The organism is Candidatus Uhrbacteria bacterium (assembly GCA_016187485.1).
Taxonomy (GTDB): Bacteria; Patescibacteriota; Patescibacteriia; order UBA9934; family UBA10169; genus JACPJO01.
Window position 1 is genome coordinate 1 of the sequence record JACPJO010000004.1, and the last position, 57,671, is coordinate 57,671.

Sequence of the window (57,671 nt, forward strand, 5' to 3'; positions counted from 1 at the left end):
CCGCAATGATGAAGTTGGAGTCCGAGGTGTCGGTGGCCAGGGTGGCTCCACCGGCGTCACGGCCGACGATCTTCACACGGGCCTGAGAGGTTGCCGTGTTGGGCACGCTCCAGGTGTGGGAGCCGTCGTTGGCGGTGCCAGAGACAATCGTCGAATATGTTTTCCCTCCATCAGCCGAGTACGACAGGACAATATTGTTGATGTTGCCCGCAGAGGTCCACGTGATAGCCACAGAGGATCCGCCATTAACCGTATTCCCCCCGTTGGGAGCAGTAAGCGTCATGGAGTCAGAGATCACCGTCACCGTACTCGCTCCTCCGCCTCCGCCGCTCGAACCACCGGCAGCAAGCCGCAATCCGCTCGCAGCCGAGGACATTGCTGACTCTTGTCCGCCCGTATCAGCCGCCGTTACTTTATAGAAGTAGGTCGTCCCCACGGAAGCCGTGTCATCCGTGAAGCTTGTTCCTGTCACGTCCGATGTATTCACTTGTGTAGAGAAGCTCCCGCCCGAACTGGTGTCGCGGTACACCTCATACCCAACCAAATCCGTAATAGGTGAACTGTCTACGTTGGTCGTCACCGCGGTCCACGACACAACGATTGGGGCAGCATTCGTGGTCGCACTCACGCCCGTTGGAGCAGCCGGCGCAACACCATCGGCAGGCGCCGTGATGCTGAAGACGGTGGCGTGATCAACCGCAATCGTGAAGCGCACCGAAGTAACGTTACTCAAGTTCTCCGCAGGACTCGCTACCACATCACCCTCCGCGTCAAGGAACGTGATCGTCGTTGCTTCGCCGATCCACGCCCCCGTGCTGTCGCGGTACGACATACCGAGTTCGTTCACTTCCGTAAGCGTATCCACTCCTTCTGCCGATAATTCCGCCACCGTAAGCACAATCTCAATCGTAACCGGCAGAGCGAAATCCGTGACATTCGTCCCTCCACCATCGGTAAAGCTGATGTCGAATCCATTACCGATGACATCCGTGCTCCCCGTGTCCGTTACTGCGTTCGTTTCCTCGACCGCAAGAGATCCGGCACTGTCTGATGTGCTCAAGGCTCCCTCTCCTGCCGTCACAGACACGCCAAGCGTATCGTCATCGAAGACGCCGCCCGAGGAAGGTGTGATCGTTTGCGTGCGTGGATTGGCCAAAGAAACAGTCGAGACAAGGGCGATTGTGTTATTCGAAGACGTCGGTGAACCACTACTAACTGTGATGGATGAGAGTGTTACGGCCGCGTACCCCGGAGCAATACCTGTAAGCGTCCATGTGCCATCGGAAACGGAAAGCGCGTAGGTTCCATCCGGGTTGACAGGCACCCCCATCTCTCCGCCACCTGTACGCACGGCCGAGACGAATCCCGATGTGGCCGCCGAACCTCCCACCGTTACAGAGCCGCTGATGGAACGATTGGTAATGGAACCTGTGAGGTTTTGTGTGGCGCTTGCCGACACGATGAGCGTGATCGGCTCGACAAACATGCCATATTTATAAGCGGTCATCTGGTACGTTCCATCTGGTAACTGGATGCTGAACGCTCCCAACGAGTCCGTGCTGTCTCCCACATGGGTGCTCGCGTTCGACACTTCCACCCACGCATCCGCAACAGCGCCGCTCGTGGTCGAGAGAGTTCCCGTGATTGTTCGCAAGGTTGGCAGCACCAACTTGATCGTTTCACTTCCGTCCACCGTGAGGATGCTTGAAGCAATCGTCGTGCTTCCACTGTCGCTTTGGATACTGCTCGAACCGAAGCGGAACATCTGCGTCATGGCCTCAACACGATATGAACCGCTCGGCACCGAAAGGGTCGTCGAACTGCCGGACGCAAGATAGGTATTCGCTCGAGTTCCTGTCGTTGTGTTCACAAGCTCGATGAAGAGATCATTCACGGAAGTCAGCGTGCCTGCAGCATTTTTGACATTCACCGTAATGGTGTTTGGCGTATCCATGACAACGTCTATACCCGTCTGGTTTGCCGATGTGGTATTCACCCCAGTGACAAGAGGAAGGTTGCCGTAACTCGGCGAGCGAGCTTCCACGACATATCCCGACCCCGCGGGGACGTTGATCGTATAGACGCCGCTTGAGTTAACAGGCGTTTGGTTGAAGTTCGTCCCGTTTTGGACAGTAACAAACGCATTCGTGATCGGCGTGCCGCCACTGCAACTCGATCCACCTCCCGCTTTGATACAGACGGTGCCCGTAACCGTTCGGAACGTCACGGAGCCTGCAGAGAAGTTGATACCACTCTGATCGCTTCCACTTACGATAACCGTCTGGGCAGGAAGCTCACCGTATCCGGGGATAAACGCGCGCACGCTGTATGTGCCATTGCCGACATAGAGTGTGTAGTTTCCATTCGCGTCCGTCATGGAGCCGGCGTTCGTCGAACCACCGCAGTTCGCCGTGCAGAATGTATACACCGACGCTCCTTGTACCGCGTTCGTGCCATCCGTTACCTGTCCGGTAATGACCGTCGTTGGCAAGCTGATTTCAATCACGACCTGTAATGTCGCCACCGTTGAGCCGCCAACGTAGATATTGCCGGACGCATCAACCACAACCGAAGTTTCCGGCGGAGGCGGCGCGCCAAAGAGGAACGCTCCCACGCGGTAAGACCCCGGGGTAATGGCGAGCGTTGCTGTTCCGTTGATGCCTGCCGGTGCAAACGTGCTGAATCCACCCGTTACGGAGTTGGCATAGATCATCGCGTCTGCGACGGGAAGGTCGCTCGTGTTTTGAACCAAGACCGGAAGCGTGTTTGTGGCGGCCGTGAGCGTAAAGAGCACCGTGCCGTCATTTGCCGTCCCGCTTGTTTCCGTTACCGTCGCACCGGAGACTGTTACTTCTAGAGGCGACGAGACGACGTAATCCGGAGAAGTGGGTTGGACAAACGTCCCCGTCCCCATTTCCATATGCGGACCCACACCGATAAACCACGTTCCGTTTCCAAGACGCAACGTCACATCATCACTCCCATCCGTTGAAGCGATCTCCTGCACGGTGAATCCAGAAGAACCGCCCGCAAACACATCAACATTCTTTCCTGTAGCTCCAGAAACGTTCACCGTAACTGCTGTAAGACTCGCTGCAGAGGTGAGCGTGACGCTCGCCGTTTCCGCTCCATCTACCCAAATCGGCATCGGATTGGGTATACCGACAAATTGCGTACTATCAAGCGTCACAAACGCATCGGTAGATAGCATATAGTTGCCATCGTTGAGACCACTGAAGGTCGCTGTCGCTGTGCCGCCAGAGAACGTCGTGCTTGTTGCCGAAACCTGTCCCGACATCGGTGAACCGAGGTATGCCGTTAAGGTCCCTGCATTTGCCGATCCAGCAGTGAACGTGACAACAAGACTATTGTCTCCGGCCGCATTGATATAAAACGGCATGGATGTCAGTGATTCTTGCAGAGTCGAACCGGCCATTGTTGTGATCGCAACCGTGTACCCCGAAGTGTCCGGCCCGCGCGGCGAACTGGGATTCACAATTCCTGAAAGGTCGATGTGCAAGAAATCATTTTCTTCTCCAACCATGCACGGATCGGTGCTGCCGGCTGCGCAACGTGTAGCAATGGTGGGCTGGATGGTTACAGTACGAGCTGAAACGTTCGCCACAACGGAGCTGATACCGACCGTACCGGGGCCTGGGCCGTTGATATCGCTATTTGCCGGACTCCCTGTCATGGCGACAACGTTCGTCACATCAAACCCTTGCGGGAACGTGAGAATGAGTTTGCCGCTGTTTGCCGAGGAACGAATTTGTTGCGTAATCGGTACGTCTACACTGACATTCGAGGTCGCGCTCACCACGGGACTCCCGAGCATGATCGCCGGTTGCGGAACAAACGCGAATGAGGTGAACCCTGTCGGGTTATCCCATGTGTTGCCAGAGAATGTCGCGCCGGGACCCGATTGAACACCACTTGATTCATCCATCACCACGCCGGAACCGGAGTTGACGCTTGGATTGATCGTGTTGCCGGCCATGTCGGAGACGCCGCTCAAGGTAACGGTAAATGTATTGCCTTCCGTAAGCGAGACGCCATTCAACGTCGCCGTCATGTCGACCGAATCATAGGTAATGGTATTGCCTCCAAGAGACGAAAGCGGGACAGATGTTGAGATGGGGCTCTGGAGTGTCCAATTGGCGACGTTCGTTACTTGCGAAGAATTGACGGGTTCAGTGAATGTTACGTTGACGCTGCTCTCCGTGGCCGTAGCAAACGAAACTTGCGGCGCGGTCGAGTCAGCACCGCCGGTCGTAAACGACCACTCGTAGCGGTTGTTTGCCGTTCCATCGTTGTCCTGCAAAGAGACGCCAGAGACATTTTGAATCGGACTTGCGGAACCGGCCGCAAGAAGGCGAACGGTATACGTTGTGTTCGGCGAAAGAACGTTGTTTGCTGTCAACTGAATCTCACGGAAGTCGGAGTTGTAAATAACCGATGCGGGCACTTGATCGCTCCCGACGAGGAGAAGCGCGGAAGTCGTCGTAACTGTTGAAGCAAGTAGGGCATCGTCGGTTGTCGCAAGAATGACGACATTGCCGACCGGCACGCCCGTCGCCGATGTCGCCGGCTCACGACCGATCACAAGCGGACCCGTCGCATCCACCCCCGAGGCGATGGTGAAATTGATGATGAAGGGCGAGGCAAGCGCAACGGCGTCGGAAGATGTAACACCCGTTCCTACCGTCAAGCGATACGCGCTCCCGGGGGTGAAAACAACACCAGAGACGTCTATATCCACCGAATCGTTCGAGAGCATGATCGTGCGGGCGGAGAAGTTTCCATTGACGAGCGTCACCGCCGCATTTGCCGTAACGTTAAAGAGCGTGATATTTGCCGCTGTGAAACTCGCGGTGGCCATACTTCGCGAGAAGTTCACGCTGAACTGCGAGGCGTTTGATGGAACGGATGTTGAACCACCGTTCGGATATCCCCCAACAACCGTTGGCGGCGCCGCGGAAGCGGATGTCATGCTCGCGTTCGGCGTAAAAGAAAGCGTGAAGTTTGATGCAAGAGGATTGCCGGCGATGTCCGTCGCACCGGTCGTAACCGTAAGTGTGTGCGCAACAGCCAAGAGCGGCAAAGTTGTAATGGTACAGATCGTGTCCGCCCCTGTCGTCGCAGAAGGATTGTAAGTAACCGTCGCACAAAGATTGGTGCCCGGAGCGCTATCGCGCGTAACCCTCACCGTTGTCGTCGTGATCGTGGAAGCGCTCATGGCTTCGCTGAAATCAACACCAACCATCGCAAGATCCACCGGCACGGCGTTTGCTGCAACAGATGCAGCATTGGGGAAACTATCAATGACCGTCGCCGGTGTTGTGTCTCCGCTCTGCTGGTTATTGCCAAATGATCCGGCGAATTCCGGACTCGAGCTCGTATTCTGCGGGTTGGGCGAGCTCATGAGCACGAAGTCGCTTGCGTTGTTGTTCGTGTCGTAGGAGTTTCCCGACGAGACATGCTCGCCGGAAGTCGCCATCGAAGTAGGTGTGGCAAAAGCCGATGCTTTGCGCTCGAGACTTGAACCGAGGACGAGATCGGGCGTCACAGCAGCCGCCTCATTCACCGTCGAAGAACCCCAGCCAAGCTTGTCAACCACATCGGTATTCGCCTGCGCCGAAAGGCTGATATAAACGGCGCCGTTGGAGACAAGTTGCGCGAGAGAGCCGTTATACGTCGCGTTTGCCGCCACCGACCCGGAGTACATGGTAGAAGCGATCAAGAAATATCCATTCGGTTGAATGGAGCTCGTAAGAATCGTCAAGGCAACGTTCGTATCCGTCGTCGTCGCGCCATTCCAGAGGTGGAGCCGCAGAACCGGCGAAGATGTCGTACCGACGGAAAACGCCGTCATCGATGGGTTGTAGAGTTCAACGAATTCATCTTGCGCGTTCGTGGAGGAACCGAGTTTCACTTCACTAATCTTGATGCTCGGCATGAGCGTAACGGTGGTGGGTGTGGCAGCGTTTCCCACAACATCCATCACGCTCGAAGTTACAGCAACCGTGTTGCCGGAACCCGTAGCAATCGTAGCACCCGAGGCAACAAGTTCGACGCCATTTCCAAAGTAGTTCACGCTCGTGATCGTCGAGTTATCGGCGGGAGCAGATGTCGTGAGTGTGAAATTTCCCGCAATCGCCGTTGCTTGAGAAAGACGCTCATTAAAATCCACAATCACCTGCGTCGTACTATTCACGTTAACGCCAATAACTTGCGGTCCGACGGTATCTTCCGGTGTTCCATACACAGCAACAGGCGTTGTGCCGCATGCTTCTGCAGATGCCGGTGGAAACGGTTGGTTGAATACGGCGCCCGTCGCGCACGCGATGCTGAAATCCGCGTTCGTGCTATTCAGGTTTCCAACAAGCGTGAGAACAACATTGGGGGAGTTGAGTGTATGCGACACGCTCGCGATGGCAATCGAATTTGCTCCGGATACGTTAAAATCCGACGCTTCGAGAGCCCCATTCGAACCATTGTTCACCGGTTGGCTAAATTGAAGGCTCAACACCGCCTGCCCATTTTTCCAAGACTGGACCGAGAACGTAGGTGCAACAGCTCCTGCCGTTTCCGGCTGGCTTATGATGGCAAGAAACGCAAAACCAACCGCGGCAATGAGTATGAACACCCAACCGCGTTTGGCAGCTCCGACAAGCTGCTTGGACATAAGCAAAACGTAAAAAAGTAACTTTTTGTTAAAAGATGACTTCATTCTACCCTTTCGTGAACAATTTATCCCAAAGTTATCCACATCTTCCCATTGCGTTCGCTCTTTGTTCGGTACATACTGCGAATGCAGGGAGAACTATGGCGCTCACAAAAAAACAATTTGAAGTACAAAAGTTCGTGCACGAATTCGAGCGGGAACATGGGTACGCGCCGTCGTATCGAGAAATCGCTGCTGGCCTCGGCCTTTCCTCTCCTGCGACCGTGTTTCAGCATATGAAAGCTATTGCGGAAAAAGTACCAGTATCTGCTATCGCTCTATTGCCGCTTGCGGGAGTTATTACCGCCGGCGAACCCATCGAGGCACTAGAAGAACGCGAGACCATGGCTGTTCCCTCTTCATTCGTGCTCGACGAGGCTAATTCCTACATCCTGCGCGTGAAGGGGCGTTCCATGATTGAAGATGGGATCTTCGATGGCGATTATGTCGTCATTGAGAGAAACCCGTCACCAAAAAATGGCGAGGTAGTCGTGGCGCTTCTCGACAATGCTTACGCCACGCTCAAACGTTTCTATCGCGAACAAGACCGCATTCGCTTGCAACCGGCCAACTCCACCATGGACCCCATCATTATCCGCGGGGACATCAACATTCAGGGCGTCGTCCGCGCCGTCATCCGTAAATTCCAAACTGCCTAGAAATTTGGGCGTGTCGCAAGGCTGGGGCCCTCGTCACCCCACAGCGAGTCATCCCTCACACACTCATCTTCGACCTAGAGCTCGCTGATCCCCAGGGCTCTGGACCGAAGTAAGGGATCACTTTGGTTCAGATCCGGGGCAGGGTCCTCCTCCTTCCCTGCCCCGGAATGTTCTTTTCGTATGTATGTTCATCCTTCATATAGACATGAACAACTACTTCGCTAGCGTGGAGCAGCAACTCGATCCGACTTTGCGAGGAAAGGCCATTGGAATCACAGGCAAGCAGATCGAGCGCAGTGTCATCGCGACAGCTTCCCGCGAAGCAAAGGCACGTGGCGTGAAGACCGCCATGCCCGTATGGCAGGCTCGCCGCCTTTGTCCCGAGTTACTGTTGGTTCCTGGCAGACATCACATCTATGAAGCTATCTCTCGCAAGATTTTCTCTCTCCTTCGCCGTTACACCCACATGGTCGAGCCAGCAAGTATCGATGAAGCGTTCGTCGATCTTACCGCGGTGGCGGCGGACTCTTTGGATGCCGTGGCCATCGCCCAGCACATCAAGCAGGACATCGTGCAGAGTCTTGGGGAATATCTTACGTGCTCAATTGGTATTGCGCCGAACAAACTCGTGGCAAAAATGGCGTCAGACTGTCAAAAACCCGACGGGCTTACGCTCGTCCCACCCTCGCGAGTGGAGACATTCATGCTCGAGAGAAAACTTTCCGATGTTTGCGGTATCGGTCCTAAGACGGTACAAAAGTTGGCCGGGATGAACATCCACTCTATCGAGGCGCTTCAAGGTATGCCTCTACACATCCTCACGGCAGCATTTCACTCCTATGGCACGTGGCTCTATCACGCCGCGCGCGGGGAGGATGACAATCCGGTTGCCTATGAGTCAGAGGCGCCGAAATCTTTTGGTCACGCCCACACGCTTCCCCACAACACACGCGACCCCGACACCATGCGCTGCATTCTTTTTGGGTTGGCAGAGAAGGTCGCGCGGCGGATGCGCCGTGAAGGATTTAGTGCCGAGACGGTGAGTGTGACCATTCGCTATGGTGATTTTCAAACCGTATCGGTAGAAGAGCGATGTCGCACCCCTATGCACGACGGGCTTGTGCTTGGCAAAGTTGGGTGGAGACTTTGCAAACAGGCGCGCGATAAAACGAAGCCGGTGCGTTTGCTTGGCCTATCGGCCGGCGGCCTTGTCGCAGGAAGAATGATGCCCTTGTTTCTCAAAGACCAAAAAACCGAGCGCGTCGTGGATGCTCTGGATGCCCTTTCGCATAAACGCGGCCGATCTCTCTGGTCCCGCGCCGGGTTTATGAATAACTAGAAGCTCCCTTTCAGGACTTGATTCGCGCTGGGGTTTTCGTCGTAATCTTTTGGTTCCAATGTCACAAGCACCTGGAGAAAATCATCATATGTCTCGCCGGGCTCTCCGACCCACAGCATGCCCCAACTGCCGTCTGCATTATGGACAAGCGTGCCTGTCGAGATGAAATCGAACGGATAGGGTCGAATGAGCCACGCCTGGTATTGAAATCGCGTTGTATCCATGTCGGGAAGACCGCGCGCCAGCACCGTGTGCTTAAAGAAACCGTTTTCAAAGACGCGCTTTGCCGTTGCGCTTGCTCCTGTATCACCCACGGCGGTAAGTTCTGCCGTTTCCGGAATCCCACGCGGCGTTTCCCGGCGAGTCGCCGTGTCCTCCGGAGATGTTTCCGTAAGTTCGGAAACAATGTCATCTGCGCGGGGAATGCGTTCTTCCTCCTGTGGCGGCGCACGGCGGAAAATAGCTACACCAATCACAAAGACAAAAAGAATAGCCAGAAGTGTAAGTCCCGTGGTCACCCACACGGGTGTGCGCGCCGATGTGCCTCTATACTCCTGTCTCATACAGATTTCACGGCATCCGCTACCGTGCGCGCCAAATTCGGGTGGAAGACAGACGGGAGAATCTCCGCAGCCGTTGGATGCGCAATAAGGTCTGCTACCGCATGCGCTGCGGCTAATTTTGTTTCACTTGTGAAAGATTTTTTGCGCCCCTCAAGCGCTCCCAAAAATATTCCGGGGTACACAAGCGCATTGTTCACTTGATTGGGAAAATCCGATCGTCCGGTCGCCACTACAGCAGCTCCACCCGCCAGCGCTTCTACCGGCATAATCTCTGGCGTAGGATTTGCCATAGCAAACACGATCGCTTTCGGCGTCATCGTGGCGATGTCCTCCGCACGAAGAAGCCCTGGCTGGGAAACGCCCAAAAAGACATCGCTCCCGCGGAGGGCCTCGGCAAGCGTGCTCCCCCATGACGTTGCATCCCGATCAAAAGCGCGTGTTGCGAACGCTTCCTTATATGCGTTCATTCCTTCCATGCGTCCTGGCGTAATCACCCCTTTCGTATCAAGCACGCGCAGATGCAAAGCACCGGCATCCAACAGGAGGTGCGCACTCGCCAGCCCCGCTGCGCCGGCACCATTAATCACTATACGGACATCTTGGATCGCCTTCCCCACCACGTGGAGCGCATTTAAAAGCCCCGCCAGCACCACAACAGCGGTTGCGTGTTGGTCATCGTGAAGTACCGGAATATCAAGTTCGCGCGACAAACGCTCCTCTACTTCGAAACATCGCGGCGCCGCAATATCTTCCAAGTGGATAGCGCCGAATGTCGGCGCGATATGTTTTACCGTCTCCACAATGACGGACGCATCTTGACTGTCGATAAGAATCGGCCAGGCATCCACGTTGGCAAATTTTTTGTAAATCACCGCCTTCCCCTCCATAACCGGCAACCCCGCTTCAGCGCCAATATTCCCAAGTCCAAGCACGGCCGACCCATCTGTCACAATGGCCACGCTCCTGCCACGCATAGTGAGATCCCACACACGCGACGGATCCTTTGCGATGGTCAGGCATGCTTCTGCAACACCCGGTGTATAGGCGCGGGCCAAGTCCTCAACCGTCTCAAGCGGCACGCGCGAAGCAATTTCAAGCTTTCCGCGATAGAGCTCATGCATGGCAAGAGATTCTTCAGAGATAGACATAAAAATTATACATCACGTAAAAAAGAGACCGGGGCTTTTTTCATTGACGCACGCTCCCCCGCCGTATCGAGAACGATCGTTGGTTCTTCGTATCCATCTGCGTCCCTGCGTGGCAGAGAGGCCGCAGGGACAGATCGCAAGCGAACTTCCTCAAAAAGTGCGCGCGGTACTTCGGAAAGAAACATGGACGGCTGGTGGACAAAGTAAGATTCTGTTCCATCCGTCAGGGGATACGTGAGCGTAAGGCGGTGGCGCGCACGTGTGACCGCCACATAAAACAAACGGCGTTCTTCCTCGATGGCATCTCGATCTTCAAGCGCGCGACGATGCGGAAACGATCCATCCTGCAAGCGCATGAGAAACACGTGGTCCCACTCAAGACCCTTTGCCTGATGAATGGTGGAGAGGACAAGGCGGTCCTCGACCGGTGCGCCCGTCTGGCGTGCCGCCTCATAGTCGTCGTGGAGTGTGACTTCTGCCAAAAAATCCACAAGCGTGTCGAACGATTCAGCAAACAAGGCAAACTGTTCAATATCCTCCAGACGCTCGGCGGCATCAGGATATTGTGCGCGCATGTATTCCTGATAATCCGACCGCGCCACGGCGCGGATCATTTCGGCGGGAAGCGCCTCGCGCGAAAGATCGCGTGCCACACGCAGGTATCCATTCCATCCAGCCCCTGCGCGCGGAGGCAGCGACAAAGGTTCCTCAAACACGCGCTCCCAGCTGTCCACATGGCGCACGCGCGCAAAAACACTCGAGGCTGTCACCGGCCCAATGCCCGCCTGGTGAGAAAGAACGCGCAGCCACGAAGGCTCATCTTGAACGTTTGCCCGTATGCGCAGATACGCAAGAATATCCTTTACATGCGCGCGTTCAAAAAATCGTAGACCTCCACGGTACTCATAGGGGATTCCAAGCCGGACAAGTTCCATTTCCAATTGTTGGCTGTGAAAAGCGGAGCGAAAGAGTACGGCCATCTCTCGCAGAGATGTTCCTCCCTTCGCTTGTTTATCAATCTCTGCAGAAAGATACTTTGCCTCTTGCAGGGGCGAGCCCGTCGCCACAAGAGAAGGGCGCGCGGCCGAAGCGCGCATGGCACGGAGCGTTTTTTCATACTGCTCCGTGTTGTGCGTGATGCTCGCATTGGCAAGTGAAAGGATTTCTGGCGCTGAGCGATAGTTGGCCGTCAGATGAAACGTACGCGTACCAGCAAACCAAGTAGGAAAATCCAAGATGTTGCGCACCGTCGCGCCGCGAAACGCATAAATACTCTGCGCATCGTCGCCGACGACCAAAATATTTTTGTGCAGGGAAGCCAAGCGCCGCACAATCGCTCCTTGAATCAAGTTTGTATCTTGAAATTCATCTACCAAAACATAGCGAAACTGCTCCGCGAGCTGATGCGCAACCTGCGCATGTGTCTCGAGAAGTTCGTGGAAAAAACACAGGAGGTCATCGAAATCCATGAGGTTGCCCATGCGCTTCTTTTCCGTATATCGTTTGGCAATCTCCTCAAGTGTAGGGGTAAGCGGTGCCCAAGAGACGTAGTTCTCCTCCACAACCTCCCGCAACGTCCGGCTGCTGTTGCGCCCAAAACTCACCATGGAGTGAATCACGGCCGCGGAGGGAAATCGCGTCTCCGCAGCATCAGGTTTTACTTCTTTAAGACACGTGCGGATGAGCAATTCGGAATCGTCGCCGTCTAAAATCGTAAACGAAGGAGAAAACCCAAGCTCGGGCGCAAAGCGACGAAGCATCTTGTGCGCGACAGAGTGAAAAGTTCCCGACCACAGACCGCGGGCTCCTTCCCCGCAGAGGCGTTCAATGCGGCCTGTCATCTCTCGCGCAGCTTTGTTTGTGAACGTGAGAAGAAGAATCTCCTGCGGAAGCACACCCTCTGAAAGAAGGTGGGCCACGCGATACGTGATGGCGCGCGTCTTTCCCGACCCAGCACCTGCAAGAACAAGCACGGGCCCGTCCCCGTGTAGCACCACGTCGCGCTGTTCGTCGTTCAGACTGGTTTCAAGATCGAGGGCAGGCATAGGTGAGGGGAAGTATAGCAAACCGAAGGAGTCGAAAACCAGCCGTGCGGCTGGTTGAGATAAGGAACGTGTTCTAGATATGTTGGGCAGCCAGGCGAAGAGCGGCATGCAGGTCCTTGATCCGACGGACGCGGCACGCGCGTGCAGCATCTTCCATACACCCGACAAGACCGGGGATGGTGCTGCGCCGACGCAAGGCCTTCCGCTCCCACCACAGACCGCGCGCCCACTGACGTGCGTCGTGAACTCCGTGGCGCAACTCCGCCCACGGGATGCACGCGTCGGGCAGACGCCGCACCTCGATCGTACCCACCAGCGTGCGCAGAGACGCCAGCTGCATGAGCCCGAAGTGCTGGATCGAGATGCCAACAACCTGCGCCTGATACCGCGCCACCAGCTCCTTGGGCGGCCGAGGATCCTGGCTCGACTCGGCCAGACCGATCATCTCCTGCAGATCGCGGGCCATGTGTTGCGTCAGGTGTTCAACCGGGCGCGGGTACACGGCCAGCAGATCCCGAGACGCCGCATCCATCTGCTCGTAGAGCGACCGCAGGGTTTCGCTGTCACCCCAGTGGCGAGACAGAAGCGTCATCCAGTCGTTCACCTGGCGACGCAGAGCGTCCAGGAAGCCGAGCAGCGCGTGGCGCTTGGCGAGCAGGACGGCCCGCCGGGGATCGAGCCACTCGTGCACGGCTTCGATCTCTTCCCGGCGCACGCCCAGGTGCTCGGCCGAAGCCGAGAGCCGCGCCAGGTTGGCACTCCAGTTGCGCCGCTCCGTCCGATCATGAGCAAAGACCGCATCCCCCATGAGCTCGCGCGCACGCGCAGCACGCGGACCCTGCACAGCCCGCAGAAGGTCGAGAAGTCCGGCGACGCGCTTGGCGTAGACGGCATCTCGCTCCCGCCGGGCGCTCTCGGCAAGAAGGGCGTCGCTCCAGAACAGGGCAAGCTCGGAGAGGCCGAACTCGATGGTGGGCATCTCCACGTTGTCCATCTTGGCTTCCACGCGGTTGCACATCTCGATGGCCTCGGGCAGACCGCGGCAGCAGACGAACATCTGCCGCCGGTCATCCCAGACCATGACCGCACCACGCCAGATGAACTTCTTGAGCGCCGGGCTGGGCCGGCCGCGCGCCTCCCTGAACGCCGACGACTCGTAGCGCTCGGTGGACAGGAAGACGCCTGGCATCCAATGGATAGCACGGAGATCGTGGACTCCCGCCCGCGACTTGATGCTGGAAAGAACCGTCTCATAACTTGGATCCGACATGACTCTATCTCCAGGGTTGGCGGCAGAAGGATACTGGTTCTGCCTCTAAAGTTCAAACCAGTAAACCAAACACCATAGGCTGTTTGGTTTACCTCAAATACCTTGCCTTGTTCACGTTGTGCTCCTCAAGCGTTTTTGCGTAATACACCTTTCCCTCTGCATCGGTGAGAAAAAAGAAATAGGGGTTGGCTGCTGGCTCGAGAGCGGCACGGATCGCATCAAGGCCCGGATTAGAGATTGGGCCAGGTGGGAGGCCGCGATATTTGTACGTATTGTATGGGGAGTCTATATCGCGATCCGCATAGCTGATTGATGGCGTATCTTTTCCCGTCACGTAGTTAACCGTGGAGTCCGCTTGAAGCGCCATGCCAATATCGAGCCGCCGCCAGAATAGATCGGCCACCAGACGGCGATCTTCGGGTGAGCGAACTTCTTGTTCAAGGATAGATGCCATCGTAAGGATTTCATGCGTCGTGCGGCCGGACGCTTCAAGTGCCGGCGCAAGCTCTTCCAATTTTTCATCCATCTCCCGCCGCAGGCGCTTCACCATGTCTTCTGGAATGACTCCTTTAAGAAAACGATACGTGTCGGGAAAGAGATATCCCTCGAGATCGCGTGTCGCAACAGCGTCCCAGGCAGCGCGCGTCGTCACCCCTTCTGCTTCAAGATAATCTCCCATTTTCGCGAGCGTCCATCCTTCGGGAAATGTAAGGGTAAGTTCTGTGGCTGTAGGGTCCGTCATGCGCCGGAGCACGTCGTGCGTGCTCATGCCAGACTTGAGTGAAAACGCCCCGGGCTGTAAACGTCCCTCGACACGAAGAAGCTTTGCGTAGACTTTAAACAGGAATGGACTCTCAATGATGTCCTCATCTTTAAGAAGCTCTGCAATGAAACTCACGCCTGATCCTTGCTCCACCATCACCGTTTTTTCCACGGCATCCGCGGCCGGGTCGCGAAGCCACAACTCGCGGATCACAAGCCAGCCGAAAAAGACAACAAGAAGAAGAGCAATAAGACGTTTCATAGAATATGATGAGCGCCGCGCGCCGAAAGTTCTGCAATAATTTCTTTGACACGTTGGGCATGCGCATGCGTGGTAACAAGAAGAGCATCGGGCGTGTCCACCACCACAAGGTTGGAAACTCCCAAAAGTGCCACGAGCTTTTCCCCCGTCACATGCACAAGATTTCCGCGGGCATCAATGGTCAGAACATCGCCATGCAATACATTTTCCGTCCGGTCATCTTCCGCCAGTCGCGCATAGAGCGTGTCCCACGCGCCAATGTCACTCCAGCCAAAATCACCCTTGATGATGAGCGCCTGGTTCGGATCGAGCTTCTCAACCACGGCATAATCAAATGAAATGGCCAGCAAACTCTCGAACGCTCCCGCCCGGAGCGCATGCCCCATCTCAGGAGCATACATGTCGAAAGCTTCGAGAAACTTTCGCGGTGTCCACGTAAAGTAGTTCGCATGCCATAAATAATCTCCGGCCTCAAGGTATGATTTCGCCACATCGTATGAGGGTTTCTCATGCTGACCACGGAAGGTATAGACCTCCACCCCATCTTTCTCCGAGACACGGGGGCCGATGCGTGTGTAGCCGAGGATCGTGCTTGGAAACGTCGCAACGACACCGATGTCGAGAAGCTTCCCCGTCTCTTCGACAAGACAACCCGCGACACGGAGGCAGTCGAGAAACTTCTCCTCGTCGCGAATATAGTGATCGCTTGGGATAAACACCATCGGCTCGTCGGGCGCAATGGCAAAAAGCGCCATCGCAGCAAAGCCCATCGCCGGTCCCGTATCTCGTTTCACCGGCTCGACAATGATGCGATCGGCGGGGACATCGGGAAAGAGCTCTTGGATCATCGAAGCAAACGCGGGTGAGGTGGAGAAAAAAATATCTTCCGATGCCAAAAGCCGGAGAAGCCGCCGATACGTGTCCTTGAGGAGCGGCTCTTCAGAGAGGAGCGCCGTAAATTGCTTTGGCCGATTCGCACGCGAGAGCGGCCACAGCCGCGTCCCCACTCCGCCGGCCAGAATCACAGCTTTCATACGAAACGCAGAAAAAACAGAATGGCAAGGAGGGCTGTACCGTACGCCACGAATCCGCCGACAAGAAGTCCCGCAAGAATGTCAGACCAGTAATGTAGTCCCGCGTAGACACGCGCAAAAAGAATCCCTATCGAGAGGACAAAGGCGCCCCAAAAAAATAGGCTGCCGCCCATAGCGGAGAATATCAAGATGGTTGCGCACAACGAGGCGTGGCCAGAGGGAATGGAGGTTGTGGCCACACGCAAACGAAATAACGGGCGCAGATGCTCACGCTGAAACGGACGTTTGCGTTTAATACCTGCTTGGATGGCAATGACGACAAGCTGCGAGAGAACGACAGCAACCCCATAGACGGCCGCGCCCTTTACGTCACGCCAAAAAAATCCGAGAGGAATGGCAACAAGAACAAATGGGAGATCGCGCGCGACAAAGATCGCGAGTCGGTCTAGCCACCGCCGCCTTCCCGCTTGGTTGTGGATCACGCATGTAAGCCGGTAATCGAGATCGGATAACATCATAGAAGCGGCTGCCCCGTCATCTCTGGGGGTTGAGAGATACCAAGTACGGATAACATCGTCGGCGCCACATCAGCAAGCATACCCACCGGCGGAACCAGCGACAAGTCACCATTGGGAATTTCCCCCACAGGAGACGCCTGCCCCTCGAACGCTTTGCTCACCACAATAAAGGGGACGGGGTTGGTGGAATGTTCTTTGTCAATCTCGCCAGAGACGACATTACGCACCTCCTCGGCATTCCCATGGTCTGCGGTCACAAAAAGCACCCCACCCTGATCGAGCAGAGCATCGGCGATTTTCCCGATGAAGCCATCATCCACTTCAAGAGCCTCAATGGTCGCTTCCAAATTTCCCGTATGCGCCACCATGTCAGGATTCGCAAAGTTTGCCACCATCACATCGAATTTCCCCGCACGGATTTCCTTAAGGAGACGGTCTGCGATCTCTTTTGTAGACATCATCGGTGTTTCGTCGTACACCGAAACCTTTGGCGAGGGAACAATCACGCGCTCTTCCCCCTTCACGGCCGCTTCCTTCATGCCGTTAAAGAAAAACGTGGCGTGCGCATACTTTTCTGTTTCGGCGATGTGGAGCTGTTTCAAATCCTGTTCCGCAATCACCTCGGAGAGCGTGTGTTTTATTTCCTGCGAGGGGAACGCCACAACGACGGGAAGGTTTTTCTCGTACTCGGTCATTGTCACAACAAAAATATTTGGGATGTAGTTCCGTTTGAACAGCTCAAATCCCGGGAGACAAAAAGCTTTAGTGATCTCGCGCATACGGTCAGCACGGAAATTGAAAAGGACAACGGCATCACCCTCCTTCACTGTCGCAAGGGGCTTATCTCCGTCCACCAACACGGTGGGTTCAAACTCCTCATCGAAAACTTCTTCCGCGTAGCTTTCTTTAATAGCTCCTAAAGCGTCTTTCGCATACACGCCTTCCCCTTTCACCATAGCGTTGTAGGCTTTCTCGACACGATCCCAGCGATTATCTCGATCCATCGCATAGTAGCGGCCGGCAAGCGTTGCTAAGACGCCCACTTTCAATTCCTTCATCTTCGTTTGAAGAGCGGTAACGAAATCTGCACCGGCGTTATACATAGTATCGCGGCCGTCCAAGATCGCGTGCACCGCCACATGTTTGCACGATTGTTGTTTGCACAGCGCCAACAACGCATGGAGATGGTCATCCATGCTGTGCACACGGCCGGGACTCACCATGCCGATGAGATGCAGTGTGCCTCCAGAACTTTTCACAAATGCTGCCGCTTGAAGAAACGCCTCGTTCTCAAAAAAACTTTTGTCTTCAATCGCTTTGTTGATACGTGGAAGCGTTTGGTAGTACACGCGCCCGGCACCGATCGCCAAGTGTCCCACCTCGCTGTTGCCCATTTCCCCCCACGAAAGACCGACCGCTTCACCCGACGCGCGAAGCGTCATGGCGGGATAATGCTGAACAAGCCGCTTGAGATTCGGCATCTTAGCTTGCGAAACGGCGTTTCCTTCCCCCGCGGGCGCAATGCCGAAACCGTCAAGAATCAAAAGGACAGCGGGCTTGGGTCTTCTTCCATTCATACGAGCGCCATTCTACCCGTTTTTCTCCAGATACGCGAGGTAACAGGGTCGACAAAAGATTCTGCGATCCCGATAGGTTTGATTGGCGCCAACCATCACCTCCTTGGTACAGCTCGTACAAACCGCCGTTTCAAACTTCCCTGTATTCGATTCCCGTAAGAGATCATTGATGCGTCCAACAAAGTGGCGGGCGGGCGGAGCAAGTCGGTTATTCTTGTAAAACTGAATCTCCGGACGGATCATGGCGAATCGTCGACGCATGTCTTCGTCATAGATCGGCGCATTCGCCCATATCGTGTCGTCGAGCGCCTCTACACAATCAGGAATTTCCGAAAGTCGTTTGAGATTTGTCGCGGAAGAGAGCTCTGGCCCCATGGCTCCTTCGTCTTCCGGCTCGAATTTGGAAGCGCCAAGTTTCTCCCAGCCGATTTCCTGCGGAGCGGCGAAATAAATCGGCGCGCCTGAGTCGGGGAAATATCCCGGAGACATAGAGAGAGGAAAAAACTCGCCGTACTCGCCTTGATCCAGCAATGCTGTTTTGATCTCATCAAGTTTTTTCCAATAGGTCTCCTCCGAATACGGTTTATTCAAAATGTGAAACTTCTTGCGATAGAGCCCAACGCACCCGAAACAATGTTCGCACTCGATGCACTGCATAGAGTACTCGAGATTTTGCGACGTCTGGCAGTTGTAGGTATAGCGCATCTGCGAACAATGAGCCGGATTCGTGCTGTAAAAACATTCCTGTGAGGTGAAGAGACCAGCACAAAAAGCGCTGTCGCGAGCATTCTCCGATCCGTAGGAAACCCAGAAACAATCTTCGACGCCCTCGAGACAACCGAAGCACGAGTGCAGGCGCGTACACCTCGTGAGGTATTCCCCCGTGCATCCCTCCGCCTGCTCGTTGAAATTCTCCGGCCACACGGCTTGCATCTCCATCATTCGGCGAAATTGATCCTTGTAGACGTTCTGTTTCGAACGGCACGAGAGATCCACGTCGCGCATCCGGCGCTCCCACTCCTCCTTCGTAAGCTGTTCATTCCACCAAAGATACTTTCGATTGCGCTTGTTCGTGGCACCGAAGCAGGATTCGCAATTACGACAGTCGAAGAGAAACGCCGAGCGCATGCAGTCGAAGCTCGTGCGTACGAATTTGCAGTCATAGAGGCGGAACGAATCGGAGACGTTATAGCATTTGTTGATCGAACCGCCGTTCCACCCCTCACTCGAGTCCTCCTCGTCGAAAACCCAATGGGAATAGAGGGAGTTTTTCGACCGGCAGAACATCATGAAGTAGCTGTTGACATCGCCCAGAGAAAACTTCGCAATGCTGTTCTCCGGCTCTTTGACGTTTTTGTCCGCAAGGAGAGGGACAGCAAGTTGAAGGCTCCGAAGCTGATCAAAAAACGACTGATCAAGATTCAAATCTCGGCCCTCGGAGGCAAAATCCTTTTGAAACCACTCCTTATCCGGCAGAACCCGAATACCCGTTGCCGGATGAATAAAGGTGATCACCGGCTTCCCTGTCTCGATATGTTTGTTCCACCACCACTGACCGGCCAAAAAGAATCCAGAACAAATCCACCATCGCGTGAGCGGGCTATACTTCGACGGCGGCACATTGAACTTTTTGTACCACCCGATTTCTTCCTCCGTCATGTTCCACTTTTCTCCCGTCAACGCACAAACCCTCTCGCCCGGTTTTGTGGCATCCAAAATCGCTTTCACTTTCGCGTCGTAACTGGGAGTATGGGACATAAAGTAACTATTCGCCTATTCGCGCGAATTAGAGAAGGTCTATTCGGAGCTTGATATGACTTCCATGTTGAGAAACAAAAGGAAAACCATTTTGGAATTGACGTGTTTTCATACGCCGAAAGAGTAACATCTCAATCTCCTCCTCACAAGACACACTGTTGGACAAACAATCCCTCCTTTCGTGAAAGGAGGGATTGTTTTGTCCCATGAGATGACATGCGGCGGCATGTCAGCTCGTGGGAGCAGGGGCGGCGGAGAGCAAGTTGCTCGATCCGACCGCCCCTACGAAAAAGAATGTGCGCTCTGGCGTTGCACCAGAGGGAGGCTCTACAGGCAGCCGTAGACGTGGAAGTCGTCCACGTACACAGATGCGCCCAGCGGCAGACCGCCGAAGTGCATCGTGATGCGAGCGGTGCCGGGCACGTTCGCCACGGTGCGGTCGAGCGTGAACGGCGTCCACGCGGTCGTGGACACGTTGTAGCTCACCGACCCGGGGTTGCCAACCACCGACGTGACCCAGTTGAAGTGGTCGATGACCTGGAACACACCGCCGGTGAAGGACGTCGTGCTGCGCGCGACGAACTCCACGTGGATCCCGTCTCCGACCGCGAGCCCAATGGCGCTCGGATTGAAGAGGAACTGGAGCTGTTCGGTGTATCCCGGGTTGCCCGTGCCGTTGCCGTCCAGGCGCACGGCGAAGGACCCGTTATGGACCACGCTCGACTGCCGGACCGGCTGCACATTCTGCTCGTAGCCCCAGCCGTCCCCGACGCTTGGGAACGACTGGAACACCTCGGCAGACTCGAAGCTGCCGTTGGTCGTGATCTCCACCTGGGTCCCCGAAGGGCACCAGGCCGGAGGCGGCGCGGGGCAGGTCTCGGTGAGGTCGCCGTCGCAGTCGCTGTCCACGTCGTCGCAGGTCTCGACGGCACCGGGGAACACGTCGTCGTCGCTGTCATCGCAGTCGTTCTCGCAGATCATGTAGCCATCGCCATCGTCGTCGTCCTCGATCCCGGGGATGATGCCGGTGCAGTTGTCGTCCACACCGTTGCAGACCTCGGACTCGCCGGGGTTCCGGCTGCTGTCCGAGTCGTCACAGTCATCCTCGCAGCCCATGTACCCGTCGTTGTCGGCATCCACCTCACCGGACGAGAGCATCGCGCCGTTGCAGTTGTTGTCCTGCCCGTCGCAGATCTCCGCGTTGCCGGGGAAGTTGTCGGGGTCGCCGTCGTCGCAGTCCACCGAATCGGGACTGCCATCGCCGTCCGCGTCGGGTACCGGCGGCTCGGGGGTGGGTTCTTCCGTGGTGTCGTCATCGTCGCCGCAGCCCTCGTCCACGACCGTGTCGCAGTCGTTGTCCACGCCGTCGCAGTCCTCGGTGGCGCTCGGGTGGATGTCCGCGTCCGCGTCGTTGCAGTCCTCGTTGCTGTCGTAGCCGTCGCTGTCGACGTCCACGAGTGCAGGACTGGAATCGTCGTCATCCGCCGGAGGCGAGCTGTTGTCGTCATCGTCGCCGGGCAGAGGCACGTCGGTCGCGTCGTCGTCATCGGACGGACTCGAATCGTCATCGTCGTCGCCCGGGAGCGGCACGGTGGCGTCGTTGTCGTCGTCATCGCTGGACGGACTCGAGTCGTCGTCATCCGCCGGAGGCGAGCTGTTGTCGTCATCGTCGCCGGGCAGAGGCACGTCGGTCGCGTCGTCGTCGGACGGCTCGGTCGAATCGTTGTCGTCGTCATCGGGAAGCGGGACGCTGTCGTTGTCGTCGTCATCACTGGCCGGACTCGAGTCGTCGTCTGCCGCATTGTCCTCGTCCTCGGCCGCCGGTTCGTCCGGCAGGTCGTTGTAGGAGAGAAGGTTGCAGGCGGAGAGGGTGGCCGTGCACAGCAGGGCCAAGATCAATCGCAGGTTCATCGTGGTCTCCAGGCAAAGGTCGCGAACGCATGAAGCGTCGGGACCGGGGGTTTGTCTCACTCGTCACTCCAAACCTGCTAACAACACGGAGTGTTGTCACAAAAAACAGGTCTGGAATGACGAGGTTTTTCAAAGAACGAACGGCTAAATTTACCAGAAAATGGCCATTTTGTCAAGGAATTAGATACCTCCTCTTTAAATTCTCTCTAAGAGGTCACTAAGTGAGAAAAAGTGGGGTTGGTAGGATTAAAGATCTAAAATAAGTACAAAAAGTCTTCCAGACAGTATTTTCTCTCTAAGTGATGACTTAGAGAGAACGAGGAACTAAAAAGCACGAAACCTCCCGAGGGGGAGGTTTGAGGAGAGAGAAGAAGGAACGAAAGGACAGGAAAGAACAATTGCGGCCTGGGAGGGGCGAGGAGTCCGAAGACCCCCGCCCCTCCCTTCGCCTGCCCGCTACTGGACCGTCGGGCAGTCGTCCTCGGCCAGCGGGATCAGGTCCCGCTCCGACTGCGTGGCGGGCGTGGTGCTGTCCCAGCAGACCCGGACGGCCATGGCGTAGCCGGGCGGGATGCCCTGGATGGCGCAGCCGGCGTCGAACATGCAGGCGACGTCACGCGTGTCGGCGTCCTCGCAGGCCAGGTCGGCCCACTGGGAGTCGAACGCCCCACGCAGCGTGTGGCGGTACAGCGTGCAGCCGTCGCCATCGCCATCGGCGTCCGCGTCGAGCTCGACCTCCCACCAGGACTCGTTGTCCGACAGTTCGGGGTTGATCCCGAGGAACTGCCAGTCGGCGTTGCCGCCCCAGCCGTAGCCGACGCTCGAGATGTCGTCCGCGTCGTCGGTCCAGTCCACCGTACCGGCGTGGAAGTAGCTCACGTTCGAATCGGGATCCGACAGATAGACGTCGCCGATCTCGTTGCGGCCATCGCAGTCCCAGTCCTCGGACCGGTCCACGCCGTCGCACGGGTCGCCCTCCGCGGCGTCGTTGTCGTCGTCGTCCGCGGGGGGCTCGGTCACGTCGTCGTCGTCGGGGAGCGGGGGTTCGGTCGCGTCGTCGTCGTCCGCGGCCGAGTCGTCGTCGCCGGTGTCGCTGTCGTCGTCGCCATTGAGACCCAGGTCGTCGGCCGACTTGAGGTCGGCCCAACCCGGGCAGCCGGTGAGGACGCAGGCGAGCAGGAGGTTGCAGAAGAGGGGCCAGTTGTGGAAGTGCGTGGTGCGCATGGGTTCTCCAGGGTGCGGAAAGGCCTTGTGAAGAGCCTCCGCGGGTTTGATGGGGCCGTCTCCATGCGCAGGAGCGGGGCCCGGGGGATGCCCAATGAAGGGCGGGGATTCCGTAACTGGGGGGGCGAGGGACAAGAATGACGCAAGAAAAAATTTTAAGCGTCCTTCGTCCCCCCAGAGAGAATGGCGACCGAAGTCGCCGAAGAAGAAAGGGGGCCGCACGGCACGGGGGTTGGACCCGTACCGCGCGGCATCTGTCTGTTCGAGACCCGCGATTCGCGGGGTGGGCCTAGCTGGCCGCGGGGGCAGCCGGAGCGGCAGGCGCTGCGGCGGGGGCCGGCGGCGTCCAGTCGGCCGGGACCACATCGAGGGCGGGCGCCTTGTACACGCTGTGCCGACGGGTCGCCCCGAAGGTCAGTCGTGCGAGGATCCGCCCCGAGGGGTCCGACTCGTCCTCCAGGTACATGACGTTGCCGATCGCGGCGCCGATCTCGAATCCCAGGGTCGGCACGAGTGCCGACTGCAGGACGGGGATGCGGAACCGGAACCGTGCGGCGAGGATGAAGTCGGGGGACTCGTGGAGTCCCTGTCCCTCTTCCCAGCCGCCCGACGTGTACTGGCCACCGACGCTCCCGCCGATGGAGAAGACGGTGCCGGCCGCGAACTCGGCGAAGAACCGCCCACCGATGCCCCACCCGTACCCGTTGTCGTTGCCGGTCAGACCGTCCAGGACGCCGCCGAAGCAGTGTCCCTTCTGGGGAGCGCAGAGGCCACCGGAGACGGAGACGTTGGCGTAGACCGCCCACGGGAATCGCAGGTAGGCGTCCTCGCCGTTCACCTCGGCCGAAGCGTCGGTGCCGACCATGCCGAGGAAGCCGCCCTCGATCCCGAAGTACGGATCGGGGTCCTGCCCGACGTTCTCCTCGAGCGCCGTCAGACGCTTCTCGCCGTTGGCGAGCCGGACGTCCTGCTGCTCGTCCTTGTGCTCGCCCTTCTCGAGGCGTTCCAGGATGTCGTCCAGGTTCGTTGCGAGGGTGGCGAGATCGGCCGTGAGCGTGCCGATGGCGGCCGTGTTGTCCGACGTCGCCGTCTGGATCGCCGACATCGCGTTCTCGATCCCCTTGATCCGCGGCTCCAACTCCGTCTTGATGGCGGCCGGGAGTCCCTCGACCTTGAGCTTGAGCTCGTCGAGGACCTTCTGGTTCGCCGTCAGCCGGATGCTGTTCATCTGGCTCTCGTAGCGCTCGGGGCTGACGCAGGCGCCGTGGAAGCTCTTGAACGGGGAGGGCTTGAACCCCTCCTTGCACTTGAGCTTGCAGTTGGCCGCGTCGTACTCGGTCGTCGTCGCGTTCTCGTTGGCGATCTTCTGGAGCACCTCGGCGACCTTCGCCTTCGCCGCCGCGTCCTTGCCCTTGCACGCGCAGTTGGGGTCGGGCACCACGGGAGCCACGTTCGTGCCGGCCGGCGCCGGGGAGGCGGGGGGCGGGACGATCTGCGGGGCGGGCGTGGCGCCGATGGCGGGAGCCGGCGTCGCGGGGGCGGCGGCCGGGATCTTGGGAGCGGGGACGATCGTGGGGGCCAGAACCGCCGCGGATGCGGCGGGGGCGGCCTGGGACTGCTGCGCCCAGACCTGGTTGCAGGTGAGGGTGACGCCGAGCACCATGCTCAGCGCCGTCACGAACTGGGTGTTCCGACGGGTCATGGACCTGTCCTCCTGAAGCCCAACACGGCGCCGAGCCGGTGGGGCGGGTTTACCATCCGGCCTCGCAAGCCGGAGTCCGAAAACTCCGCTTGCGCGGCCTGGTCTCAAACAAATTGAGAAAGGACCGTGAGAAGCACGATCCGGTCCAGGATTCTCGAAGAAATTGGTTCCTCCGAAAATTCTGAACCGTCTAGTGCTTGGATGATTTGGCGACATCTGTCGGTGGAGGAGAATCCAACAGAAGCACACCAAATCGTCTAAGTACTAGACGGCCGAATCCATTGAAAATGAACGTGCAAATTTAGCAAAAAACCACGAATATGTCAAGAGATGGCCTTAAATTGGCCAAAATATTAGCTAAAAACAAAACCCCCTTGAAGGGCATGATGCTCGCCTGTCACAACGAGGAGGAGACGTTGCGACCGCGGCACCAGGCCCTTGAAAGGGGTATTGAGAGGCAAAAGTTACCTTACGAGAGGAGGAGATGTCAAATGGTTGCAAAGTTGCAGAGTGACAAAGTTACAGAGTGACAAAGTTGCAAGGTAGTGAAATCACTTAAGGGAACGGATAAGACCACTTAAAAGGAAAGCTACCTCTTGGCGATTTGATTCTACTGATTGGTATACAGTTTGAGGAAGGTATCCAAGATCTAAAGATAAACGCAGAAGATACTCACACTCACTAAGGGACCCCCTGGCTATGTATAGATACCGAACAAAGTCCTTCGTCGTATTTTTGGCCTGTCCTTCCACGATGTTCGTGGGGACGGAGACACAGGCACGTCTTAGCTGTCCAGTAATTCCATAACATTCTTCAGGAGGAAAGGATTGAGATACTTTATAAACATCCAAAACAAAACAATGGGCTTTCTGCCACACAACAAGATCTCGGAAAGTTCTTACTGGTTCCATAAACCAAAACTTTGCCACTGTGCCACTTTACAACTCTGCAACCTTCCTACCACTCCTCGTGAATAAGTTGGTGCCGGCGCTTCAAACGTTCCGAGTTCATGTACACAAGCCCCACGCCGGTAAGGGCGCCGAGCACAAAGCCAGTAAAGGCGTTCACAGGAATATTTGGCTTCACGGGAAAACGCGAGTTGAGTGGCTCATCCACCAACCGCACCGACAGACCGCTCGCGCTCACAAATTGGTGCGACCGCGTGGTGAGCACAAACGCCACCGCGCGCGCAATGCGCTCGGCCTCCCCTACACTCGTGTGATACACATCTACTTCTAAAAGTCCCGTACCACGCACCACGGTGGGCTGCACCGTCTTCCGCCACACCTTCCGCCGCTTCAATCCGTCTTTTGGAAAATAGCTTGCACGAATATCAAACCCCGCACTCATCACCTCGTCATAAAATGCCGACGTGTGAATGAGTGTGGCCATGTCGTCGGCAAGGCGTTCACTTGAACGACTCGCCGTGTAGGCGTCCACAACTCCAACATTTTGCGTAATGAGTACGCGCACCGATGAACGATATTTAAGCGGCTCAAAAAAGGACAGAATGCTCGCTAGAATCAACCCAAGAATGGCAGACAAAAAAATGGTGCGCCAACCAAAACGGACAAATACCGATGCGGGGGGGGTCGTCATACCACCACGAAGTGTATCATATTAACTCCACCGCGCGGTAGAAAGAATAAGGAGAAGGAGAAGTCCCACAAAGACGAGATAGCGTACCAACACACGCCGCTCCAGCCGATCAATCAGCTCTGCGCGTAGAAGACCCAAAAGCCCGTAATGGAGAAGCGCCAGCGCCGCCGCACTCACCAAGTGACTTAACGGGAAGAAAGAGAAAACGACAAAGAACTCGGTAAGCAGAAGGGAACCAAAAATCGAGATACGACGCACCGACTCTTCTTCCATCTTGCTCGCCCAAAGCGTCTCAAAAATGAAAAGTGTCTCGCCGAGAAAAAAGAGTGGGACCAAAATCCACAGGGGAAATTGCGCCAGCACAAGGAAACCTAAACTCACCATCGCAGAGAGAAACGCACTCAATGTAGAGAAGACAAACGTGAGACGCTCAAGCGTGTAGACACGATACCGGTGGCTCTCAAACACATACAGTCGCACATGTTCCGCATACACAAGCCAGAGAATTCCGAGCAAAGCGGCAAGGGCGTAGCGGTGTGCGTCATACTCCAAAAAGAGGAAAAACCCGTCGCTTGCAAGCGCCAGACCGGCGGGAGCAAGAAGAAATCGGGGAGCGTGCGGGGTATTGAGGGACTGGCGCAGCAGAAACCAAAAGGTTCCAATCCCAAGCACAAGGCTTGCCGCAAGATACACAAGCGCGCGCGCCGGATCCCACGTGGCCATCAATGGCCCCGCGGCAGAAAGGACAGCAGAGAGGACAATCCACAAACGCGTCATAGTTTTTGGACATCAAGCATAAGCGCGCCCTTCAACAGGAGACCTTCGGGCGTCACACGTACGTCTGTAAGATCGGCGTACGACTGCACTTCCCCTTTCACTTTTGCGAGAGCCATCTTAACGGCGCGGTCGAGAAACAAGCGCGCAAGCACGCGCGGCACGGGCGCCCCGCCAACACGTAAAGACTCCGTGGAGAGCTTCACCCACCCCTCCTCTACCGATGGGCGCACTCGCCACGTAAGCGCGGTATCTTTCAATGGGAGAAATATCTCTATGCTCTCCCCCGCCACGGCAACTTGGCTCTTGGAAAAATCGACCAACCTTGAAGACGACGTATCCCCTTGCCGGATAAGGCGCGTAAGGACAGACTCGGGAAGCGTGAGTTCGATCGTACGATCGGTGAGATTGGAAGAAACTCTGTTTGACACGGCACGAGAAAACCACGCGTCAAACGGGATAGTGGACGGTTCCACGGCATGATCGGGGACGGGAGTTTTAAACGCCCATTGGGAAACCGTCGGCACTTCCACAAGGCCGCTTGCCGCAGCAAGATACACAATATAACCGGCAATAGCCGCAACAATCAAAAAGGACCAAAGCACGCACGAGCCGCACCCGAAACCGTGTCGGGGACGAGACGGGGAAAGCGTTGGGTGTCTTTGAGACCCGATCACAAAGAAAGGGAGGCGCGGAGATTAGCGAGACGTTGAATTGCTTCTTCGATACGCGCATCATTGGCGCCGGCATACGCGCGGCGTAGGCTATCGAGCGCAATCACCATTTGCAGATGCGCATCTTTGGATTCGACAGGTACGCGCAACGCCAGAAACTCTGCACCGGCAGCGGAAACCACATCTTCACGCGCACCGAGCGTTGCGGCAAGAGCCAGGCGCTCGTCCATCGTGAACAAAACTCGCAGAGCAGAATCTTTGTAAGAAGACGGCGAGGCGCTATCACGGGGCGCTTCTGCGAAGAACGGCGCGCGCGCTGTGGGTACATAGAGCCACAACACGACCGCGGCAAGCGCGACAGTGATTGCCACGACGGCAAGGGGAAAGAGGCTTCGGTGGTGATGCGCATGGAACATACTACGCCGTCTCAGCATCGTAGAAGAGATCTTCCATCACCACGGATACCATCGTCGCCACCGGAATCGCAAAGATAGCGCCCACAAGTCCGCCAAGTTTCAATCCAATCAAGAGGGCAACAATGCTCACCACGGGATTCAGGCCCGTGACTTTCTGCATAACGCGCGGCACAAGAATATTGTTTTCCGCCTGCTGGATGAGAACATAGAGCAAAAGAACAAGCCCGCCCTTTGTCGGAGATTCTGTGAACGCCAGCACAATGGCGGGGATGGAAGAGAGGATGGGACCGAGATAGGGAATGATCTCCAGAACTCCGGCAAGCAGCGCGAGCACGAGAGCGTAGCGGACATCAATAATAGAGAGGCCGATATAGGTAAGCACGCCGATGATAAGGCCCAAAATGATTTGTCCGCGCAGCCACTGCCCGATTTTTTCACGCATGCGCTCAATCAACTGCGTAAGATAAGGCTGATACTCGTGCGGGGCCACCGTGCGGAACACGCGCGCGAGCGCTTGTTCTTCCACCACCATATAAAACGTAAGTACCAGAACGATGATCGCCGCGGCCACCCCCCCCACAAACCCACTTACCGTTTGAGAAAAGCTTTGCAGCGTAGCGAAAATCTGGCTTGGCGTATTCCCTGTTCCAATCGTGAAGCGGCGGAATTCATCGAGGACTTTGGAGAGCTCCTGTGTGTACCCAAACGATTGGACGAGTTGCGTGGCTTGTTCGATAAGCGGCGGAATGAACAGAAGAAATGCGAGTCCTATCACCACGACTAAACACAGATAAATAACGATGACAGAAAGACCGCGAGGAATGTGGTGCTCGGCAAGCCAATCGGCAAATGGATCAATAAGCGCAGCGAGCAACAGCGCCACAAACAACATAGCGACGATGTCGCGCAAAAACCACACAAGCGCGAAACCGAGCAGGACCAGAATCACTTTGACGATCGTCCACGTGCCCACGCCAACCACATGAGCTCCTCCATTTTTGAGAGACATAGTAGAAACAGTGTAGCAAATGCTCCGTCAACTGTCATTTGAAATATGGCGATACCCGATACGTACCAGTGTTTCAGAAAGCTGTCGTTTTAGTTGAGCTCTTCCGTTTCCACCTTTAAGATACTTCTCTCGTCTCTTCGCTTCAAACATTGTTGGATAAGCTTCATAATAGATAAGCTGAAGAGGAAGTCGTTGCTGGGTAGCTGGAACGAGACCTTGCAAATGCTTTTTCATCCTCGCTTCGAGATCCTCCGTATAACCAACATACAACCTGTGGTCTTTGAAACTAAAGAGGACGTAAACAAAAAACATACAGGGGAAGTATAACAAAAGACCAGCCATAAGGCTGATCTTTTTTGCCGAGCTGATCTCTAAGAGCGATGGGCCAGCTAAGCTGGCCTGCCCTCGCTGAGCTATTCATCCTGTTGGTCTTTTAGCCAAGCTAAGCTTGGCTCTGACCGGAACCAACCGAGCTCAGCTCGGTGGTGGAGCTGGAGGGATTTGAACCCTCATCCGAAGAACTTGTTTCCTTACACGTTTTTCAAGCGAAGTCTCGTGGATATACTGCAGGCGGGCAAGCACGAGACCACCAACCCTCTTGCAGACTCACGGCCAGTCAGAACGGAATGCGTGAGTGAACACCCCGCCCTCAAGTCCTCAAGATATAACACCCGTGAGGCCGCCCGAGGACAGACAGCTGCGGATGCAGAGCTCGCGCTTAGGCGAGCGCTGGAACGAATGCGGGCATAGAAAATGCCGCGCGGATTCGGTTGAAGATATTGGCAAGTAATCTTCTTGTGCCGGTGTTAACGAAGTCGGCACCCTTCGGCTTGCGTGTGAAGGGCATGGCTCCCGTCGAAACCAAATCAGCCCCATGTCTACTCATCTCGCGTATACATACGCGTGCGGAGCTCGCGATCGAGCTCTTTCTTTTTTATCGCGGCGCGCTTTTCATAATTCTTTTTGCCGCGTGCCAGCGCAATCTCTACCTTTACCAACCGGCCCTTCATATAAACACGCAAAGGGACGACCGTCAACCCCGCCTCTTGGCGTTTTCCAAACCATCGCTTCAATTCCCGCGTATGTAAAAGCAGCTGCCGCTCGCGCGTGGAATCATAGGCGATATTTCCCGCCGGTTTGTAGCGCCCAATATGCGCTCCGCGAAGCGTTGCCCGCGTGGGGTCCACCGTGACATAACTTCCCTGCAGTTGGACGTCCCCCTCGCGCACGGCTTTCACCTCCGCACCCGTAAGCGCAATCCCCGCTTCAAGCGTCTCTAAAATTTCATAGTCAAAACGCGCGCGCCGAGCGGCAGCAATCGTGCCTTTTTTCTTTGGTTTTTTTGCTGTCATAGGTTGACAAGCTCCTCTTCCAGTCGTAAGCTATCGCCATTATTCTATATTTCCGGAGCTTTGCAAAACGGCTCCTCTGAAGAAATGCGCATCCATCGCCACCGCCAGCAAAAACCCAAGCTCAACGTTCCCGAATTTAAGGTGAACGAATTCATTGATAGCGAGACGCTTCGCGTGATTGATGAGCACGATGAAATGCTGGGCGTCATACCAACAGCAAAGGCACTTGAGCTTGCGCAAAGCCGCGAACTAGATTTGGTGGAGGTGTCCCCCAAAGCCGTGCCGCCCGTGGCAAAACTTTTGAACTACGGACAGTTCCGCTACCAAAAAGAGAAGGAGGCAAAGAAGCAGAAGGCGCAGTCTAAAGAAGTGGAGGTGAAAGGCATCCGTTTGTCGCTGCGCATTGCTGACGGCGACTTCAACGTACGGCTTGCCAGCGCCAAGAAGTTCATGGAGGAAGGTAACAAGATTCGCATTGAAATGATTCTGCGCGGCCGCGAGAAAGGGCACGGCGATTTGGCTAGCGAAATCATTGAACGATTTATTACGGCCCTACGCGCGTACTTTCCCCTGCGTATCGAGCAGACGGTGAAACGGATGGGGGGTCGGGTAACGGCCATTGTGGCTCGCGAGTAACCTTTGACAGAAAATCCCCCTTCCATTAGAATCCCCCCGTATTTTATGAAACAGAAAACGCACAAAGCAACGTCCAAACGGGTCCACGTGACAAAGGGCGGGAAAGCCCTGAAGCGCACAGCGGGCCAGGACCATTTCAATAGCCGCGAGCGCGGCAACACGACGCGCAACAAGCGCAGCGACAAGGCCGTGCCGGCAGCGTACAAGTCCACCGTGAAAGTCCTTATTCCTTACGCGCACGTAAAATAATATGCCACGAGTAAAACGGGGCATGATTCATGCCAAGAAACGCCGCAACCTTTTAAAGGCCGCAAAGGGCTACAAGTGGGGGCGCAAAGCAAAAGTGAGGTTAGCACGCGTCGCCGTGCTGAAGGCCGGCGTGAACGCTTATCGCGATCGCCGCCTGAAGAAACGCGACAACCGCCAGCTCCAGCAGATCCGCATCAACGCCGCGGTGCGCGCCCTGGACCTCTCGTATTCCCGATTCATCCATGCACTCAAAGAAGCAGGCGTCGCTCTCGACCGCAAAGTGCTTGCCGAAATTGCCATGAAATATCCAGAGGTGTTCAAAGGAATTGTGGCGGCCGTAAAAAAGTAATGCCAACACTCGCCGCAAGGCGGGTGTTTTGCTATAGTACAGTGGTATGAAAAAACAACTTCTTTTCTCTCTTGCCGCAGCTCTTGTGTTGGTCGGGGCGGGATGCGCGAAGGCACCCGAACGCCAAGATACGACTGCCGAGGAACAACCATCGAAATCTCAAAACGACGCGGCATACGCGCGTTTGCAGGTGGCCAACAAGGAGCTTACCGACCTGATGATTGAGGCCAGCCAACAAGGCGTAGATGTAAGCGCGTACCGCAAAGTGCAGGGCGAAGCGACCTATAAATCTCTCTCCAATCCTGTAGCCGCCGCGGAACTCATGGAGAAAGCCGTGATAGATCTTCGTGCAGAAATGAGCAAGTAATATGATGCGTGGGATTGAGCGTTATCACGAGGCTGTCGCGTTTCTTGAGTCGCTTTCCAAAATTCAAAAGGAGGATTACATGTCCCCCATCGCTAACCGCGCGAAGTGTATTGCGCGGTTGCGTTTTTTGCTGCGTGAGATCGGCAATCCTGAACAAACAATCCCGCATTTCGTCCACGTGGGCGGCACGTCGGGCAAAGGCACAACGACCATGATGATCGCCAACGGCCTGTCTGCAGACGGATACAAAGTCGGTGCCTATACGTCCCCGCACGTGACCACCGTAATCGAGCGCCTGTGGGTGAGCGGGAAGCTCATGAAGGCAGAAGAGTTTACCGAGCTTGTCCATTGGATAAAGCCTGCGCTTCTCGCGTGCCTTGAAAAGTCCCGCTTCGGCATCCCTTCCCTTTTGGAGACGGAATTCGCCATTGCGCTTGAATATTTCCGACGGCAAAAATGCACATGGGCCGTCGTGGAGGTTGGCTGTGGAGGCGAGTTCGATGCGACAAACGTGATTCCACCGCCGCGCGTGGCTGTTCTCACAAATGTGGGGCTCGACCACACGGAGATTTTAGGGAAGACCACGACAGCGATTGCTAAAACGAAGGCGGGAATTTTCAAACGGGGGTCGGCGGTCTTCACGAGCGAGCATGATAAAAAGATAGGTGCTCTTTTGATGCGTGAGGCAACACGGCTGGGTGTGGCATCGTTTACGCGCGTGACAGGATCTAATGGCGAGGTGGCAGAAGAGGTGCTGCGCTATCTTGGTGTTTCTACAAGTGCAATTCGCCGTGCACACAGAGAAACACGACTCCCTGGACGCCGCGAGGTGGTGACGACGAAACCGTTTGTGATGTTGGACGGAGCACACAATCCCGACAAGATGCGCTATAGCGTAACCGAATGGCAAAAGGCAGGACACGGAAAAGCGACAGTTGTGTTTGGGATAGCGGCTGACAAAGACGCACAAGAAATTCTGCGGGCGCTTTCCCCCATCACTCGGCGATTTTACTTTACGCCGTTCGCCACCACCTCGCGGCATTGCGCTAATCCCAAGCACTTGGCGCAGATGGCAAAAAAGATTTCTCCAAAAATTCCATCGAGAATATTTTTAGACTCCAAAGAGGCATTTGACGCCGCCAGAAAAATAAACGACCCGGTGCTTGTGACCGGATCGTTCTTTTTGGTTTCTGATCTACGCGAGCGGTGGGTAACCGAGGAAGAAATTTTGCGTGCACGTTCCTCCTTCCTTCGCTAATTATTGACGAAAGAACCATTCTTGCTTCATAAGCCGCCACGCCCCAGCCCCATGCGTCCAAACGACAAACATGGCGCCGAGAAGAACAAGGGGGAGTTCCGCCGCCAGAAAGGGCTTACCGAGGTGAGCCACAAGAAGCGCCACGATCATGTTTATACCAAGCAAGAACGCACCCGAGCGGGCATGGACGCCAAGCACGAGCGCAATGCCGCCGACAAACTCCACAAGTGCCACGACCCACGCGGCAACGGCGACTACGGGAATATTGAGGCTCTCAAAAAAGGCTTGCGTGGCCTGCATGTCGTCGAGCTTGAGCCAGCCGTGATAAATAAAAACTGCACCAGCCGCAAGGCGCAAGAGGAAAAGGGCAAGGTCCCTTCCCTGTGCGCTGTAGCAATACTGCTTCATAGAAAATGATAAAGAATAAAAAGATGGGGGTATTGTAACGGGGACATGTCGTCAAATTCAAGGATAGAGTGGGGGTAAGATTTAGACGTATGAAAAACACTCACGCAAAGTGAGTGTTTTTCATGGCGGGACGTGATGGAACGGGTGGGAATGCATTTTATGGCCGTAACGGTATAAACGGCTCCCAAACACGCCTAAGGCATGCTTGGCGGAAGAATAATGGGACTTACGTTTAGCAAACGATACTGTTCAACCTTCTGTACGTCTCCGTAGCCGTGTTCTTGATGACGATAGGTGGATTGAACCAGGTAGCCCATCCTCAGCCCGTTCTGGCTCAAGAAGCCTTCCAGGAACGTCCGATCAATTTGCAGCCATTGGCCGTAGGGTAATGGCATGTCCATATTATTTCTCTCCTTCAAGCCCTCTATCCAATCGCTGTGGGTAATTATTGTCTCTTCTCCGTTCCTGTACTCGTAGATTAGCCCCCGTATTTCTCCTGTAGAATCCTGCCTAATTTCCGGTACGGGAAGGAATTGTAGTTGATAATCTCTAAAATATTGCCAAAGGTTTATGGTCAAATCACGGGTGCGAGCAACTAGAGGGTAAACGATCAAATCTTTTATTTTTGTTGGATTTAAATGGAGTGGATACAGGCATGCCGCTGGATTATCCAAAAAACTAAAAGGAGACGGAGTGTGCGTTGGTATTAGGGTGAGAGCGGGGTTGTTTACAATTAATTTCGCCACTTCTTCAGCGGTTGGAAGCTCAGAACCAACCACCTCATACGCAAAGCCTATCACGGAAATTGAATGATGGGGATCGGTCTTAGCTGTAGGTGGTGGCATGATGGCGCCCTCAAAAGCTAAGAAGGGTTTGTCTTGGTTGATTGCCAGAATTGATTCAACTGGGGTCTGTAGATCAGCCTCCACCAGTCCCACTTCTGTCAAGCGCCCTTCAGCTAATCTTGGCCACCAGGCCGGAAGCCTTCCCATGATTTTTTGCCAAATACCTAAATCTACTGGCAAAGTTGCATAGGCATATTCAAGGTAGAAATCTTCTGGAATCTTTCCGTCTACGTAGAAGCTGTGAAGCACTCTCAGGAAAGCTGACCTGTAAGCTTCACTGACGCGTGTAGACATCCCAACCAGCGATGCGCCTCGCTCTCTTCCTTGGAAATGTCCTGCCCCTGCATTTAAAGAAATTCCATTTTCATGGATGAGCACTGAAGAGGTATGTGCCCATTGCTTAATAAAACCGACACCAATCTTCCCTTCAATATCTTTAGCTCGTTCGTAATAGATTGGAGCTAAAAATGATTTAATATATTTCTGGAAAAAATCATCTATGACAAAAGCGGTAGGTGCCGTAGAGACCATCCCAAAAGGCGGCAGGACAATAGCCTCAATATCTTCATCTAAAAGAGCGGCTAACTCCTGAAGTAATTCTTGAATTACAGCTGAGTTTACCTTCAAATTCGAAACAATATCCGCGAGTTTTATGTAAGAGATGTTTTCTTTTGCGGTCAATGAAGATGCTCGGATTAAACACAGGAGATAGATAGCCACAACACTCTCAAGAGGTGCTCGTTGAAGTTTATCAAGGAACTTTTTGTATAATCCTTCTCGTTCCGAAGAAGAAATAAGCAGCTGAGCAATTGCTGTCGCGGCTCGTTCTCGAACCAGTGGACTTGGCCATGTTAATCGTTGAACTACCAGGTCGAACTCGTCCACTTCATCAGCAGCGTACCTGACCTCTTCCCAGATAGGCGGGGGTAATTTAGTTTCCGCCATTAGGGAGTCGGCAAAGATGATACTTGCCTCGGTGATGATTTCTGCGTTCACAAGGTCACCGAATAACACAAAGAAGTCGACAGCACGTGCGATGGGCACAAAGTATTCCAAACCGTCCCTCCATTTGCTCCCAACAGCGATGCTATTTTCGAAAAACTCTAAATGACGTGTCGGGTATTTATCTCGTAGAAACGCCCAGCGTGCTTCTGCCTTCTTTTTGTCAGTCCAATAGGATTGCCAGCCGTTATCGTTTGCCTGTGCACGACAAAGCAAATCAAATGCTCGTCCATTATTGAATTCGTAGGCCAGAGGATAGAGTACGTCGAGTAGCTCTCCACCAAGATGATTTAACTCAGCTTCGGGTACTACAGCAACAAAGCTCCTGTAGACCTGCTCTTTATTTCCATTGCCGAGCCAATATATAAGCCATCCATGCAAATATACTTCTCGTTCCCACGGGCTATCAAACCTCCTTTCATTTACACTTTGTACCAAAACATCCGGAGGAACACTGCTGAAATCTTCAGCAGAGGCCGGACGAGTATAGGGAGTCGGAGCATCTTTTTCTGGGTAAGTTATTTCCCCAAAGTAATCCGTAATCGTACTCAAGGCCTTAGCGGCACCTTCTTGTTTCTGTGCAACGATACCGAGCGACTTGTATGAATCCTCATCAAGAGCTGTTGTTGCTAGCGCGGTAGATACATCGGAATCATACGGCGATGATTGAACAATGACTTCGAAGAGATCTTCCGCGTGGAATAAGTACTCTGAGTCTGCATTTACATAGTAGTCCTTATATAGAGTCGGTCGATCAAATTTATCAAAGACTTGAGCAAGATTCAGTGAAAGATGATTGGTTCCATCTCCATCGGTATATTCAGTTACGTTTTCTACAATTGGTGCGATCGATGCCAGCCAATGACGCATTTTTACTGCTTCAACACCTGCTGTTCCACAAGCCAAAATGGCATCTAGCACTCCATCTAGGTACATGTCCTTGTGATAGCCGTATCCGAGAAGATTTTTTGCAGAATCTAAAAGTAACTCTTTTGCACGTTCAGTGTCTCCCTGAATCCTGCAAAGTGTAGCGAGATCAGCGAAAGAAGCAGTTCTTTCTGAAAAGTATCCCACTGATTCCTTGAGATTTGTAACTTGAGTCTCATTAAAATGAGCATGTGCCGCACTCGAAAAAACCGGCTTACACTGCTTGATAGAAAATTCTAATAGATTAGCCGCATTAAAAAACGGAGTACTTAAAATCGATATGACATCCTCCGGTGTGAATTGATGTAATGATTCGACGGCGATTTTTAACATCACTAAATCTGAAAGACTCAAGGAAAGCGATGCGGTGAACGCCACTTGCAAACCAAGTAAGTCACGATCCGCTTCCCAGGTCAGCTTCCTGAGCGATTGCAAAGGTGTAAAAAAGATACGGTAGTCAACTTTTGACTCACTTTTTATTTTTTGTGCAATTGCGAGGCAGGCAGTCAAAAGAGCTCCGGCTGCTTCAGACGCCCATATTTCTGGAGCCGCATTTATCCATTCCTTGATTTTTTCCTCTTCACCCTTGAGCCCGTAAACAAGACCTATCAGAAATAGATCGTGGAAAAACTTAGTCCACTTTTCTTTATCCAAATTTTGATACTCCGGCACCTTTGTGGGGAGATCTTCGTACGCAGGAAGTACGGGAAGTTTATCGGAGAAAACTCCATTTACCGCTCTATAAACGTCATGAAACGGAACAGTGTGCTTAGCAAGATTTTCTTTAAATTTCTCCGTCGCGTGAACAATGTCGTATTTAGCGCATTTATCCAAAATATCCTCCACAACTTCAGGCGTGATCTCTTGTTGAAGCAGGAGTTTAACCTTCTCAACTTGATCCAGCTTTAAAAGTTGGGATGCGTAGATAGACAGTAGATCTTGAGACCAGCCTAAGTCAGAAAATTGAGCTATATACTTGACCACTCTTTCTACCTTGTGTGTACGGTCGTACGGAACAACCGTCACTAGTGCCTCGGTGATTTTTGGCATCTGGCCGTTTTCTTTGTTTCGATATTCCTGACGGCCATGTCGATCTTGCAGGATTGTTATGATTTCTTCTGGAATATCTGCACTCCCGGACTGATCAGCCACTTCCGCCACAACGGTCAGCGGAGTTGCGCCAAGGTCTTTTATTTTAAGTTCGCCCAGCATTTCTGGGTTAAGCCTGATCGCCTCAGCAAAGATATTTTCGGCACCCTCTTCAGAAGAATCTTCTGAGTTTGAATAGTATTGGCGGAGATGAGAAAGCTGAAGAGCTTTGGCGAAATCTTTCTTTTTAAAAGCGGCTTCTGTTCCAAGTCGTAGTAGTTCTGTAATCTGATAGCTATTTCGAGGAAATGCAATGGCTTCAACGAGCCACCGTTTGTCTAACTTTAAGATAGGCTCAGAGTTGCCGGTTTCGAATTCTATCTTAGCTAGTTCAGCCCAACGTAAAGAGTCATATGGGCACGAGACAAGCCATTCCTTAATCTCTTTTTTCAGAACAACCTTGCGCTCATCGAAGTCAGGCTGTTGAAGGAGAAATACTTCAAAGCTGTTATGATAAATCGAGATTCGACCTTGCGTATCAGGCTTAGTGAGATGCTGTATATCCCTAAAAGCCGCAGCTATTTCCGAAGGATTTGTCTTGGAAATACAATCAATCAATTGCACTTTTTTGAATGTGAAATTTACACTCGCCAAAGTAAAGAGGATCGTCTTCGCCTCATCAGAAAGATGCGACCACAGGGCTTGATAATAGCTCGTAATCTCGCCACCGTACGGCAAAAGATCCTTGATAACATATTCGGTTATCAATGTATTGCCGTATCGTGACTTGATTTCATTGAGAACGTAGCGAAGATGAAGCGGATTACCTTGGGTGAGGTTAAAAATTTTTGCGACCACCGCTGTTAACGCATCTTCTTCCGACGGTATATTGATTCTCGCTAAATTCTTTCTGATAATCCTATCTACAGCATCTGTGCTCAAACCAGGAAGTTTAATCCATTCCGTAACCGGACACTTCTGCAAAATTATTAGTGGTAGATGCTCAGAAACTTGCTGTTGTGTACCCAAAACAATCCATAAGCCCCTTTGTGGGAAGCAAACGCTTTGCAAGAATTTTTTCAGCTCGTCTATGTCCGCGTGCCTGACCACATGATCAAGGCCATCGATAATTAAAACAAAGGTTTTATTTTGTTGCGCAACAAAAGAAGCCGCAGCATTAATAAATTCTCGCGGAGGAATGGATTGTGAGTTTTTATTTGCAAGACCCCCTAAGGCTTCCGGGTACTCCTTGAACTGCGCCTTAATAGCTTCAATGACCCTCTCGGCATTTAGTCTCTCTTGAGAGTTCGTTTCCTCTGGAGAGAGGTGGTAGTGATGCCTTACAGACATGACTTCCTTTTCCTCAAGAGTTGCGCATAACTTTGAAAGATAAACGCTTTTGCCTGTTCCTGGATTTCCGGTAAATACCTTAACCCCTCCTTCAACTTTCTTTAGATCCTGAAGAATCTCTTGGTGCGCCGTCTCATCAAAGAATTCAAAATCATCCGGTATTAGAAAGTCTTCTTCTAAACCCCTGGGAGCATCAAACTCACACCAATCACGCAACTGACCAAGACTAATTGGTTGCGTTGGACTTTTTCTGCATTCTTTCCCTATTTGATGAAGTAGATTGACGACGCCGTTCTCTGTTGCGTTTAGATCCTTATAAAAACGCTCAAAATTCTCCTTCTCGAATTCGTCCGGAACTTTCTGTGCAAAGTTAAAACTAAACAATTTAAAAAAACTGGCGGCAACATCCTCCTCACCGATAGCTGCAATAATCTTCGCGAACAGATCGCTATCCGATGCTTTTATTGCATCAATGTCGATCTTTTTGTTATCGCCCAAAAAGCTGACGATATTGGCCTCAGCTCCGCTGTCCGTGACCAAGCCCGCATACTTTACTTTTTCCTTGAGCTCCTCCCGCTCGATAGAATCAGCCCATTTCTTCAGTAGGGATGGTTTTCCTTCTTTCCCCACGAGCAGATCATCCCAAGACCATAGATTTTGCGGATCCTGTCGGTGTTTGACCTGGTAAAAGTGATAAAGGTCACCCTTGTCACGCAATATTATGTCGTCCAAATAAAAACCTCCCGTGCCGGATTCTTCGGGCGCAGTTTCAAATTGGATTGATCTGAAAGAATCAGGGTCGACTAGCCAGTCACCGCATAGCTTCAACCCCCAAAGATCCTGGTAATCGAACCCACTTCTAATTGAACTCGTGGTATTTCTCCGGGTCATTTCATGCTTTTATTGCAGATGTAGATTATCTCGTTTTACTGTCTTTGTCTCCTTGACCGCGGTTAATTAGAAAGATAGCTCCACTTGCTTTCCGTCCAAACCTTGCAGGTGATAGACGAACTCCTCGTAGTCCGTGTTCGAATTCAAGCTATATAGGGCTACACAATCCGCATCATAAGCGTCATTCAGCTTTTTTGAGTACGGGTCTTTCTGCGCCTCGGCAAAGAGCGCTGCTGACTGTTCTGTTTTGAACACGGCAACTTTGGCAAATGTGCTCTTTCCAAACTCTGCGTGTAACTGTTTTCCTAGGGTCGCCATGAACTCATCATTTAGGTACTGTTCCTCCACGACGATAGATTTCCAAATGTAACCGTTTTCCGAATTATCCCAGACGACCTCGTAAGGGACTTTTACCTGTGCCACTTCGCGCTGTTCTCCTGACCCATCCATCATTCCAACGATAGGGAGCTCTGCAAGAAGCTTCTGCGCCTCCACTATGCGGAGCAGGTAGATAATCAAGTCAATCTTCGAGAGAAGTGGCAAAGAGACTTTAACGACGTAGATAGGCGGATTAATGCCTTGCTGGAATTGTATATCTCGGGGCATCTCGAAAAGGACGACTACGTGAAAAAGAAAAATGAACTATTGTCCGAAAAATCGGCCTTGGCGGAAAAGCTGAATGATAGCGGACAATCAACAAATAATTGGCTCCAGCAAACAGAAGACTTCTTTGGGTTGGCTCATGCCGCGTACGAAACATTCAAGAGTCCAAAGACGACCTTGGTACGCAAGAAGCAAATCTTACAGGACATCGGTTGGAACCTTGAACTCTCCGATGGAAAACTGCGCTGGGAGTATAAAAAGCCGTTCGACTTCCTCGTAGAGCGACAACCAGCATTTATTTCGGTTGGAACTCGAAAATATAGCTTAGGTAAAAAGAAAAACACCTCTCTCGAAAGAGAAGTGGTTTTCTGGCGGGTCGGACGGGACTCGAACCCGCGATCTTCGCCGTGACAGGGCGACGTGTTAACCAGCTACACTACCGACCCACGGTAGAAAGCGCCGGCATAATAGCATGGGTCTTTTCGACCGGCAAGGAAAGCGGGGTCCGACCACTATTCATTTACTTCTCGATAGGAGGTGCCAGATTTTATGGCTTCAAGAACAGCACGCACGGGCTCAAACAAAGGTTCCGGAAGGTTATCAAGCGGATACCAACCCACGTGCTCAATGCGATCCTCCTCCATAATGCGCGGCTCACCCGAAATGTGGTCGGCAACAAACGACACGTCCACATAATGCTTGCCGTACTTCATCATGTTCGTACACACAACAAAACGGACGTTCCCCACCTCTATCCCAAGCTCCTCGCGCGCTTCCCGCTTCACGGCCTCAACGGGACTCTCCCCAAACTCCAAGTGACCCCCCAAAGATCCGTAGCACCCGGACGCATGCGACCCTTTACGTTTAGCTAACAGGGTTTTGCCATCCTTGATGATGACCGCCCCCACGCCGACTTTCACAACAGGTTGTGACTCCATAATGCGGGCACTTTATCATAGTCCGAGTTGGTTATGAAACACCAGGTGGCTTTTGCTTTTGTCCCTATTATCTGATTCAATACTCCGGCCACCAGGGCAAAGGAGACCCGTCATGGCCCACGCACATTCGAAGGGGTACCGCAGGCACGTCCGCCGCGTGAAGGCGGCCAAGCGCCGCGAGGACAGCTTCCACCCCGTCCGCATAGAGACACCTCTCCCTCCCCCACACCCGCGCGAGTGGATCTGTGAGGAACAGCGGTGGAACTCACGCCTGCTCCGCATTGTGTCCTGCGGTGCACTGAACTCTGTGGGCAGTTGGTACTGCAGCAGGTGCGGGCACTCGAAGCCCGTCGCTGCCTAGCGACCTCGTCGGCGCAAGCGATTCTCTCCATCCTCTCCCGCCCACGGCGGGATTTCGATTTTCAAGCTACAATACTCGAGCATGTCTATCGACCGGGGCCTCCTGCCCTACTACATTTTCCGCGCACTCGACCGGCGTTTCGTTCTACCCGTCTGGGTCGTGTTTATGATCGACCGCGGGTTGTCGCTTAATCAGATCGGCATGGTCGCCGCAGCCTGTACGGTCATCACGTTTATCCTTGAAGTGCCGAGCGGCGCCGTGGCCGACCACATGGGCCACCGCCGCGCCCTTGCGCTTGGAATGCTGGGCGAGGGAATTGCCATGTTTGTCTTCTTGGGCGGCACATTCTGGTGGATCTTGGCTGGCGCCCTTCTTTATTGGGGTTCTGGCACGCTCATTTCTGGCACCAAGCAAGCCATCATTCACGAATACCTCCTTGCCCGCGGACGCGACCACGAATACCAGCGCGTTATGAGCACTGCACGCATGTGGGCAAGCGGGCTCAGCCTTTTTGGAGTAGGCATCGCTGGTTTCGTCTACGAGTATTCCCCTGTCCTCACCTTTTCTGCTGGAGCCGTCCTGTTCTTCATAGGTACCATCGCCATCGCGCGCTTCGACCCAAACCACGTGCATGTCTCGGTCGCAAAGGAGGAGGGGTTCGCCGCCTTGATGCACCATTTTCAGAGCGCGTGGAAAACCATTCGTCGCGAGCCGACGCTGTTCTGGCTTTTGAGCATTGATGCCTTGTTTGTTGGTATGGAGTACGGGTCTGGAGAATTCCAGCCCGTGGTGTTCACCCGTCTAGGAATTACTGTGGGCATCATCGGCATCTATGCAGCTATCAAGCGCTTGCTGTCCTTTATCCTCGCCCCCATCTTGGCGAAGATCGGCCCACAGCTTTCCCTTCGTTCAGTTTTGTTGAGTAATTACGTTCTCACCGTCGCGTACTTTTTTGGTGTTGCTTTTGTGACACATCGTATCTTGATTCTGTTCGTCGTCTTGCTTGCAACATCCGTCTATGTCATTTCCGATATTGTGGTCTCTGATGCCGTAAACAAACGCATCCCAAGCGGTTCGCGCGCCACAACCCTGTCGTTGCGAAACCTCGAAGAACACGTTTTCAAAACTCTCTGCGTCCTTTCGCTCGGATGGCTCGGAAGTTTTCTTACGCTTGCTCAAGCACATCTCATACTGGGGCTCATCGCTCTCATCGGCGGCGGAGCTGTCCTATTCTACTGGAACTCCCTTGAAGTGCAGCGTTCCTTATAAAAGGGAAAAGAGCCCGTGGGGCTCTTTGAAGAAGAATGGACGTGGACGCGCGCCGTCAGCGCTGGCGGGACGGGCAGTCGTCGGGGAGCTTCGCGCTCCGGGCAGGCGACTGCGCCGCCACGAGACGGTCCTCGTTGTTCTGGAAGTCGCCGTAGGCGCCAAGAGCGAGGTAGTAGATCTGCTTGGACGCTCTGTCGATCGCCTCGTAGACCCCGTCGAACGAAAACGTCTCGAAATCGTGGTTCAGCTCGTCGGGGATGATTCCGAGGCGGAGCTCCGCCGGTGCAGTCTGCACCGACGCCAGGAGCTCGGCCTTGAACCCCTCGAAGTTGGCCTTCCGCGTCCCGACGTCAGCGTTGGCGAGCAGGCGTGCGGCATTGCTCATCGCATCCCACTCCTGCGCGCGAAACGTCAAGGTCTTCATGGCATCGAAGAGGACGCAGCGGTAGGCGACCTCGACCTGGATCTCGACCGTCACCTTCTCCTCGTTGGTGAGGGTGATGTTCTCCCCGTCGGTCTTGGTGGGAGCGCTCCCCATCATCAGGATGGCGGCGAGAGAGACGATCGTGTTGAGGAACTTGCGGAAGGAGCTGGACATGGGTTTCCTCCGTATGTCCGGTTTGTCATCCCGTGAGTCATTATACCCACGTTCAGAACAGCCGAACATACCCGTTTTTTTGAAAAAAGTCAATCCCTTGTAGAGTTGTAACGCGGAAATATGGCCGCTTTGGTTCTTTACCTACAAAACTCGGTTTCGCATTATTGGATGAAACGGATCGTAGGGCCAGGGATGGGGAGACGGGAAACGTCGGCGCCGGTCTGGGTTTCAGACGAAGCAGACGAGGTGCGCCAAGTGAAATCTTCACCGCCGAGAAGGATCGCCTGAACATCCGCCGGTGATTCCGCCAACGCGGTAGCGTCCAGCACGAAAAGAAATTCTTGGACGGCATCGTTAAGCCGGAGTTGGTCGGGCTCAAAAGATATTTTAACGTAGTCTCCGGGTCCGCTTTCGTACGCCGAAACATCGGACACAGCGGCGCGCGCCGACGCGTCGTATACCACGACTTCCGCCGCGCGAGCCACCACATGGTTGTTGTCCGTGCGAAGCATCTTTAGCATATCGGGATTCTCGACAAGCGCCTCTAATAAATCGGCCCCGTCTTCGCCCGTATCGGTCGCCTGTACACGCACCCACAAGCGTTCCACCACCGGTTCTTCATTCCCCGATACCTGCATTCTCACACGCAGCACGGGGCTTTGCGTGTTCGCCGTTTGTTGGCGCAAGGGAGTTGCGGCAGAAGCGCTCACGCGAAGCGCACTCTCGGCAAGCGTGAGCATTCCGCCCGCTGTCGCCGTTGAAGTCCACGCATTCCCAAGCGTTGCGCGATCAAACACCCGCAGAGACGCCTTCCCCTTTCCTTTAAGCGAGGTGGGGATAAACGTAAAGCCGATCTTGTCCCCGGCCACCGATCCGTCGTCTATATCTTTGATACGCACAAGCACCGTCGCCTCAGACTTCGCCGCACGCGGCACGAGCAACCCCAGCTTCTCAAACACGTACCCCGATCTGTTTTCCAATATTTCCACGCGCTCCCACCCGCTCTCCGTCGAATAGTTAAGAAAGACTTGATCTACACTCCTCGCGGCAGCAGCATCCCCCAAATCAAATGCCAACTCGTCTATTACGATGTCTTCCTCGCTTGAGCCGGTAAATTCCAGCGTGTAGATCCCTACATCTCGGGCACCAGAAAATACCGTGCCCGCCGCGGGGCTTTTGCTTGCCACCTTAAGCGTCCCCCCTGCCACAAACCGCACGCCGGACTTGGGACTCGTCCCGCCGTTTGGCGCGCGCCCAATCACTTCCACCTGGCTTCGGCCCGCATCGTACGCCAAAATATCGCGCGCAGCATCCTCAATATCGAAGGCAACGCGATCCGACCCTGTTTCTTTGGGAATCCCACGGCGCGGAAGTACACGCAGAGCCATGTCGTACGTTGCCTTCGGCGGGATGACCCAGTTGAGATCGACAAAAAACACTTCTCCATTACCCTGCGGGGTAAGAGATCGGGCCTTCTCCGGTGCCGCAAGAGGCACCAGCCAGACTTCCGCAATAATGTCCGACACGCTTGTCGAAGAGCCGTCATCCTCATCAGAGCCGCGATGAAAATCCGGATTCCCTTCCCCTTCGTCCACATAACCGAACACTTTGATCTGGGCCAACGTCACCGGCTCGCTGCGCGGATTTTTTATGCGAAAGACCGTCGGTTCGACTTCCTCCAAACCGCCGCCAATCACCCGTACACCTTTTGACTCTGCGCCAAGCGACAACGCAAGCGTGCCCGTGCGCGTGTAGACGGTTGGGCCTGATAGCGTGCGCGGCGTCATTCTTTGTGTTTCTGTGTTCCCCACAACAAATGTGGAACGGTCAAGCGCAAGTGCGGCACTGAACCCTTGATTGAGCCCCACCTCACCGTTCACATCGGCCACAAGCGCCAGCACATGCCGTCCGGGACGCAGAAGAGCCTGACCTTTAAAGACGATAACCTGTGAACCATCCCCTGAAGGATCTGTGGCAAGCTCAACCTGCGGGAACAGCGGTTCGGGATTCCCGCGTCGCACAAGGCGAAGATGTTCCAAATTTCCCCGTGGCGCACCGGCGTCGGTGTGATAGACAAGTCCATCGGCGTCACGATCCGCATCTCCTTCCTTCGATGCCTTCACCTGCATGACAAGTTCTTTTATAGATGTCGTCTCGCGTACCCACAAGGCAAAACGCATAATGTTCGCGCCGCGCTCCCCACGATCAAGAATCGTCTCGACCGAGAGAGGCTCCCCCATCACGTCTGTCTTCTGTCCACCGCCGTACCGGCGTTGCAGGGGATCATTCATGACCGACACAATCGTGGAACTACGTCCGATAGTCGCGCCCTCAGGAACCTGTGAAAGATTCGCGCTAGGGAGATCTGTTTGCGAAAGTTGGAGACCACTTAGCACATCGCTCTTCAACGCGCGTTTCTCGCCACTCCACAAAAGATACGGCGTGCCGGTGGTTGCATCACGCGCCGCATAGCCGTCGGGAAACTCTCCCATCGAGAGCGGCTCTCCCACACGGTAGGCGGCAAAAAATGCGTCGTCGAGCACATCAAGACGTTCGATCCACGCTGGCCCGTATAGGCTTATGGCAACTGCCTCGCTCGGAATCCACCGCAGGACGCCCCCGGGTTCAATCACATACACTTTCGGATCGCTTACCAACTTAAGAAGTCGCACGCCCGGACGATAGATAACGCTCCCGCCGATGGGATATTTTGCCAACACCTCCTCCGTTACGCCCTTCACCGCCGAAAAATCAGAAAACCACGACGCGTAGACACCTGCCGACGGAAACACATATCGCGCACGGCCCACAATGAGGTACACAGCAGACCCCGTTCCTTTCACCAGCGTGCTTGCTGCTTCTGCCGGCCGCAAACTCCATGCGCTAAGAATAACCGTCGTTACCGTCACGGGAATAATCAAAAAACGATAACGCATATTTCTTCAAGTATAACACTTTTCCCCTACCGCAGAGGGGAAAAGTTGATGGCGCTCATGTTCACAAACTCTTGGCAGGAAGGAACTGTTGCCGCCGAAGCGGTATCAAAAGAGAAGACCGCAACAAGAAGAGTAAGAGAGAGGATCGTCACAAGCAGTCGTCCCACGTGGAAATGCCACGAAAGAGACGCTCCATCAAAAATTACGGAAAGTCGCCGCGAGGAAAAGGCAAACAGCGGGCTTGCGTTCGCTGTCTCGGGAGCAAGAAGGTAGAGACTCTGAAGAACCGAGGCGTCTGTTGCGTGTATGGCCGCATGGTCGGCGCGGACTTCCTGGCGCAGGCGGATGTGCTCCGCAATGTCGGAAAGCGTAGGGAAAAAGAACAGCCACCGCTCAAAGAAAAGGAGAAGGCTCCGCCAGAGTCCATCACGGTATGTTTTGTGAGACGCCTCGTGCGCAAGAAGCGCGTGAAGTTGTTTCGGGGAAAGATACGCGGCTTTTTCGCGGGAGAGGACAATGGTAGGCCAAAACAAACCAACAGTGCGCGCCAGGGGGTCATTCGCGTCTCTGGACCAGCAAAAAGAGACGCCAAATGCTTCCTCAGACAAGAGCGCGCGCGTGCGCCAAAAGTTCCGGATGTGCATACCCATCACCGCTACCCCACCGAGAAGTCCCCACCAAAGAAGTCCGCTCAAGAAAAGTCCCGTAGCAGAAATGGATAGGGCGATCATGCACGCTTCGATCATACACGATGCTTTAACAAGTGTTTGCGCAACTCTTTTCGGTCGGAAGGAGAAAGATGATCGAGAGCGTCAAGAAAATGCGGCATAGCAAGGGGTGAGTGCTTCCCCACGAAGAGACGGACGAGAAGATTCGCTACGCCAGAGAGAAACTCTTCTTTCGCCTTGACGGGCTCGAACCACGTGGTGTGCCCACGTTTCTTTTTGCGTACGATCCCCTTCGCGCACAAGCGGTTTAATACCGTCATGATGGTGTTAAACGAATAGGCACGATGAGACGAAAGCGCACGCTTCACACAGGTAATGGAGCATGGTCCCTCCTGCCATAGGTGGTCCATGATTTTCGCTTCCAGTTCCCCGAAAAATGTTTGGAGGCCTTTTGCTTGAATATTGAGACGCGAGAGCACACGTGAAAGTTTTATTGACGGAAAAAGGTTTTCTTTGTATTCTCCTGCCTGTCGCTTTGGGAAACGGCCCAGAGCGATGTTCACCTGAAAGATCCTGGAGGATCTCTTGGACCAGTTCGGTAGCAGGTACGGCAGCCCCGGAAGCGGAACGCGCGTCATCCCCTCCGGCCCCACGGGTCGCCCCACGGCCCACACGAACGAGATCACCCGGCCCGCGCCGTCGCAGACGCCACTGACCGAGACCTACAACATCGGTCGCTACCTCGACCAGACCGGGAAGCAGGCTGGCTCGAGAACGAGCAACCCGGGCGGGATCACTGGCCGTGCCCTCACGCTCTACTGCCAGGGCTTCCTGAACGGGCACCCCCACGCGCTCGAACCTGGACGATTCCACGTCACCGTGGACGCTCACGTTCACGCTCGACGAGATCCGCAACGCGGTGGAACGTCACGACGAGCAGCGACGCCGTGAGCGCGAGGCTGCTATCACGGCCTAGGCCGTAGAGCAACGTTCCTTCCTTTCCTACCAGGCCCTGCGCCTGGTTTTCGATTAGAGCCCCTCGCGCCTTGCGACGTGGCAATTCTCCTGTTCTTACCCTCCGCAATGACCGGCCCCGCAACATCCTCCCTCTCCTTTCTGGCACTTACACATTCCCGAAATCCACACGATGAGTCCTCCAATGACCGCCCCCCAGATGAACCACTGCACCAAACCGAGCACGAAACTCGCCGTGTTCATTCCGGTAAACCCGATGACGTATGTTTTAAGAAGAAGCATGTGGAATACCCGAAGCTCTTCGGAGGCAAGAACAAGTTGCCAGAGATATTCGGCAACAAATGCCAAAGCGCCCACGACGCCAAGAACAAGCGGCCAATGAGGTTTGCAGTAGCGCATAGAGAAGATTATGAGATATTAAAGAGTTGTAAAGAGTGGTTCCCTGCCACGATACCAGAAAACGGTGATGGGCATACCGCGCGGCGCGCCTTTTGTCTTCCGGAGAAACGCCGCAATGGCTTTGGGGTCGTCGAGCGAGAGTGTGGGAGGCACTTTCACCGGGTGCGTGGCCCATCCCACCAACCGTCCACGAAGTTCTGCATCATATGCAGAAAGAAAGAACAAAGGTGCCTCCGGACGAAACCGGTCAAGCGCGTCCACAAGAGCTCGATGTTGGGCAGGAATGGCAATCGCTTTAATGCGCTTGGCGCGTGAAAGTTCTGCGACCGAGAACACCAGAGATTCTTCTTTCGTCGGCCGGCGAGGCAGACGCGCAGTGACGTTATCATACGATGAAGCTTCGGTGCGTGCAATGACCTTTGTCATCATGGCAACTGCCTCTACAGGATACTTTCCTTTTGCTGTCTCGCCAGCAAGCAAAAGCGCGTCCACATGATCAATAACAGCATTGGCGACATCGCTCACTTCGGCGCGCGTCGGACGCGATCGCTCCACCATAGATTCAAGCAGGTGTGTCGCAACCACCACGGGCACTCCACGGCGCCGGCATGTGGCGACAAGACGTTTTTGTATAAGGGGCACGTCTTCCGGCGGCACATCAAGACCCAAATCCCCGCGCCCGATCATGATGCCATCGGCCAGGGGAAGAAGTTTGGGGAATCGCGCAACAGCCGCTGCACGTTCAATCTTCAACATAATTTTTGGCCGGCGCAAGGACGGCACGCGCGCAAGAAGTCTTCGGAGCGCTCGCACCTCGGTCGTCTTGGTGACAAACGAAAGAACCACCCAATCCACTCCAAGTGACAAAGCAAAGGCAACATCCTCTTCATCTTTTGGCGTAAGAGCAGGAAGACCGCGGAGCTCTTTGCCGGGGATATGGAACCCTATGTGAGATTCGACCTCGCCCCCTGTTCGCATACGGAGTTTCACGGTCCCGCGAGACACAGAGAGATACTCCGCTTCCATATCTCCATCGCGTAGAAGGATCCGGCTTCCCCGCCTTAACCCCCTCAACATGCGCCCAAAGGGAAACGGGAGCGTGACCACTTCGCCCACCGAAACACGCAAACTTACCGGGAGCCCGCCGAGCCGAAGTTTCGGACCCTGAAGGTCTGCAAGGATTGTGACATTGCGTTTTGCTAATCGCGAGGCCTTGCGGATGTTGCGCACAAGTCGTGTGTGCGACGCGTGCGTGCCGTGGGAAAAATTCAATCGCGCGCCGACCAGTCCCTCCTCGAACATCTTCCGGAGCGTCGGCACGGATTGGCTCGAAGGCCCGATCGTCGCGATGATTTTTGTGCGCGTCTCGTTCACACTATTTGAGTTTGTCTGCCGTAAGCTCCTCGAGTGTTATGGAAAGTGTCTGGGTATTCCCCTCGCGCAGGACTTCGAGCGTTAATTTTTCCCCTGGCCGGAACGCTCCAAGCACGCTGGCCAGCGTATCGTCCTCTCCTAACACATGGTCATTCACTTTTTTAATGACGTCCCCCTCCTTCACGCCACCCTTCTCGGCGGGAGAACCGGCCACGACTCCCACTTGTTCCGTCTGGCTTCGTGGAAGTACGTACGCGCCGCGCGCCGACCCCGCAAACCCGTACGCCGACGCATTTTCTGCCGTCAGCATGACGTAGCGAACGCCAAGCCACGGGCGCATAATACGGCCAAACGCTTTGACATCTTCCACGGCTTTGCGTCCCACATGGATAGGAATAGCAAAACCCACTCCCTGTCCTTGAGAAGAAACTGCTGTGTTGATACCAACAACTTCTCCGTAAAGATTGATAAGCGGGCCACCGGAGTTTCCGGGGTTGATTGCGGCATCTGTTTGAATCGCTTCTTCGATCACTTCACTGCCCGCGCCATCCCCCGCCACAAGACGGCGGTGTTTGCCTGAAACGATGCCCTTCGTAACCGAGTTCTGAAACTCTGCAAACGCGTTTCCAATTGCGATGACCGTCTGCCCGATCTTCAGCTGGTCTGATGAGGCAAGGGTGGCGGGAGAAAATACAGGAAGCGCTTCACCTTCCTTTGGAAGCGCGCGCAGCACCGCAACATCGTAGAGCGTGTCCCTGGCCACAACCTCGACGCGATACTCTTTCGCCTCTTGTGTTTTGATGAAAAACGAGGCGCCTTCAGCGGAAACCACATGGCGATTGGTGAGAAGGAGACCATCCGTAGTTACAAAGAACGCCGTTCCTCCTCCCACATCTACAAGTTCGTCATCTCCCTCTCCTGGAACAGGCGTTTGTGGCACAAGGCCAAAAGGGCCCAAGAAAAACGTATTGGGGGAAGAAACCTGGCTTTTAGGTTTGCGCACAATGACGCTTGCCACAGCTGGCTCCACTTGTTCTACCACATGGATCGTGGCAGATTCTTCCTCGATAAGCTGGATCATGCCGCGCTGCACAGCCGGCGAAGCATCCCCCGAAGAGAACGGCAACAGAAAGCGCCACAGCCCCACGCTCACGGCCCCCGCCACCACGGCGCCGGCGAGCGCGCCAACCGTCGTGGCAAGAATAAATTTTGTCTCTTTTTGCGTGTCGTTCATACGTTAACGTTTGGGCTTCTTCGTTTTGCGCCGGCGGGTGCGCAGAAGGTCACGCAGTTCGCGCTCGAACCGCTCTACATCTTCAAATGACCGGTACACAGACGCAAAACGAATGTAGGCAACTTTATCAAAACGCTTCAAGTGCGCCATAACAATCTCCCCGATGCGCGCGCTGGTAATTTCCCCCGTCTTCGTGGCTTTCTGAATATCACGCTCGACATGATGAACAAGCCGCTGAAAAGCGGATTCCGTATACGAACGTTTTTCGAGCGACCGCTCAAGTCCGCGTAAAAGTTTTTCCCGTTGATAGGGCACGTGCCGCCCATCACGCTTTACGACCGTCAGACCGAGAAGTTCAATTTCTTCGAGCGTCGAAAATCGGTACTCGCACTTTTCGCATTGCCGACGGCGGCGAATGCTCATCCCCTCATTCGTGAGGCGCGAATCTACCACTTTGGACTCCTTGTGATGACAAACCGGACAGTACATAGCTGTCCGGTATTATACTACATCATCTTTTTGCGGATAAATGCAGGGATCTCGAGATCGTCTTCTTCTTTTTCTTTTGATGGTTCCGCAGGAACTGGGCGGGCAACAGGAGCGGGGGCCGGCTTTGGCGCCGGTTGCAGGCGCGGCATCACCACGGGGCGTGCCGGCACCGACGGCGTTTTGGGAGTCTTCGGCTCTGGCGTCTCGCGGCGCAAAAGGGACGCAGGTGTCCAATTCGACTGTGCTGGTACCTCCGTGGCGCCATGCGCAGCAATACTGCGTCGCTCGCGAGAATCAAATCCCGTAGCCACCACCGTGATGCGAACTTCATCTCCCATTTCTTTGTCAATGTTCGCGCCAAAAATCACACGCGCGTCTTCATCGGCCGATCCCGTAATGACTTTCGCCGCCTCGGCCACTTCATGCATCCCAAGACTGTCCGCACCGGTTATCGTAAAGAGAATACCGCGCGCGCCATCAATGGAGAGTTCCAGCAATGGGCTCGCAATCGCCTGTTTAGCCGCCTCTACCGCTCGGTTATCACCCGATGCGCGCCCGATACCCATAAGAGCCGAGCCGGCATTTTCCATGATGGCTCGAACATCCGCAAAGTCCACGTTGATAAGGCCCGGGATCGTAATAAGTTCGCTGATCCCCTGCACCCCCTGGCGAAGCACGTCATCGACAACCTTGAACGCGTCCAAAAGCGATGTCTTCTTATCAATAATTTGGAGTACGCGGTCGTTGGGAATCGTAATCACCGTATCTACATACTGGATCAAATTTTGAAATGCTTCCTCCGAGATACGGCGACGCTGTGCTCCCTCAAAAGTAAACGGCTTCGTGACGACCGCCACACAGAGAGCACCGACGTCCTTTGCGAGTTTAGCAATCTCGGTGATCGCTCCCGAGCCGGTTCCCCCGCCAAGTCCCGCTGTCAAGAAAACCATGTCCGCATTGTTGAGCGCATTGCGAACATCGTTTTGGCTTTCCTCAGCCGCACGCTTCCCGATATCTGGATTCATGCCGGCACCGAGTCCGCGCGTGATGGTTTTACCAATGGCAATTTTTGACTTTGCCAAATTTTGATGGAGCGCTTGGACATCCGTATTGATGGCAATAAACTCGACCCCTTTGATCCCCTCCAGAATCATGCGATTCACCGCCGAACCGCCGCCGCCGCCGATGCCAACCACCTTAATCTTGGCAAATGTTTCAAAGTCAGGTTTCACTTCTGGCATACGAGAACGTCGCATGAATAAACTTTGTGTTCACTTAGCTTCTCTTTTGTATACGAGAATTACTCAGAAGCATAAAACCCGCGCGCGCGGGTGTCAAGCACACAACTCACATCCTATCCACTTATGGCCGGAGTGATTTTAACCATCCTACGAGCGACTTCTTCACATTCTCCACATTGCGCCATTTTGCAAAGAGATTTCCCCACGCGTTCCCCGAAGATGTCGCCATAATTTGCTCTCCCCACTTCACGAGTCCCACGGCTGTCGCAAAGCCCGGGTCCCGGACACGGTCAATCACCGTGTTTACCCCAATGCACGACCCTAGCGTGGCCGGGAGGCGAAGCTGGCGCTTGGCTACCTCTATGATGCCGGGGAGTTTCGCCCCGCCACCGGCTAAAATAATTCCTGACGGGAGCATGCCCGATCTGCCTACGCGCGCGAGCTCCTCGTCTGTTTTTTTAAATATCTCCTCCACGCGAGCTTCGATAATTTCTACGATATATTTTCGCGATACCTCTTCGTCCTCGGCGGCTCCGTAGTCAGAAAGACGGACCTCGTCCTTCTTCCCGATGCCGTCTGAGACCGCATTTCCACATGCAAGTTTGATAGCTTCAGCCGTTTCAAGTGACGTCCGCAGCCCAATAGCAATATCTGACGTAATGTGATCCGAGCCGATGGGAAGAACGGCCGTATGAAGCACATCTCCCTCCTCAAACACCACCAAACTCGTTGTAGAAGCCCCAAGATTCATGACACAAACTCCCAAATCCTTCTGGCGGCTTGTGAGGAGCGACTCGGCCGTCGCAAGACCAGAAAATACGAGGTCATCAATATCAATCCCCGTCCGGTAGACACTCTTGGTCAGATTTTTCATCTGCGATGTGAGCCCCTGGATGATGACGGCATCCACTTCAAGCCGAATACCATTCATGCCCACGGGATCTTTCACGCCACGCTGCCCATCTACCGTAAAACTCTTCGGGATAACATGAATGATTTCATAATTCGCCGGTGTAGCCACCGCGCGCGCCGCGTCAATCGCGCGATCAACGTCTTCCTCCCGAATCTCCCCATCCGCGCGTGCGACTCCCACAACCCCTTTGCTTTCCTGCGCAATAATGTGCGGGCCGCCAATCCCTACCCACGCGCTCACAAGCGGTTGGCCCGCCATGCGTTCAGCCTTCTCGAGTGCTTTACTTACCGAGGATACCGCATCTTCCAGACTCGTAATCGTCCCCTTGCTTACCCCTTCAGACGGCACCTCTACGGCAGAAATAATATGAAGCGCTCCCCCATCTGGGCGCTCCTGGCGCTGACCCACCGCGACACGCACCGCGCGCGAGCCAATATCGAGTCCAACAATGACATCCTGCGACTTCATAGTGATCAAAAGAAGTATACGCTATCCCCCACGCGTGAACAAGAAAACAGTTCGCAGCCACGGCAAGAAAAAGACAACGCCAATGCCAAGCGCCGTGAGCGATGCGAGAAGTACCGCCGCAGCAAGCATGTCCTTCATATCGCGCACGGAAGGGTGGAGCCGTGATTTTATAAGATCCAAGAGCCGCTCGAACACGCTATTCACCACTTCGAGAATCAGCACCATCGCGACGAGCAAAATAATCGTGATAAGCTTCCAAAGCTCAAGACGGGCCATCACAGCAAGAACAATAGCAAGAAGGCCCGCAAAAATTTGAATACGAAAATTCTGTTCGCTCCTCCACACATGCGCGGCGCCGCGGATGGCTGCAAAGATGCTTTTGCCAAGAAAGGAAAGACGGATCATAGAAGACGGGCCAGGATGCGCTCTTGAAGCGGGATCATGACGCGCGCATCTTTCGCGCGTATGTGGTCAAACCCGAATAAGTGCAGAAGCCCGTGGACAAAAAGAGTGAGAAGCTCTGTGCGCACAGCAATCCCCTCCGCTTGCGCTTGTCCCTTTGCTATCGCGGGGCATATCACGACCTCGCCAAACACTTCCTCGTCATCATAGGAAAACGATAAGACATCTGTGGGCGCATCCACTCCCCGATACGCATGATTAAGCTTTTGCATAGCACTCTTTCCCACAAGTGCCACCGAAACCGGCAGTGTGGTGCGCACACCAAGCGTTTTCCCCACAAGAGCCGCTGCCTCCTCCAGAGCCGCCCGGGAAAGCCTCGGGCGCTCCCTGCCTGGCATATATTCAAGGGTAATCATAGCGGGTGAGATGCAGGTTCGACACTTTGCGCGATCGCTTGAAGCGTTTGGACGTAATCAACGGTCTCCTTCCCCTCCGCGACGTCGTAGCGCAGATGGACAAGCCCCTCGGGCAAAAGCACGAATGCGCGCAGGTGATCTTTTGTCACAGCAAGAGGAAACGAGAGGCGGGTCTTTGAAACATCAAGCTCGGCAAAGAGGTTCGTCTCTTCCGGAAATACAGAAGTGATTGCCTCTTGAAGCGTGGGCGTCTCGATCTGAGAAACAGACTCCACACGGACACGGTCACCTGTCTGCGACCGCAAAAGAATAGCATCCCCGTCCGTCGTCACATTCCACGGTGTGGGATAGAGAAACACAAACGGGTGAGTAGGCCGGCGGAACTCCGTCAGCCGCCCCGATAGAAGCAGCGTGGCGGGCGCCGCCAGAGACGGATCATACCCATGAAAAACTTCGTTGCTGTCTAAAAACCCATCACCATCGGTGTCAGGAAGGCGGGGGTTACTGCCAAAGAGTTGTTCCTCCGCGTCTGTGAGTCCGTCGCTATCAAGATCGCGTCCAGGAACAGGCTCCCGCAAAAAGACATCAGGTTCTGGCGTGGGAGACAGTTCTTCCGGTTCTGGTGGCACCTGGCGCGCGGGTTGCGGAATCGTCACTACGGGAGCGGGCGTTGTAGGTGCCTGCTCTGACACCTCCGGCACCAAAAGAAAGACTATGGCGAGAGCACCAAGAAGAGCCAAAAAGACTACCCCACCGACAATCAGTCTGACATGGCGGCGATGCGTCGGCCCCGACACTTTTGGCTTCACTGGAATTTGGGGTTTTTGTGGTGGAAGAGAGAGAGAAACCTTCGGTGCTTGGTGAATAAGGGCCTTTGGTGTTAAAGAACTTCCCGGGGGAATTTTTCCCCCTTGATATTCTTTTGGAAGAACATGAACCCCTCCCAAAGCTGATTCGGGCTTCTGTGGAACGCTCGAAGATGCTTCCGGGGTCACGGGCATAAAGTGTTAGCTCCGTGGAACTTCAAGAAGTTTCCCGGAGCCTTTGGGATCGTAGCCACTGCGAACCTCCTGGCCATCGAGAAAACTATCGCCGTCAGAATCGGGATTGAGAGGATTCGTAGACCAGACCTTGATCTCATCACGGTCGGAGAGTCCATCGTTGTCTGTATCGGCCGAACGCACAGACGTGCCAAGCGCCGCTTCTTCGTCGTCGGTCAGCCCATCACGGTCGGAATCTGGCGCCAGCACCGGCGCTTCAGGTTCCGGCTCCGGTTCCTCTTCCACAAACGTAAAGTCCTCCTCTTTTGTATCAATGACTTCCTCAAGCGGCGTGGTGACGTCAAGGGTCGAGGCCGGACGTTCGGCCGTCGGCTGTTCCGGCACGACGGCCTTGCGCGAACGCAGAACGAGCCCCGCCAAAAGGAAGGCGGCAAGGATAAGAACAGCGATAACAACAACGATCGCGACGATCTTCGTTACAGACCTCCCCCTTCCCCGTGGGACAACCGTCGGAGCCGGGCGAGAAGACGCGGGAGCGCGTGAAAATTGCTCGTCGGGATCAAGCCCAGCCGGCATGGCTCCTCCCTTCCCCTCAAAAAGCGGCGGATTTGTAGGACGCGGCGGGGCAACAGGTTCCGGCACAGGAGGTCTTGCTGCGGGGGCACTCACCGGTGCTGGTGGTGCTTCTGCTGCATCCATGCCAGAGAAAATATCCTCGGGCGGCGTGCTGGTGGGTTTTTGGTCATCGAACATACAAATGTATTATAGCAATTTGCTTTTTGTTTTGCTCACAAGCGCCCCGGGCCATTTGGATTGTACCCGCCCTTTACCTCTTCCCCGTCGCCATATCCATCCCCATCCGTATCGGGATTTGTGGGGTTCGTGTTGCGCTGACGCTCTTCCCCATCAGAGAGTCCGTCCCCGTCCGTGTCGACCACATCCGGCCGCGTACCAAGAATCTGCTCGTTCTTAAGAGAGAGGCCGTCCCCATCAGCATCGCGCGCCAGGACGTCTTTACGGCACGTCTCGGTTTGACCGGCAGACGAGAGACGATCGCAAAGCGCGACGTCTCCCATCTCGAGCGCCTGAGCAAGAAACGCGGCATCCATACATACCGCCTCGGCAACGCCGTAAGAACGACAAGATCCCTGCTCAACCACGTAACGGAGGAGTTCGCTCTCGCAAGATGCGCGCAGGTTCTCCTCCTCCACTCGCCCGCACCGCGCATAATCCTTTGCTTCTTTCGCCTGTGTCAAAAAGACATAACTCTCACACACCATGCGCTCGCTCCCCTCAAGGCTTCGGCACACGTCCGGATCTTGTTTCTGGATAGCAATATCACGCACACAGGGAAATTGTTCGCCCGCGGGAAGAACAAGGCAGGCTTCCAGCGTTCCACTGGCTACAATTGTGCCCGAAACAAGATTTTGACGGCAAGCCTCGGGATCGCTCGCGTTCTCACACAAGGCGAGTTCCCCGTTGACGCGCTCGGTGGTGGCCTGCTGTTGCCCTGCACGCTCAAGAGCGGTAAGCCGTTGATTCGCGCGCCAGCGTACACCAAAGACAGCACCGAGAATCACAAGAAGCACCACAAAAATCCCTACGCCAATCATGACCCAGTTATGCGCGTCCTCATACCACGGCGGCGTGTAGTTATTGTACGGCAGGGGTTCTTCCATATTATTGCGGACAGTA

49 protein-coding genes, 1 tRNA gene and 1 other RNA gene (1 of these 51 running past the window's edge) are annotated in these 57,671 nt (G+C 54.6%); 8 read left to right on the forward strand and 43 right to left on the reverse strand.

Translation table 11 applies throughout. The features are described from left to right. A partial coding sequence (locus HYW18_01440; protein MBI2484795.1) for an Ig-like domain-containing protein occupies positions 1-6,685 on the reverse strand: 6,685 nt, incomplete at its 3' end. Between the two features lie 140 nt (positions 6,686-6,825). On the opposite strand from HYW18_01440, the gene lexA reads away from it, so the two are divergent. Both lexA and dinB read left to right on the forward strand, forming a co-directional pair. Further along, positions 6,826-7,383, forward strand: a complete 558-nt coding sequence (gene lexA, locus HYW18_01445) for a repressor LexA (protein MBI2484796.1) — start codon at positions 6,826-6,828, stop codon at positions 7,381-7,383. A gap of 184 nt (positions 7,384-7,567) precedes the next feature. Further along, entirely contained in the window at positions 7,568-8,722 is a 1,155-nt protein-coding gene (gene dinB, locus HYW18_01450) for a DNA polymerase IV (protein ID MBI2484797.1), read from the forward strand. Here dinB and HYW18_01455 read toward each other — a convergent pair. The 21 genes from HYW18_01455 to smpB form a co-directional block, all read right to left on the reverse strand. Then, on the reverse strand, positions 8,719-9,285 hold the full coding sequence (locus HYW18_01455; protein MBI2484798.1) for a hypothetical protein: 567 nt from the start codon (positions 9,283-9,285) through the stop codon (positions 8,719-8,721). The genes dinB and HYW18_01455 overlap by 4 nt on opposite strands. Further along, the gene (locus HYW18_01460; GenBank protein MBI2484799.1) at positions 9,282-10,433 is read right to left on the reverse strand and encodes an NADP-dependent malic enzyme; all 1,152 of its coding nucleotides are present in this window, start codon (positions 10,431-10,433) and stop codon (positions 9,282-9,284) included. The genes HYW18_01455 and HYW18_01460 overlap by 4 nt, the downstream gene beginning before the upstream one ends. A gap of 5 nt (positions 10,434-10,438) precedes the next feature. Continuing rightward, positions 10,439-12,478: an ATP-dependent helicase gene (locus tag HYW18_01465; protein MBI2484800.1), complete on the reverse strand. Its 2,040-nt coding sequence runs from the start codon at positions 12,476-12,478 to the stop codon at positions 10,439-10,441. A gap of 73 nt (positions 12,479-12,551) precedes the next feature. Then, positions 12,552-13,667, reverse strand: a complete 1,116-nt coding sequence (locus tag HYW18_01470) for a hypothetical protein (GenBank protein MBI2484801.1) — start codon at positions 13,665-13,667, stop codon at positions 12,552-12,554. Positions 13,668-13,836: 169 nt separating this feature from the next. Beyond that, on the reverse strand, positions 13,837-14,772 hold the full coding sequence (mltG, locus tag HYW18_01475) for an endolytic transglycosylase MltG (GenBank protein MBI2484802.1): 936 nt from the start codon (positions 14,770-14,772) through the stop codon (positions 13,837-13,839). After that, positions 14,769-15,806 (reverse strand): mannose-1-phosphate guanylyltransferase, encoded by a 1,038-nt coding sequence (locus HYW18_01480; GenBank protein ID MBI2484803.1) that lies wholly within the window; start codon positions 15,804-15,806, stop codon positions 14,769-14,771. The genes mltG and HYW18_01480 overlap by 4 nt, the downstream gene beginning before the upstream one ends. After that, a complete protein-coding gene (locus HYW18_01485) occupies positions 15,803-16,324 on the reverse strand; it encodes a phosphatase PAP2 family protein (GenBank protein ID MBI2484804.1) in 522 nt (173 codons plus the stop codon). Before HYW18_01485 ends, HYW18_01480 begins: the two co-directional genes overlap by 4 nt. Further along, the gene (locus tag HYW18_01490) at positions 16,321-17,901 is read right to left on the reverse strand and encodes a 2,3-bisphosphoglycerate-independent phosphoglycerate mutase (protein MBI2484805.1); all 1,581 of its coding nucleotides are present in this window, start codon (positions 17,899-17,901) and stop codon (positions 16,321-16,323) included. Before HYW18_01490 ends, HYW18_01485 begins: the two co-directional genes overlap by 4 nt. Positions 17,902-17,913: 12 nt before the next feature. Further along, positions 17,914-19,659: a hypothetical protein gene (locus HYW18_01495; GenBank protein ID MBI2484806.1), complete on the reverse strand. Its 1,746-nt coding sequence runs from the start codon at positions 19,657-19,659 to the stop codon at positions 17,914-17,916. A 327-nt stretch (positions 19,660-19,986) separates the two neighbouring features. Continuing rightward, positions 19,987-21,570 carry a putative metal-binding motif-containing protein gene (locus tag HYW18_01500; protein ID MBI2484807.1) on the reverse strand — a complete coding sequence of 528 codons (1,584 nt, stop codon included), beginning with the start codon at positions 21,568-21,570 and terminating at the stop codon, positions 19,987-19,989. Between the two features lie 456 nt (positions 21,571-22,026). Beyond that, positions 22,027-22,794 (reverse strand): hypothetical protein, encoded by a 768-nt coding sequence (locus HYW18_01505; protein MBI2484808.1) that lies wholly within the window; start codon positions 22,792-22,794, stop codon positions 22,027-22,029. 289 nt (positions 22,795-23,083) lie between these two features. Continuing rightward, positions 23,084-24,496, reverse strand: coding sequence for a hypothetical protein (locus tag HYW18_01510; protein MBI2484809.1), 1,413 nt, complete (start codon positions 24,494-24,496; stop codon positions 23,084-23,086). 551 nt (positions 24,497-25,047) lie between these two features. Then, the gene (locus HYW18_01515) at positions 25,048-25,407 is read right to left on the reverse strand and encodes a four helix bundle protein (protein MBI2484810.1); all 360 of its coding nucleotides are present in this window, start codon (positions 25,405-25,407) and stop codon (positions 25,048-25,050) included. 46 nt (positions 25,408-25,453) lie between these two features. Next, a complete protein-coding gene (locus HYW18_01520) occupies positions 25,454-26,095 on the reverse strand; it encodes a hypothetical protein (protein ID MBI2484811.1) in 642 nt (213 codons plus the stop codon). Positions 26,096-26,116: 21 nt separating this feature from the next. Beyond that, on the reverse strand, positions 26,117-26,872 hold the full coding sequence (locus HYW18_01525; protein ID MBI2484812.1) for a hypothetical protein: 756 nt from the start codon (positions 26,870-26,872) through the stop codon (positions 26,117-26,119). Next, a complete protein-coding gene (locus HYW18_01530; GenBank protein ID MBI2484813.1) occupies positions 26,869-27,474 on the reverse strand; it encodes a hypothetical protein in 606 nt (201 codons plus the stop codon). The genes HYW18_01525 and HYW18_01530 overlap by 4 nt, the downstream gene beginning before the upstream one ends. A gap of 68 nt (positions 27,475-27,542) precedes the next feature. Then, positions 27,543-27,959, reverse strand: a complete 417-nt coding sequence (locus HYW18_01535; protein MBI2484814.1) for a hypothetical protein — start codon at positions 27,957-27,959, stop codon at positions 27,543-27,545. Between the two features lies 1 nt (position 27,960). Next, entirely contained in the window at positions 27,961-28,968 is a 1,008-nt protein-coding gene (locus HYW18_01540; GenBank protein ID MBI2484815.1) for an AI-2E family transporter, read from the reverse strand. 27 nt (positions 28,969-28,995) lie between these two features. Further along, entirely contained in the window at positions 28,996-29,280 is a 285-nt protein-coding gene (locus HYW18_01545; protein MBI2484816.1) for a GIY-YIG nuclease family protein, read from the reverse strand. A gap of 171 nt (positions 29,281-29,451) precedes the next feature. Next, positions 29,452-29,842: a transfer-messenger RNA gene (ssrA, locus tag HYW18_01550) on the reverse strand. A 4-nt stretch (positions 29,843-29,846) separates the two neighbouring features. Beyond that, positions 29,847-30,320, reverse strand: a complete 474-nt coding sequence (gene smpB, locus HYW18_01555; GenBank protein MBI2484817.1) for an SsrA-binding protein SmpB — start codon at positions 30,318-30,320, stop codon at positions 29,847-29,849. Positions 30,321-30,380: 60 nt separating this feature from the next. On the opposite strand from smpB, the gene infC reads away from it, so the two are divergent. Genes infC through HYW18_01580 form a run of 5 tightly spaced genes read left to right on the forward strand, consistent with a single transcriptional unit; the run spans position 30,381 to position 33,179 of the window. After that, positions 30,381-30,956 carry a translation initiation factor IF-3 gene (infC, locus tag HYW18_01560; GenBank protein ID MBI2484818.1) on the forward strand — a complete coding sequence of 192 codons (576 nt, stop codon included), beginning with the start codon at positions 30,381-30,383 and terminating at the stop codon, positions 30,954-30,956. 45 nt (positions 30,957-31,001) lie between these two features. Further along, positions 31,002-31,205 carry a 50S ribosomal protein L35 gene (locus tag HYW18_01565; protein ID MBI2484819.1) on the forward strand — a complete coding sequence of 68 codons (204 nt, stop codon included), beginning with the start codon at positions 31,002-31,004 and terminating at the stop codon, positions 31,203-31,205. Position 31,206: 1 nt separating this feature from the next. After that, positions 31,207-31,554, forward strand: a complete 348-nt coding sequence (gene rplT, locus HYW18_01570) for a 50S ribosomal protein L20 (GenBank protein MBI2484820.1) — start codon at positions 31,207-31,209, stop codon at positions 31,552-31,554. Between the two features lie 46 nt (positions 31,555-31,600). Further along, entirely contained in the window at positions 31,601-31,921 is a 321-nt protein-coding gene (locus HYW18_01575) for a hypothetical protein (protein MBI2484821.1), read from the forward strand. A gap of 1 nt (position 31,922) precedes the next feature. Next, positions 31,923-33,179 (forward strand): hypothetical protein, encoded by a 1,257-nt coding sequence (locus HYW18_01580; protein ID MBI2484822.1) that lies wholly within the window; start codon positions 31,923-31,925, stop codon positions 33,177-33,179. On the opposite strand, the gene HYW18_01585 is transcribed toward HYW18_01580, so the two are convergent. The 5 genes from HYW18_01585 to HYW18_01605 all read right to left on the reverse strand — a co-directional run bounded on the left by HYW18_01585 (position 33,180) and on the right by HYW18_01605 (position 41,232). Further along, positions 33,180-33,587: a DoxX family protein gene (locus HYW18_01585; GenBank protein ID MBI2484823.1), complete on the reverse strand. Its 408-nt coding sequence runs from the start codon at positions 33,585-33,587 to the stop codon at positions 33,180-33,182. Positions 33,588-33,781: 194 nt separating this feature from the next. Then, on the reverse strand, positions 33,782-39,691 hold the full coding sequence (locus HYW18_01590) for an NACHT domain-containing protein (protein ID MBI2484824.1): 5,910 nt from the start codon (positions 39,689-39,691) through the stop codon (positions 33,782-33,784). Between the two features lie 66 nt (positions 39,692-39,757). After that, positions 39,758-40,297, reverse strand: a complete 540-nt coding sequence (locus HYW18_01595; GenBank protein MBI2484825.1) for a hypothetical protein — start codon at positions 40,295-40,297, stop codon at positions 39,758-39,760. 366 nt (positions 40,298-40,663) lie between these two features. Beyond that, positions 40,664-40,740, reverse strand: a tRNA-Asp gene (locus HYW18_01600). Between the two features lie 66 nt (positions 40,741-40,806). Continuing rightward, positions 40,807-41,232: an NUDIX domain-containing protein gene (locus tag HYW18_01605; GenBank protein ID MBI2484826.1), complete on the reverse strand. Its 426-nt coding sequence runs from the start codon at positions 41,230-41,232 to the stop codon at positions 40,807-40,809. Positions 41,233-41,674: 442 nt separating this feature from the next. Between HYW18_01605 and HYW18_01610 the strand changes: the two genes are divergently transcribed. Next, positions 41,675-42,862 (forward strand): MFS transporter, encoded by a 1,188-nt coding sequence (locus HYW18_01610; GenBank protein ID MBI2484827.1) that lies wholly within the window; start codon positions 41,675-41,677, stop codon positions 42,860-42,862. Positions 42,863-42,917: 55 nt separating this feature from the next. Here HYW18_01610 and HYW18_01615 read toward each other — a convergent pair whose 3' ends face one another. From HYW18_01615 to HYW18_01690, 16 genes are all read right to left on the reverse strand, one after another. Further along, a complete protein-coding gene (locus tag HYW18_01615; protein MBI2484828.1) occupies positions 42,918-43,460 on the reverse strand; it encodes a hypothetical protein in 543 nt (180 codons plus the stop codon). 161 nt (positions 43,461-43,621) lie between these two features. Further along, complete coding sequence (locus tag HYW18_01620) at positions 43,622-46,396, reverse strand: hypothetical protein (GenBank protein ID MBI2484829.1); 2,775 nt, start codon at positions 46,394-46,396, stop codon at positions 43,622-43,624. 26 nt (positions 46,397-46,422) lie between these two features. After that, complete coding sequence (locus HYW18_01625) at positions 46,423-47,142, reverse strand: hypothetical protein (GenBank protein ID MBI2484830.1); 720 nt, start codon at positions 47,140-47,142, stop codon at positions 46,423-46,425. Next, complete coding sequence (locus HYW18_01630) at positions 47,139-47,543, reverse strand: BlaI/MecI/CopY family transcriptional regulator (GenBank protein ID MBI2484831.1); 405 nt, start codon at positions 47,541-47,543, stop codon at positions 47,139-47,141. Before HYW18_01630 ends, HYW18_01625 begins: the two co-directional genes overlap by 4 nt. 592 nt (positions 47,544-48,135) lie before the next feature. Then, entirely contained in the window at positions 48,136-48,438 is a 303-nt protein-coding gene (locus HYW18_01635) for a hypothetical protein (protein ID MBI2484832.1), read from the reverse strand. An 18-nt stretch (positions 48,439-48,456) separates the two neighbouring features. Further along, positions 48,457-49,812: a pyruvate kinase gene (gene pyk, locus HYW18_01640; GenBank protein MBI2484833.1), complete on the reverse strand. Its 1,356-nt coding sequence runs from the start codon at positions 49,810-49,812 to the stop codon at positions 48,457-48,459. 1 nt (position 49,813) lies between these two features. After that, the gene (locus HYW18_01645; GenBank protein MBI2484834.1) at positions 49,814-51,046 is read right to left on the reverse strand and encodes a trypsin-like peptidase domain-containing protein; all 1,233 of its coding nucleotides are present in this window, start codon (positions 51,044-51,046) and stop codon (positions 49,814-49,816) included. 3 nt (positions 51,047-51,049) lie between these two features. Further along, positions 51,050-51,535 (reverse strand): transcriptional repressor NrdR, encoded by a 486-nt coding sequence (gene nrdR, locus HYW18_01650; protein MBI2484835.1) that lies wholly within the window; start codon positions 51,533-51,535, stop codon positions 51,050-51,052. A 17-nt stretch (positions 51,536-51,552) separates the two neighbouring features. After that, positions 51,553-52,776: a cell division protein FtsZ gene (gene ftsZ / locus HYW18_01655; protein MBI2484836.1), complete on the reverse strand. Its 1,224-nt coding sequence runs from the start codon at positions 52,774-52,776 to the stop codon at positions 51,553-51,555. A gap of 121 nt (positions 52,777-52,897) precedes the next feature. After that, positions 52,898-54,157, reverse strand: coding sequence for a cell division protein FtsA (gene ftsA / locus HYW18_01660; protein MBI2484837.1), 1,260 nt, complete (start codon positions 54,155-54,157; stop codon positions 52,898-52,900). Between the two features lie 21 nt (positions 54,158-54,178). Then, complete coding sequence (locus HYW18_01665) at positions 54,179-54,562, reverse strand: diacylglycerol kinase (protein MBI2484838.1); 384 nt, start codon at positions 54,560-54,562, stop codon at positions 54,179-54,181. Next, positions 54,559-54,975, reverse strand: a complete 417-nt coding sequence (gene ybeY, locus HYW18_01670; protein ID MBI2484839.1) for an rRNA maturation RNase YbeY — start codon at positions 54,973-54,975, stop codon at positions 54,559-54,561. The genes HYW18_01665 and ybeY overlap by 4 nt, the downstream gene beginning before the upstream one ends. Continuing rightward, positions 54,972-55,976 (reverse strand): hypothetical protein, encoded by a 1,005-nt coding sequence (locus tag HYW18_01675; protein MBI2484840.1) that lies wholly within the window; start codon positions 55,974-55,976, stop codon positions 54,972-54,974. The genes ybeY and HYW18_01675 overlap by 4 nt, the downstream gene beginning before the upstream one ends. Before the next feature lie 6 nt (positions 55,977-55,982). Further along, positions 55,983-56,729, reverse strand: a complete 747-nt coding sequence (locus HYW18_01680; protein ID MBI2484841.1) for a hypothetical protein — start codon at positions 56,727-56,729, stop codon at positions 55,983-55,985. A gap of 35 nt (positions 56,730-56,764) precedes the next feature. Further along, complete coding sequence (locus HYW18_01685) at positions 56,765-57,655, reverse strand: hypothetical protein (GenBank protein MBI2484842.1); 891 nt, start codon at positions 57,653-57,655, stop codon at positions 56,765-56,767. A 1-nt stretch (position 57,656) separates the two neighbouring features. Further along, on the reverse strand, positions 57,657-57,671 hold the end of the coding sequence (locus HYW18_01690; GenBank protein ID MBI2484843.1) for a VWA domain-containing protein. 10,362 nt of this gene lie beyond the right edge of the window; 15 of the gene's 10,377 nt are visible here — the last part of the coding sequence; the start codon falls outside the window, past its right edge; it ends in the stop codon at positions 57,657-57,659.

What these genes read in the sequence shown, in the direction of transcription:
- HYW18_01565 (MBI2484819.1), top strand. Translation starts at nt 31,002, where the DNA reads ATGAAACAGAAAACGCACAAAGCAACGTCCAAACGGGTCCACGTGACA.
- HYW18_01680 (MBI2484841.1), bottom strand. Translation starts at nt 56,729, where the DNA reads ATGTTCGATGACCAAAAACCCACCAGCACGCCGCCCGAGGATATTTTC.
- HYW18_01590 (MBI2484824.1), bottom strand. Translation starts at nt 39,691, where the DNA reads ATGACCCGGAGAAATACCACGAGTTCAATTAGAAGTGGGTTCGATTAC.
- HYW18_01610 (MBI2484827.1), top strand. Translation starts at nt 41,675, where the DNA reads ATGTCTATCGACCGGGGCCTCCTGCCCTACTACATTTTCCGCGCACTC.
- HYW18_01580 (MBI2484822.1), top strand. Translation starts at nt 31,923, where the DNA reads ATGATGCGTGGGATTGAGCGTTATCACGAGGCTGTCGCGTTTCTTGAG.
- HYW18_01635 (MBI2484832.1), bottom strand. Translation starts at nt 48,438, where the DNA reads ATGCGCTACTGCAAACCTCATTGGCCGCTTGTTCTTGGCGTCGTGGGC.
- HYW18_01545 (MBI2484816.1), bottom strand. Translation starts at nt 29,280, where the DNA reads ATGTTTTTTGTTTACGTCCTCTTTAGTTTCAAAGACCACAGGTTGTAT.
- HYW18_01585 (MBI2484823.1), bottom strand. Translation starts at nt 33,587, where the DNA reads ATGAAGCAGTATTGCTACAGCGCACAGGGAAGGGACCTTGCCCTTTTC.
- HYW18_01625 (MBI2484830.1), bottom strand. Translation starts at nt 47,142, where the DNA reads ATGATCGAAGCGTGCATGATCGCCCTATCCATTTCTGCTACGGGACTT.
- HYW18_01615 (MBI2484828.1), bottom strand. Translation starts at nt 43,460, where the DNA reads ATGTCCAGCTCCTTCCGCAAGTTCCTCAACACGATCGTCTCTCTCGCC.
- HYW18_01465 (MBI2484800.1), bottom strand. Translation starts at nt 12,478, where the DNA reads ATGCCTGCCCTCGATCTTGAAACCAGTCTGAACGACGAACAGCGCGAC.
- HYW18_01675 (MBI2484840.1), bottom strand. Translation starts at nt 55,976, where the DNA reads ATGCCCGTGACCCCGGAAGCATCTTCGAGCGTTCCACAGAAGCCCGAA.
- smpB (MBI2484817.1), bottom strand. Translation starts at nt 30,320, where the DNA reads ATGACAGCAAAAAAACCAAAGAAAAAAGGCACGATTGCTGCCGCTCGG.
- ybeY (MBI2484839.1), bottom strand. Translation starts at nt 54,975, where the DNA reads ATGATTACCCTTGAATATATGCCAGGCAGGGAGCGCCCGAGGCTTTCC.
- HYW18_01460 (MBI2484799.1), bottom strand. Translation starts at nt 10,433, where the DNA reads ATGTCTATCTCTGAAGAATCTCTTGCCATGCATGAGCTCTATCGCGGA.
- HYW18_01480 (MBI2484803.1), bottom strand. Translation starts at nt 15,806, where the DNA reads ATGAAAGCTGTGATTCTGGCCGGCGGAGTGGGGACGCGGCTGTGGCCG.
- HYW18_01510 (MBI2484809.1), bottom strand. Translation starts at nt 24,496, where the DNA reads ATGACCCGTCGGAACACCCAGTTCGTGACGGCGCTGAGCATGGTGCTC.
- nrdR (MBI2484835.1), bottom strand. Translation starts at nt 51,535, where the DNA reads ATGTACTGTCCGGTTTGTCATCACAAGGAGTCCAAAGTGGTAGATTCG.
- HYW18_01685 (MBI2484842.1), bottom strand. Translation starts at nt 57,655, where the DNA reads ATGGAAGAACCCCTGCCGTACAATAACTACACGCCGCCGTGGTATGAG.
- HYW18_01525 (MBI2484812.1), bottom strand. Translation starts at nt 26,872, where the DNA reads ATGACGCGTTTGTGGATTGTCCTCTCTGCTGTCCTTTCTGCCGCGGGG.
- dinB (MBI2484797.1), top strand. Translation starts at nt 7,568, where the DNA reads ATGTTCATCCTTCATATAGACATGAACAACTACTTCGCTAGCGTGGAG.
- HYW18_01535 (MBI2484814.1), bottom strand. Translation starts at nt 27,959, where the DNA reads ATGTTCCATGCGCATCACCACCGAAGCCTCTTTCCCCTTGCCGTCGTG.
- HYW18_01470 (MBI2484801.1), bottom strand. Translation starts at nt 13,667, where the DNA reads ATGCCAGGCGTCTTCCTGTCCACCGAGCGCTACGAGTCGTCGGCGTTC.
- HYW18_01620 (MBI2484829.1), bottom strand. Translation starts at nt 46,396, where the DNA reads ATGCGTTATCGTTTTTTGATTATTCCCGTGACGGTAACGACGGTTATT.
- mltG (MBI2484802.1), bottom strand. Translation starts at nt 14,772, where the DNA reads ATGAAACGTCTTATTGCTCTTCTTCTTGTTGTCTTTTTCGGCTGGCTT.
- lexA (MBI2484796.1), top strand. Translation starts at nt 6,826, where the DNA reads ATGGCGCTCACAAAAAAACAATTTGAAGTACAAAAGTTCGTGCACGAA.
- HYW18_01485 (MBI2484804.1), bottom strand. Translation starts at nt 16,324, where the DNA reads ATGATGTTATCCGATCTCGATTACCGGCTTACATGCGTGATCCACAAC.
- HYW18_01515 (MBI2484810.1), bottom strand. Translation starts at nt 25,407, where the DNA reads ATGGAACCAGTAAGAACTTTCCGAGATCTTGTTGTGTGGCAGAAAGCC.
- HYW18_01540 (MBI2484815.1), bottom strand. Translation starts at nt 28,968, where the DNA reads ATGTCTCTCAAAAATGGAGGAGCTCATGTGGTTGGCGTGGGCACGTGG.
- HYW18_01495 (MBI2484806.1), bottom strand. Translation starts at nt 19,659, where the DNA reads ATGTCCCATACTCCCAGTTACGACGCGAAAGTGAAAGCGATTTTGGAT.
- HYW18_01595 (MBI2484825.1), bottom strand. Translation starts at nt 40,297, where the DNA reads ATGCCCCGAGATATACAATTCCAGCAAGGCATTAATCCGCCTATCTAC.
- HYW18_01605 (MBI2484826.1), bottom strand. Translation starts at nt 41,232, where the DNA reads ATGGAGTCACAACCTGTTGTGAAAGTCGGCGTGGGGGCGGTCATCATC.
- HYW18_01500 (MBI2484807.1), bottom strand. Translation starts at nt 21,570, where the DNA reads ATGAACCTGCGATTGATCTTGGCCCTGCTGTGCACGGCCACCCTCTCC.
- rplT (MBI2484820.1), top strand. Translation starts at nt 31,207, where the DNA reads ATGCCACGAGTAAAACGGGGCATGATTCATGCCAAGAAACGCCGCAAC.
- HYW18_01645 (MBI2484834.1), bottom strand. Translation starts at nt 51,046, where the DNA reads ATGAACGACACGCAAAAAGAGACAAAATTTATTCTTGCCACGACGGTT.
- HYW18_01575 (MBI2484821.1), top strand. Translation starts at nt 31,601, where the DNA reads ATGAAAAAACAACTTCTTTTCTCTCTTGCCGCAGCTCTTGTGTTGGTC.
- HYW18_01505 (MBI2484808.1), bottom strand. Translation starts at nt 22,794, where the DNA reads ATGCGCACCACGCACTTCCACAACTGGCCCCTCTTCTGCAACCTCCTG.
- ftsA (MBI2484837.1), bottom strand. Translation starts at nt 54,157, where the DNA reads ATGAAGTCGCAGGATGTCATTGTTGGACTCGATATTGGCTCGCGCGCG.
- HYW18_01490 (MBI2484805.1), bottom strand. Translation starts at nt 17,901, where the DNA reads ATGAATGGAAGAAGACCCAAGCCCGCTGTCCTTTTGATTCTTGACGGT.
- HYW18_01455 (MBI2484798.1), bottom strand. Translation starts at nt 9,285, where the DNA reads ATGAGACAGGAGTATAGAGGCACATCGGCGCGCACACCCGTGTGGGTG.
- HYW18_01520 (MBI2484811.1), bottom strand. Translation starts at nt 26,095, where the DNA reads ATGACGACCCCCCCCGCATCGGTATTTGTCCGTTTTGGTTGGCGCACC.
- ftsZ (MBI2484836.1), bottom strand. Translation starts at nt 52,776, where the DNA reads ATGCCAGAAGTGAAACCTGACTTTGAAACATTTGCCAAGATTAAGGTG.
- HYW18_01665 (MBI2484838.1), bottom strand. Translation starts at nt 54,562, where the DNA reads ATGATCCGTCTTTCCTTTCTTGGCAAAAGCATCTTTGCAGCCATCCGC.